This window comes from Streptomyces sp. AA4 (assembly GCF_000158875.1).
GTDB lineage: Bacteria > Actinomycetota > Actinomycetes > Mycobacteriales > Pseudonocardiaceae > Amycolatopsis.
In genome coordinates this window covers 6441230-6497500 of sequence record NZ_GG657746.1, presented here as the reverse complement: position 1 = coordinate 6497500, position 56271 = coordinate 6441230, and the positions used below count along the sequence as shown (strand labels likewise).

Here is a 56271-nt window from a genome sequence, read left to right as displayed (position 1 = left end):
GGTGTGCCTGTGCCGGGCGTGCGGTGATGGGCGGGTGTGCCTGTGCCGGGCGTGCGGTGATGGGCGGGTGCGCGTGCGCCGGGCGTGCGGTGATGGCGGGTGTGCCTGTGCCGGGCGTGCGGTGGCGGGCGGGTGCGCGTGCGCTGGGCGCGCGGTGGTGGGTGGGTGTGCCTGTGCTGGGCGTGTGGTGGCGGGCGGGTGCGCGTGCGCCGGGCGTGTGGTGACGGGCGGGCGCGCTTGCGCCGGGCGTGTGGTGGCGGGCGGGCGTGCCTGCGCCGGGCGTGTGGTGGTGGGTGGGTGTGCCTGTGCCGGGAGGCGGTCGCTCGGCGCGACGTTCGCGAGCGGACTGGCTGAGCCAGGTGCTGGGGAGGGTGTGACTGCGAGGCGAAGTGGTTGCTCGGCGCTGCGTGGGTGTCCGCGTGGCCGGGCCGATGGGGAGCGCCTTGGCCAGCTGAGTCCGTTGGTCAGTGCTGAGCAGGTGCCAGTCTGGCCAGTCTGATCGGGGATCCGGCCTCGAACGCGCCCCCGGTTAGCCGAGTCGAGCCCGTGGCGAGGAAGCGCGTGTGCCTGTGCGGCAAGGCAGTCACTTGGCGCTGAGCGGATGGCCGCCAGCCGGTCCGGCCGGGACTCTGGCGTCGGCTGCGTCTGAGCCGGTCCGTTGGCGACGCCGAGTGTGCCTGTGCCACAAGGACGAACGCCAGCGCCGAGGTGCCTCCGCAGCCGGTTGGCCGAGCGGAGATCCAGCGGCCGGGCGCGCAGCAGGCCGCGTGCAGCGAACAGAAAGTATTCCTGCGCCGCACAGCAATCGCTCGGTGCGAGATGGGGGTGCCCGCCCGGCCGGACCGGTCGGGAGCCGGTGGCCGGGCGGGGCACATGTCCCCGCTCGCGCGACCGTGGGGGAGGGGTGGCGCGGCGAGCGAGGTGGTCTGGGCGCCCCCCGCGTCCGGCCTGCGGGAGCCGGAGCGGGGGCGCGGGAGCCCCGTCCGCGCGGGGCACTGGGGAGAGATGCCGCAGCGGACGGGGTGGCTGGGGAATCGGCGGGTGCGGACAGTCTTCTCCGGACTGTCCGGCGCGCCGACGGGAACGGCGGTCGAATTCGGCAGGCATAGAAACCTGCCGCTGCTCAATACAACTCGTTGCGGGCCAAGAACATTCCCGCGGCCGTGAGGGTGTGCTCCCGCTCTCCGTCCGGACCGGCTGGGGGTTACCGGCCGGCGGGAGCAGGAGCACCGGATCCCGTTCCGCGGCTGGGGGGAGCAGTGGCGCGGAGACGGGTGGTTCTGCGCCGGTACGGGGGCCGCCTCGCGGCGAGTGGCACGACCAGGCTCCGGCCGGACCGGTATTCCTGGAAGGCAGAAGGTGAGGCCCGGGGGCACCTCCGTACCGACACCCTGTACAACGCGCGAACGGCCCGAATGTTCCGGCCCCATCAGGTGATCTGGATCGCCACCGATCGAGTGACCGTTTGGTCGGCCCGAGCGGGCAGTGCCGGCCGAAGCCGAGCAGGGCCGAGCCCGCCAGCACGAGTCGGGGTTGACCGGCATCACTCAAGAACGAACTTGTTCGTAACGAACATGTTCGTTACCCTGAATCTAGGAACCCCACAAGAACAGGAGCGAACCCATGACCATCACCATCGTCGGCGCCGGCCTCGGCGGTCTCAGCCTCGCCCGCGTCCTGCACGTCCACGGCATCGAAGCCACCGTCCTCGACCTCGACGCCTCCCCGTCCGCCCGTGCGCAGGGCGGCATGCTCGACATCCACGAGGACTCCGGCCAGGTCGCCCTCCACGCGGCCGGCCTGCACGCCGAATTCCGAACCTTGATCCACTTAGGCGGCCAGGAATCCCGTGTCTACGACCGCACCGCCGCGCTTCTGTTCGCGGAAGCGGACGACGGCAGCGGCGAGCGGCCGGAAATCGACCGCGGGGTCCTGCGCGACCTCCTGCTCAACTCGCTGCCGGAGGGCACCGTCCGCTGGGGCGCCAAGGTCACCGCCGCGGAACCCCTGTCCGGGGGACGACACCGGCTCACCCTCGCCGACGGCACGTCGCTCACCACGGACGTGCTCATCGGAGCCGACGGCGCCTGGTCGCGCATCCGCCCTCTGGTCTCACCCGAAAAACCGGCGTACACCGGCATCTCCTTCGTCGAGATCGACCTCCTCGACGCGGACTCCCGCCACCCGGACGCGGCGGCTCTCCTCGGCGGCGGCATGAGTTTCGCGCTCGGCGAGGACAAAGGCTTCCTCGCGCACCGCGAACCGGACGGCAGCCTGCACGTTTACGCCGCCGTGCGTGTCCCGGAAAGCTGGACCGCGTCCATCGACTTCACCGACCACGCTGCCGCCAAGGCTGCCGTGCTGAGTCACTTCGAGGGCTGGTCCGAGCGGCTCCGCGCCCTGGTCACCGAGGCGGACGGCGAGCTGGTCCCGCGGCTGATCCACGCGCTCCCGGTCGAGCATTCGTGGTCGCGGGTGCCCGGCGTCACGCTGATCGGCGACGCCGCGCACCTGATGTCGCCGTTCGCCGGAGAGGGCGCGAATCTCGCCATGCTCGACGGCGCTGAGCTGGGACTCGCGCTCGCCCGGCACCCCGACGACGTCGAACGTGCGCTCGCCGAGTACGAGGCCGCGTTGTTCCCGCGCAGCGCGAAATCGGCGGCGGAGTCGGCGCAAAGTCTCGAGAGCTGCTTCCGCGCGGACGCGCCGGCGGCCTTGCTGGAGCTGTTCGGGCGTCCATAGTGGACCGGCGTACGACTTAAGCGGTACCCGGATCGAGCCGGCAAGCCGATCCGGGCCAGGCGGTTCCGCTCGCACAATGGGCCTCGACCCGCTGTGAGAGAGGAATCTTCAGATGACCGCCGTCCTGGCCGACACCGTCCATGAAGGCCTGCAGTTCGCCGCCGTAGCCGGAATCGCGGTGCTGGTGGCGTTTCCGGTCTTGCTGTTCATCGGCGCGCTGGTGAGCGTGCTCGGCAGCCCGCTCGGCCTCGGGATGAAGTTCGTGTGGGTGGTCTTCGCGTTCTGCGCGCCGTTCCTCGGGCCGATGCTGTGGTTCCTGGTCGGCAAGCGGAGCGCGGAAGCCTCGCTTCGCTGACACAAGATGTCAGTGGAGCGCGGTTAGCGTCCGGGCATGCACAAGGAAATGGACGCTGGCGAGTTCGTCGAGCGGTATGTCGCAGTGTGGAACGAATCCGACCCGGCCGCCCGGCGCGCGGCGGTCGCCTCGTTGTGGGCCGAGGACGGGGTGCAGTTCACCGAGTCCGCGGAGTATCGGGGCCACCAGGCGCTGGAGCGCCGGGTCAGCGAGGCTTTCGAGGAATTCGTCGCCGGAGGGGGATTCGTCTTCCGGTCCGCCGGAGACGCGGCAGGCCTCCACGGCATGATCCGGTTCACCACCGAGATGGTCCCCGCGGCGGGCGGGGAGGTCGCCTTGACCGGGCTTATCGTGCTCGAACTCGGCGAGGACGGACTGATCCGGCGCGATTGCCAGTTCGCCGAGCCGCCGCGTCCCGAGGGCTCGGACGCCCGGGCGGTGGTGGCCGAATTCCTGCGCCGGCTCGAACAGGGCGAACCGGACCGGATCGCGGAGCTTTTCGCGGAACCGGTCGACTGGCGGGTGAGCTGGCCGGAACCGGAGCATCCCGTCGTGCCGTGGATCCGCCCGCGTTCTTCCCTGGCGGACGTCGCGGACCACTTCCGGACGCTCGGAAGTGCTTGTGTGCCAGAGGAAAGCGACGTCCGGGTCGACCGGATCCTCGTCGACGGCGCGGACGCGGTGCTCGTCGGCACGAGCGCCCAAACGGTCAAGCTGACCGGCAAACGGTTCGCGACGACCTTCGCGGTGTGCCTGACCGTCGACGGAGGATTGATCACGCGATACCACGTTTACGAAGACAGCCTCGCCGTCGCCGAGGCGTTCGCCGGATGAAACGCCGGGCGGCCGGTACGGGAATTCCGCCCGGCTGCCCGGCATTTCCGCGCGGTCAGGAAACGTTCAGGTCGATGCAGGCGTAGAACGCGTTGCCGGTGTCCGCGATGTTCCACACCGCGAGCACCTTCTGCTGTCCGGGGTAACCGCTCAGGTCGACCTGGTGCGACACGGTTTCCGGCGGGGCCTGGTCGTCGCCGCTGAAGCTCGCGACCTGGTTGCCGCCGATGAAGTACTCGTAGTCGCTGGTGCGGTGGCGCGCGGTGAACACCCAGGTGAAGGTGACCTGGCTGCCGACCTGGGTGACCTTCCAGCCCTTGCTGTCGTCGTCGAGGTCGGCGAACCGGTCGTTGCCGCCGCTGCAGCTCTGCAGGCCCTTGGGCCCTTCGACGCTCTGCGGTTCCCATTTGATGTCGCCGCAGGACACCGTTCCGTCCGCGCACTGGGCCTGCCGGCTCGGCGGGGAGTTGACGTAGCCGTGCGCGCTGGCGATGCCGGGGCCGATCAGCATCAGCACCGGAGCGAGGACCGCGCCGCCGAGTGCGGCGAGCATCGTGCGTTTGCGGGGCATGGTGGCTCCTTCGAAGCCGGGCCCGCTCCCGCGCCGGAGGGCGGCCGGACGAGCCACGGCACGACCGACGAGCCCGCGGTGGGGTGGTGCGCGGGCGGTGGGGGTGGGGAGATTTGTGGTCTAGACCATACTCGGACGCCCGCGCTCGGTCAAGAATCAGCTACCCTGCGTCATCTATGCCCGGGCTACCCGGTGTACCCGGTGACCGACCCGGCCGCGGGCCAGCTGATCGAGGGAATCGAGAACGCGACCGACGCGGAGGTTCGCGCGGCAATCGAGGGTGTTGGGCACGGATATCGAAGCTGGCGGGCTTGTGCGGTAGCGGAACGGGCAGCGATCGTCGCCCGTGCCCCGGACCTTTTCGAGGAACGGGCCGACGAACTGGCCGCCGTCATGACCTTGGCGATGGGCAAGCGGAGCCAGGTGGCGCGGTTCGTCGCGCCGAATCTGGTGCTGGACAATACGATTCTGCTGAAGCACGCGTCGATCTGCCCGCGCTCGGCGCTGGCGATCGAGAAGATTCTGCACGAAGCAGGCGTACCGGACGATGCGTGCGTGAACCTTTTCGCGTCCAGCCGCAAGGTCCCGATGAGTCTCGCTGATCCGCGCATTCAAGGCGTTTCCCTGACGGGCAGCCAACAGGCTGGTATCTCAGTGGCGGCGGAAGCGGGTCGCCCGCGCGGTGGAGCAGGGCGGGACGCTGTGTACCGGCGGACGTCGCGGGGAGGGTGCGTACCCGGAGGCGACGGTTTTGGCTGACGTCACGCCGGAGATGGACGCTTACCGGGAGGAGATTCGGGCCGGTGGCGATCTTGTTCCGGACGGAATCGGATGAGCACGCGATCGAGATCGCGAACGACTCGCCGTTCGGTTTGGGCGCGTCGGTTTTGGGCGCCGATCTGGTCCGGTTGCGCAGGGCGGCGGATCGGCTGGTGGCGGGGATGGTGTATTTCAGCAAATCCGGCGGGTCGCAGGCGGATTTGCCGTTCGAGGGGAGCAAACGCTCGGGGATGGGGCGGGGGTTGGGGCCGTCGGTGATCGAGGAGCTCATGAACCAGAAGTCGATCCGGTTTTGAGTCGTGGCAGCCCTCGGCGGCCGGGAGGTCGAAGTCTGGTGTGGACTAATCCGGTTCGCTCTGGTTCTCGTCGGACGGTGGGCAAAACCTTGCGGCCTGGCGCTCTTCGTAGCCGGCCCAGTAGAGAGCCTCGTGATGGTGCCAGCGGTCATGATCCGCGACAGTCCGGTATATCCGCGCGTTCGCGAGGTGAAAAGCCGCCCAGGCTGAACGGGTCGCGCCGGACGTTGGACGTCGGGTTATCGCGGAGGCGTGCGCGGCGTGCAACGTTGCTGGTTCGACTTTGTTCTCCATGGTTCTTGTCCTTCCGCTGAGGAGTCCGGCTGCCGAAGCCTGCTAGGTCGTATCGAGATAGAAGTAGTTCTATTAGGCATTCAACTCCAGAAGTTATCAATAGAGCTACTCCTGTCTAGTCTTCTGGGTCGGACAGAGTTGATACCGCTAGCGTTATCGCCGGACGGAGGAGGACGACGTGGGCATCGGGTACCGCGACCTGGCCGCGAGCCTGCGCGAGGCGATCCAGCGGGGCGAATACGCGCCGGATTCGACACTGCCGAAGCAGGAGGAGCTGGCTCAGGACTACGGCGTCAACATCAACACGGTCCGTAAAGCCGTTGGCGTCCTGGAGGCCGAAGGACTGGTCACGCCGATCCGCCGGCGCGGCACTGTCGTTCGTGCGCGTCCGCCTATGAAGCGCCTCGGCGTGGAGCGCTATGCCAAGAGCAAATGGAAATACGGAGACACGGTCGCGTTCGTCGCCGACCGCGAAGCGTCCGGCCGCGAGTGGAAGTCTGCTGATCAGACGCAGACCGTTTCGCGAGTCGAGGCCGATGCTGAGATCGCCGAAGCGCTGGGTGTCGAGGTCGGGTCATCCGTCTACGAGCGGGCGCGCCTGGTCAAGGATGCGGGCCGCCCCACGCATACCCTCTCCAGCTACTACCGGCCCGAGGACGTTGAGGGAACTCGTCTTGTCGACGAGACCCCGGGACCAGCCGGTCGCGGCGGCGGCTTCCTGGTTCTCACCCTGCAAGGGCTCGAACCCGACACGATCAGCGAGACCGTCTGCTCGCGCATGCCCACGCCGGACGAGATCGAGACGTTGGAACTCCCCGCAGGCGAACCCGTGATGGTCTTGCATCGCCGCACCTCCACCGCGGAGGGTCGCGTCGTGGAGTTCGCGCGAGGCGTCCACGCGGCAAGCCGGTTCTCCTGGTCCTATACGTTCAAGATCCCCGACTGACTCCGGAGTCCCCGCATGCCCGAGAGCCCGATCGCCCTGCCGGAGCATCTCCGCGCCGACGTTCAGACACTCTGGGATTACCACGACCTGCACCACGAGCTCCGGCCCACTGACGTCGGAATCGGTCTGGGGAGTCACGATCTCGGCGTCGCTGCCTATACGGCGGAGCTGTACCAGCAGGGCTGCTTCCGGCAGATCGTCTTCACCGGAGCCAACGCGCCCACCACCGTAGACCGATTTCCGCGCGGGGAAGCCGTGCACTACCGCGAGCACGCGTTGGAGCTGGGTGTTCCCGACGACGCGATCCTGGTCGAGCCAACGGCCCGCAACACCGGAGACAACATCGCGCGGAGCCGGGAGTTGCTGGAAGCACGCGGGACAAAAGTCGATTCGGTCACGTTGATTTCGCGTCCCTACCAACAACGGCGGGCCTACGCGACGTGCCGGAAGCTCTGGCCCGAGGTAAAAGTGCTGTGCGCCTCCCAGCCATTGCCGTTGGACGAGTACATCCGGAGCATCGGCGACGTAGATCGCGTCGTCAATATGCTGGTCGGCGACACGCAGCGGATAAGCCTCTATGCCCAGCGAGGATTCGCGATACCCCAAGACCTTCCGGGCCAGGTCGACCGAGCCTTCCAAAGTTTGGTGACGCACGGGTACACCGCCAGACTCCTCACCTAGGCCGCAACAACCCGCTCAACCACCCCGAAAACACCTGCTGCACATCCCCCCGCACGCGGTCCGGGTCGTCCGCGTTGGCGATCATCCGCGCCGCTTCCATCACCGCCGCCAGGACCAGCTGCGCCAGGGCATCCACCGGCGTATCCACGATCAACCCGGCTTCCCGCGCGGCCGCCAGGTTTTCCGCGACCAGCCCCAGGCCGTACTCGGCTTCCAGGTCTCGCCAGGCATCCCAGCCCAGTACGGCCGGGGCGTCGGTCAGCGAAATACGCCGGACGTCCGGGCGCAGGCAGGCGTCCAGGAAAACGCCCAGTGCGGAAGAAAGCCCGGAAAGCGGGTCCGCGGCACCGTCGAGGACTGCGGAGACCTCGGCGGTCAATTCCCGTTCCAGCACTTCGACCACGGCTCGGAACAGGCCCTGTTTGTCGCCGAAGTGGTGGTACAGCGCGCCCCGCGTGACGCCTGCCGTGCGAGTGATTTCCTCGGCGGGCACGTCGTGATAGCCGCGGGCGCCGAAGAGGTCGCGGGCGGCCTTGATCAGTGCGGCTCGCGTCGCGTCGGAGCGTTCTTGCTGGGTACGTCGCACGCACCTAATCTGCCATGGCGGCGGCGAAGCGCGTGATGTGCCCGGCCAGTGCGGCCGGCTGGTCCTCCGAGACGAAGGTGTACGAGTCCGGGACCTCGACGAGTTCCGCGTCCGGCAAAACCTCCGCCAAGCGGTGCGCGAGGCTGATCGGGAACAGTTTCTCCTCCGGCGGCCACACGAGCAGCACCGGACGCTTGAACTGGCGCAGTTTCTCCGCCGCGGCGAGGGTGTGGCTCGAGTCGACAGTGCGCAGGAACTTGCGCAAATCCCTTCGCAGGCCAGGCGATTTCCGCAGTTTGCCCAGGTACTCGTCGGCGACGTCCGGCGGCAGCGGGCGCTTCGTGACCCAACCGAACAGCAGCGGCGAGCGGTACAGCGCCTTGATCCGCAGCAGCTGGCCGAGCACCGCCATCGAACCGGGAATCCGCGCGACCTTCGGCAACGGCCGGAAGATCGGCGGGAAGAAGTACTCGAAGCTGTCCGACGGCGTCAGCACGACCCGTCCGACCCGCTCCGGATAGCGCGCGAGCAGCAGTTGCGTGATGGCGCCGCCGGTGTCGTTGGCGACCAGGATGACGTCCTCCAGGTCCAGCGCGGTGAGGAAATCGCCCAGGAGGGTGGCCAGGCCGGGCGCGCTGAGGTCGGCGTCCGAACGCATCGGGACCGGGTGCGCGCCCAGCGGGAGATCCGGGGCCAGGCAACGGAATCCGGCGTCCGCGACGGACGGGACGACCTTGCGCCACAGCAGGGCGCTGGTGAGCACGCCGTGCACGAAAACGACCGGGCGGCCGCGTCCGTGCTCGAAGTACCGGAGTTCGCCTTGGGGGAGGTTGACGTGCCGGGCAGTGCCGAGTTCTTCGTATCCGCTCATGCTGACCGAAGATACATACATGCAGTCTGTATGTAAATTACCTCTGCGGTAATGCCCCCGCTGGCCAGGGGTTGCCTCGACCCTGGTCGGCGGGGGCGGTTCTTGACTAGGAGGCGGATGCGGAGAGCTGCTCAGCCGAATCGCAGCGCGAGCACAGGCCGGACACCGTTTCCTCGGCGGATTCCGCCGGCGTGCCGGGGATTGCCTCCAGCCGTCCGCAGCGGCGGCACAGCAGGTGGCGGTGGTCGAAACCGGAAAGCTCGTAGCGTTGCGCGACGCCGACGTGGTCGAAGCGGTGGACGAGACCGGCCGCGACGCCGGTGGTCAGCACGTCGTGGACGCCCCTCGTGGACGCCATCGACAGCCGCGCGCGGACCAGCGGCAGCAGTTCCGCGACGGTCACGTGCGGGTTTTCGGCCAGCACTTCCAGCACGACCTGCCGGGCGGTCGTCACGCGCAGGCCGGCGCGCCGGAGCCGGGTTCCGGCGTCGGCGCTGGACGGGAGGGGTGCGGAGGTCGTGAGCACGGTTCCTTTGTAGTCCGCACAGTTGATCCAGTCAAATGTAAGAACGGGTCAACTCTGGGACTGTGAGCCACTGCACGCCAGAATTGATCCGGTCAACTCTGCGGGTACCATCCGGGCCATGGACGAGTTCGGGGCGCGCCTGCGCGACAAGGGTCTGCGCAACACGCCGCAGCGGCGTGCGGTGCTGGCCGCGGTCGCGCGAACCCCGCACGTCACGGCCGCGGAAATCGCGACGGTGCTCGACGCCGACGGGGCCGTCGGCGCGCTGTCCCGGCAGGGTCTTTACAACGTGCTCGAGGACCTCGTCGGCGCCCGCCTGCTGCGCCCGCTCGAACCGGCGGGGTCGCCCGCGCGGTTCGAACTCGAAACCCACGACAACCACCACCACCTGGTGTGCCGCGGCTGCGGCCGGATCCAGGACGTGCCGTGCGCGGTCGGCGCCGCGCCGTGCCTCGAACCCGGTCCGGTGCCCGGTTTCCGGGTGGACCAGGCCGAGATCACGTGGTGGGGGATGTGCGCGGACTGCGAGGCCAAGGCTTAACGCAGCGCGTCCTGCAGCGCCGCGAGCCCGACCGGGCCGACGGCCAGCGCGTCCTCGTGCCACTGGCGCAACGTGAATCCCGGTTTGGCGGCCGCTTCGGCGCGTGCCCGCAGCCACGCGCGTTCGCCGATCTTGTACGAGATCGCCTGGCCCGGCCAGCCGAGGTAGCGCACGATTTCGGCGTGCACCCGGTGTTCGGCGGCCAATCCGCGCTCGTGCAGGAAGCGGCACGCGGTGTCGAAGTCCCAGCGGGAACCGTCCGGCAGCGGCAGATCGAGGTGCGAGCCGAGGTCGATCACGACGCGCGCGGCCCGCAGCGCGGAACCGGCGAGCATGCCGAGCCGGGTGCCGCGTTCGGAGAACCAGCCCAGTTCGTCGGCGAGGCGTTCGGCGTACAGTGCCCAGCCTTCCGCGTGGCCGCTCACTGAATGGACGCGCGCGTAGCGGCTGACCGAGTCCCCGGCCAGGCCCGCGACGCCGATCTGCAGATGGTGTCCCGGAACGCCTTCGTGGAACACCGTCGTCAGCTCGGACCAGGTCGCGAAACGCTCCCGCCCGCCCAGCGGCCACCACGTGCGGCCGGGGCGGGTGCCGTCTTCGGCGGGCCCGGTGTAGTACGGCGAGCCCGACGCGGAGCCGTACGCGAGCACGACATCCAAGGCGCGCAACGGTTCCGGGATGTCGAAGTGCTCGCTCGCCGCTTCCAGCGCCCGGTCGTGCGCGGCGCGCAGCCAGTCCAAATAGGACGCTTCACCGGTCACAAAACACTCGTCGTCCAGCCGGGCAAGCACTTCCGCCACGCTCGCGCCAGGCTGGATCTTCGCGACCTCGGCGGCGATTTCCGTTTCGATGCGCTGAAGTTCCGCCCAGCCCCATTCGTACGCCTCGGCGAGATCGAGGTCCGCGCCGAGGGAAAGCCGGGCCGCGACGGCGTAACGCTCGGCGCCGACTCCGTCGGTTTCGGTGGCGTGCGGGGCGTAATCCTCGCGCAGGAACCGCGCGAGGGCCGCGTAACCGCGGTGGGCGGCGTCGGCCCCCGCACGCAGTTCGCCGGCCTGCGGCCCGTCGCCGTACTCCTCGACGAGTGCATTGTGGACACCCGCGTACCGCTCGGCCTGCGCCGCCGTTTCCAGCGCTTGCCGACGGGCCGCGCGCAGACCCCGGTCGAGACCGGCCTGCAGCGTCTTCTGCCAGCCGGCCAGCATCGTTTCGACCCCGGCCATCCGGACCGCGAGGACGTGCCAGTCGTCCGTGTCGCGGCGCGGCAGCAGCCGGACCGAATCGGCGATCGAACTCAGCGTGCCGAAATGGGCCTGTACCTGGCGGAACGGCTCGTCGAGCCCGTGCCAGGCCAGCTCGGTCTCGAGGCTGTTCCGCAGATGCGCGGCCGCGATCCGGTCCGCGCGGGACTCGGGGGCCAGCGTCGCGAGAGTGGCGAGCGTGCGCCGGGCCAGGTCGGCTCGGGCCGCGAAACCGTCCGGGGTGAGGTCGGTGAGCGCGGTCGCGTCGGTGGTCACGCCGTCCAGGGTCGCGGCGATCGGATCGAGCGCTGCCTCCGCCGTGACGTGGTCGGCGGACAGCTGAAAAATCGGGGTCACGCCGCCACGTTAGCCGGGAGCCGCCGCCCGAATATAGAGACGTTAGCGGGGTGCGGTCGCTGGTATAGAGGGAATGCCCGCGCCGGTGCGCCGACGCGGGCATCCGCGGGAGGAAAGCCTCAGTCCGTGCCGGATTCCATCGCGGCGCGGTCGAGCAGCTCGACGTCGTCGGCCCGGCCCCGGGACGCGATCGTCTCGGCCCCGCCCTCGGGCATCGCGCCGATCAGGCCGGTCGCGGCCGCCTGCGCGGCGCCGATCAGCTTGGGGTGCGAGGTGCCGCCGACCATGCCGAGGCTCGCGTACTGCTCCAGCTTGGCGCGCGAGTCGGCGATGTCGAGGTTCCGCATGGTCAGCTGGCCGATCCGGTCGACCGGGCCGAACGCGGAGTCCTCGGTGCGCTCCATCGACAGCTTGTCCGGGTGGTAGCTGAACGCCGGGCCGGACGTGTCGAGGATCGAGTAGTCCTCGCCGCGCCGCAGCCGCAGCGTGACCTCGCCGGTGATGGCGGTGCCGACCCAGCGCTGCAGCGATTCGCGCAGCATCATCGCCTGGGGGTCCAGCCAGCGGCCCTCGTACATCAGCCTGCCCAGGCGCCGGCCCTCGTTGTGGTAGCTGGCGATGGTGTCCTCGTTGTGGACCGCGTTGACCAGCCGCTCGTACGCCGCGTGCAGGAGCGCCATGCCCGGGGCCTCGTAGATGCCGCGGCTCTTGGCCTCGATGATCCGGTTCTCGATCTGGTCGGACATGCCGAGCCCGTGCCGCCCGCCGATCGCGTTGGCCTCCAGGACCAGCTCGACCGCGCTGCCGAACTCCTTGCCGTTGATCGTCACCGGACGGCCCTGCTCGAAGCCGATCGTGACGTCCTCGGGCGCGATCTCGACTTCCGGGTCCCAGAACCGCACGCCCATGATCGGCTCGACGATCTCGATGCCGGTGTCCAGGTGCTCGAGCGACTTCGCCTCGTGCGTGGCGCCCCAGATGTTGGCGTCGGTGGAGTAGGCCTTCTCGGTGCTGTCGCGGTAGGGCAGCTTGTGCGCCTCCAGCCACTCCGACATCTCCTTGCGGCCGCCGAGCTCGCCGACGAACGCGGCGTCGAGCCACGGCTTGTAGATCCGCAGGCCCGGGTTGGCCAGCAGGCCGTAGCGGTAGAACCGCTCGATGTCGTTGCCCTTGTAGGTGGAGCCGTCGCCCCAGATCTGGACGTCGTCCTCCAGCATCGCGCGCACCAGCAGGGTGCCGGTGACCGCGCGGCCGAGCGGGGTGGTGTTGAAGTAGGCCCGCCCGCCGGTGCGGATGTGGAAGGCGCCGCAGGTCAGCGCGGCGAGCCCCTCCTCGACGAGGGCTTCCTTGCAGTCGACCAGCCGCGCGAGCTCCGCCCCGTAGGCGTGCGCACGGCCGGGGACGGACGCGATGTCGGGTTCGTCGTACTGGCCGATGTCGGCGGTGTAGGTGCACGGAACCGCACCCTTGTCGCGCATCCACGCCACCGCCACGGACGTGTCGAGGCCGCCGGAGAACGCGATGCCGACCCGCTCGCCGACGGGAAGGGAAGTGAGCACCTTGGACATAGGAATGATTATGCACGACGATGTATGAACGTGCATCCCCGGGTGGTGTGAACTCGCTCTCCGTGCGGTTCTCCAGGTCTTTCACCGCTCGTGCAGCCGCTGCCGCCACCACGCCTCGGCATGCCAGCGGCTGAGGGAACTCGCCGCCGGGTCGGGCAGGGTTCTCCGCCGGAACTCGGCATCGAGCGGGGCGAGGACCCGGCGCAGGTCCGCGCGGGCGCGGGGAGGGAGCGCGCGCAGGGCGGCTTCCAGTTCGTCGCGGGCTTCGACGGGATCGCCGCACGGGCAATCGGGCCACGGCACGTACAGCCAGCGGCCGGGCTGGCGCAGGAAGCGCCGATACCGGTCGAGTGCTGGGGAAACGCGTTCGGTCCACTGGTCGCGGGCTTCGGGTTGGGCGGCGCTGGGCTTCCTACGAGGCATTGCCCCTTCGGGTCGACGTCATGCCGAAAGGTTGGCACATCTGCGGATGAGCGTCGCGCCCAATTCGGTCAGTAAGTGCGGCCCTTCCAGCCGGTCCGGCGACGGGCGGAGTCGATCGTCATCAGGGTGTAGAGGGCTGCGGTGAACGGCAGCCACCCGCCCGCGACCAGGGGTTGGCGGTAATACCTGGCGACCGGGACGAACGTCGCCGCCATCAGCAACCACGCCACAGCGGCTTGCCACGAGCCGGTCAGGGCGAGTGCGGGCGGGGCGAGGAACACGGCGATCATGCCGACGACCGTCCCGGCCAGCAGCAGTGGCGAATGTCGGAGCTGGGTGTAGGCGCTGCGGGTCACCATCCGCCAGAGGTCCGAGAGCCGCGGATACGGCCGGACACTCCAGACTTTCGTGGCGTAACCCAGCCAAATCCGGCCGCCCGCGGACGCGACCGCGCGGGCGAGCGCGACGTCGTCGATGACCGCACCGCGGATCGCGGCGATTCCTCCGGCGCGTTCGAGCGCCGCGCGGCGGACGAGGACGCAACCGCCAGCCGCCGCGGCGGTGCGCCAGCGTGCGGAGTTCACGCGGCGGAACGGGTAGAGCATCGCGAAGAAGTAGACGAAAGCGGGCACGAGCAGCCGCTCCCAGAACGTTGCGGTGCGCAGAACGGCCATCTGAGATACCAGGTCCCGGCCGCTGGTGGCAGCGGCGACGAGGGTTTCCAGCGAGTCGGGGCTGTGTGAGATATCAGCGTCGGTCAGCAGGAGGAAGTCGACGTCTCCGGCCTCGCGGACGCCGTGCGCGACGGCCCAGAGCTTGCCGGTCCAGCCGTCCGGTGGTTCGCCCGGGCTCGTGACGGTGAGCGGGAGTCCATTGGGGACAGTCAGCGAGCGGGCGACTTCCGTCGTGCCGTCGGTGCTGCCGTCGTCCACGAGGATGACTCGCGCGTCGCCGCGATAGGTCTGGCGCAGCAGCGTGGGCAGGGTTTCCGGCAGCAGCGCGGCCTCGTCGCGGGCGGGCACCACGACGGCGACAGACGGCCAGGCGTCCGGCCGGACCAGCACGGGCAGGCGCTGGTCGGTGCGCCAGAACCAGCTGTGGCACAACGCGAGTCCGGTCCACACCGCCAGCGTCGCCCACGCGAGGACCGTGCCCATGCGCGGAGTGTAGTGACTGGAAGCAAACTGACAGGTCGCTCCCAGCGGACTCATAGATTCGCGGCTGAGACTGGGTGTTCCCCCACCGGAGAGGACACCCGGCATGGACCCGGACATCAGGAGAAGGCAAGAGGAACGGGCTCGCGTCCGGCACCGGACGGCGTTGGTCACCGCGGTCGCGGCGGTGCTCGGAGTCGCGGCGGCCGGCGGCATCGGATACGGGCTGACGGCGGCCGCGTCCCCGTCCACCAGCGGCACCGGCGCGTCCACCGGCGGGACTGGTTCGTCCGCCGGATCCAGCTCCTCGGACCAGTTGCAGGCGCCCGCGCAGGATCCCGGCTCCGGGTCGAGGCACGCGCACACCGGATCGGGCGCGTCGTGACCGGGCCGTACTCGGCGGCGTTTCCCGCGCTCGGCACGACCGCACGGGTGCTCGTCACCGAGGAAGCCGCGCTCGACCGGGCGACCGAGCTGCTGCGGACGCGGCTCGCCGAACTCGATCGGGCCTGCAGCCGATTCCGGACAGACTCGGAGATTTCGGCACTCCACCGTGCCGCTGGCCGGGAGGTGGAGGTGAGCCCGCTGCTGGCCGACGCGCTGTCGGCGGCGTTGCGCGCGTCGTGGCTGAGCGGCGGGCTGGTCGACCCGACGGTCGGCGGTTCACTGGCCGCGCTCGGCTACGACCGGGACTTCGCCGAGATCGCCGACGGACCCGCCGCGGCGCCGGTCCCCGCGCCCGGCTCGCATTGGGTGTTGTTCGAACCGGCCCGCCGGATCGTCGTGCTGCCGCGCGGTGTGCTGCTGGACCTTGGCGCGACCGCGAAAGCCTTTGCCGCGGACCGGACCGCCGCCGAGATCGCCGGCCGTACCGGTTGCGGCGTGCTGGTGAACCTCGGCGGCGACCTCGCGGCGGCAGGCCCGGCGCCAGCAGGTGGCTGGCAAATAGCGATCGGCGACGACCACACGGACGCGGTCGCCCATCCGGACACGACCATCACGCTCACCAGCGGCGGCCTGGCCACTTCCGGCCTCGCGCGGCGGACGTGGCGACGCGGTGGCCGCGTGGTGCACCACATCGTCGACCCGCGCACGGGCGAATCGGCGGATCCGTGCTGGCGAACGGTTTCGGTCGCGGCGAAGTCCTGTGTGGACGCCAACACGGCCAGCACCGCCTCGGTCATCCTGGGCGTGGCGGCGCTGGACTGGCTGAGTTCACGCGGATTGCCCGCCCGGTTGGTGAGTTCGCGCGGTGCTGTCCGGACGACGGCGGGGTGGCCGGCGGATCGCCGGGAGCGTGCGTCGTGAGTTCCGCCCTCTGGTATTTCAGCCGTGCCACCGGAATCGTCTCGCTCGTGTTTTCGACAGCCGTCGTGGTGCTCGGTTTTCTCAACTCCGGCCGGTTCGCGACCCGGCGCTGGCCCCGCTTCGCCCTCGCGGACCTGCACCGGAACCTCGCCCTGGCCAGTCTCGTGTTTTTGGCCGCACACATCGTCTTCGCGGTCGTCGACGGTTATGTGGACCTGAGCTGGCCGGCGGTTGTCCTTCCGTTCGTGTCGGGCTACGAACCGTTCTGGATCGGCATCGGTGCGGTAGCGGTGGATTTGCTGCTCGCCATCGTCGTGACCAGTCTCCTGCGCACCCGCATCCCGCCGCGGTTGTGGCGCGCGGTGCATTGGCTGGCCTACGTTTGCTGGCCGGTCGCGCTCGCGCACAGCATCGGCCTCGTCGCGTCGGACAGCGCGCGCCCGCTGCTGATCGCGCTGGACATCGCGTGCCTGCTCGCCGTTCTGGCCGCCGCGAGCGTGCGGTTCGGCAGTACCAATCCCGACACCGAGGCGCGCCGCCTCACTCCGCTTCGGAGGTGACTCTTGCTTCCTTCGCACCGCAACAACCTGGCCGCCCACCTGTCTGTCCATGGTGGACTCCCAGCCTTGGATCGCGACGCACTGATTCACGAAATCGACGTCGCCGGTATCCGCGGCCGCGGTGGCGCGGGCTTCCCCGCGGCGGCGAAGCTGCGCTCTGTCGCACCGGGACGGTCCATTGTGGTCGCCAATGGCTGCGAGAGCGATCCCTTCAGCAGCAAGGATCGCGCCCTCCTGGAACTTGCGCCGCACCTGGTGCTGGACGGCATCCAGGTCGCCGCGCATGCCGTCGGCGCTACCGAGGCTTATCTCTGCCTGCGCGAGGGCAACCGAAGCGTGCTGGCTGCGTTGGCGGAACGCCGGGACGCAGTGCCAGTAAAGGTAGTCGCAGTCCCGCATCGATACGTCGCGAGCGAAGAAACCGCGTTAGTGCACTTCTTGGGATCCGGCGACGCCCGTCCGACCGGCAAATTCCCGCGCCCAACCGAACGCGGTCTGCGCGGACGCCCCACGCTGGTCCAGAATGTCGAAACCTTGGCCCGCTTCGCGCTCGTCGCCCGCACCGGCGCGGACCGTTTCGTGCCGACTGACTTGGTCACCGTCACCGGAGCCGTCGCGCGCCCCGGCGTAATGGAAGTCCCCGCGGACACTCCCGTTTCCGCGATTCTCGCCCGCGCGGGCGGATCGGTGACCGCACAAGCTGTTCTGATCGGCGGTTACGGCGGTACCTGGATGCCGCGTTCCCTGGCCGATCCTTTGCCGCTGGGCCGGGAACCGGGCTTGTCCTCGTTGCACTTGCTCCCGGACTCTCACTGCGGCGTCGAACTGACCCGGAATATTCTCCATACCCTGGCCGGAGAATCGGCCCGCCAATGTGGACCGTGCATGTTCGGACTCCCGGCCGTCGCCGCGGATTTCACCGACCTGCTGTCCGGCCGGGACGCGACCGGCCGTCTCGCCCGCCGCCTCCCGCTCCTCAGCGGACGAGGCGCGTGCGCCCACCCGGACGGAGCGGTCCGCCTCGCGGCAAGCGCTTTGCGAGTCTTCGCGGCCGACGTCCACGCCCACCTGACCGCCGGTTCGTGCCGAATCACGGCAGGTGCGGCATGAACCGCCTGACGGTCGACCCGATCGCCTGCCGAGCACACGGTTTGTGCGCGGACGTGCTGCCGGAACTGATCACTGTGGACGAATGGGGTTACCCGGTGGTACGCGGGGGAACGGTGCCCGAATCGCTGCTGGCGGAGGCCCGAAAAGCGGCGGCGGCTTGTCCGGCGCTGGCGTTGCGGCTCCGGAAAATGGAGTGATCGCAACGCCAGCGTCGCATTTAGCGGCTGTTCAACAACGCCACCAATCCTTGATGGCATGCAGTGCCATTATTGACACCGGCAAGAGGCTGAGCAGCGTGGGCGCCAGGCTGGTCAAGTAGAACTCCTCGGGCAATTTTGTGAATATAGTTCACAACATGGATCTCGTTGCGCCTGAGCCGCCTGGTCTCTGCGAACAATCCTCTGAGTGAATCTACTCAGAGTTGTCTGCAACTGCAGATGGACTCAGGCGGAGGATATTGCCCTACGGATGGGTGACACGGCGAAGCGGCCCCCGCTTTTCAGTCGCGGCGGGCTACGGATCGGCGAGGAGAAGGCATGGCCACGGTGCTTTCCCCGTCGCTCTCGCCGTCCCTGGCCTGCGGAATCGGGTGCGGGTCGCGGGCCGCCGCTAGGCGTTCCTCGACGCGGGCGGCCTTGGCGTCCTTGCCGCGGCCGCGGTAGAAGGCGGCGGCGCGGGTCCAGGCGTCGACGGCGTCCTCGCGATTCCCGCGTGCGTACAGGATCTCGGCGAACGCCTCCAGCGCCCGCGCCTGTCCGGTCGCGTTGTGCGCCCGCTCGGCCAGTTCGACCGCTTCCTGGGACAGCCGCAGCGCGGCCCGGTCGTCCCGCTCCGCCGCGGCGAGGCGGGCTTGCACGGTGCGCAGCCGCATCCCGGCGGTGAGGTCGCCGGTGATCTGGGCCTGCGCCAGCTGGCAATGCCGGTGGGCGACGGCGAATTCCTCCTGGCCGAGATGGAGTTCGGCCAGCGTGATGCAGGTGGCCGCTTGGCCGGACACGTCGCCGGTGAGCGCTCGCAGGTGCAGGGCGCGGTGGTAGTGCGGCAGCGCCCGTTCGTACTGGTCGAGTTCGGCGAGGGTCTCGCCGAGGTACTGCTCCGCCTTCGCCTCGCGGACCAGGTCGCGGTTGCGCTGCGCGTGCGTGATGCAGCGGCGGAACAGCGCGATCGCTTCCGCGGGCCGGCCGGTCAGCCGGTGGAGCCGGGCCAGGTTGATGGTGATGGTCAGCTTCGCGATGGGCGAGGCGTCGTCGGTGGCCAGTTCGAGCGCCCGGGCGAGTGCTTTCTCGGCCGCTTCGTGGTTGCTCAGCGTGAGATGTAGTTCCCCCAGATCGTTGAGGGTCGACCCTTCCGCGTGAGAGTCGTGGTTCGCTCGCGCGGCCCGGGCCGCGATGGCCAGCCCGGTGGTCATCTCGTCGTAGAAGCCGTAGACGACGAAGGTGTCGTGCATGAGATGCGGAAGGGTGCAGGCGTAGTCGAAGAGCTGGTGCTGCTCGGCGAGCGCGGCGAGTGCGGTGAGATTGGTGCGTTCGCGGAGGAACCAGCGGTGGGCCGCGGCAGGCGTCTCGAACCGCGTCGGGCGGATGTCCGGCTCGGGGGCGAGCCGCGGCGGCCGGTCCCGGTGCGGATGCGCCATCCGGTGCGCGTTGTCCGCAGTGGTGCAGTAGTGCGAGAGCAAGCGGCGCAACGGCCGCGGGTCGTAGTCCTGGGTGCTGAGCGTCTGCGCGTAACGGTGGAAGATCGAGACGATCCGGTACCGGTCCGTGTCGCCGGGCTGGTCGATCAAGTGCAACGCCACCAGGGTTTCGAGCGCTCGCCGGGTTTCCGCGGCGGGCCGTCCGGCCGCGGACAGCAGGGTGTCCACGTGGATTTCCGCGCCGGGATGGTGGCCGAAGAGCCGGAAAACGGCCTGGCTCGGCGGTTCCAGCAGGTGGTACGACGACGAAAACGCGGCACGCAGGCTTTGGTCGTCTCCGTCGTCGCCGATGCTCAGGAGCATTTCCGGGTCGCGCAGCTGCTCGAGCATGGTGCTGAGGCTCAGCCCCGGGCGGCGGGCCGCGCTCTCGGCGATCAGCGTGAGCGCGAGCGGCAGCCCGTCGCAGAGGTGTGCGATCCGGCGGGCCGCGCCGGGTTCCCGTTCGCCGCGGCCGTTCAGGCGCCGGACGAACAGTTCCAGGGAGTCGTGGTCGTCGAGGCGGTTGAGACTGAGGGCGGCGAGTTCGTGCCGCCGGGTCAGCGCGCCGAGCCTGCGGCGCGAGGTGACGATCACGGTGCATTCGGACAGCACGTTCAGCAACTGGTCGACGTGGTCGGAGTTCTCCGCGTCGTCGAGGAGCACCAGCACGGAGCGGTCGGCGAGTTGCCGGCGCAGGACGGCGGCGCGGGCGGTCGCGTCCACCACGTGGTCGACCGGGTAGCCGAGTTCCTGGAGGAGGCGGTCGACGATGTCGGAAGGTTCGAGCCGCGGGGCCGGGCCGAAGCCGTGCAGGTCCAGGTAGATCGTTCCGTCGGGGAACCAGTCCGCGGCGCGGTGCGCCCAGTGGACCGCGAGGCTGGTTTTCCCGATGCCGGGCGGGCCGCTGAGCACGACGGCGGGCCAGCGGGTCGGCGAGCCGGGGCGGAGCCATTCGTCCAGGGTTTCCAGTGCGTCGGCGCGGCTGATGAAGCCGCGGAGATCCCGGGGGAGCGGATGGGACGGGGGCGTGGCCCGGCGGACCGGGGCGGCGGCGGGCGGGGAGACCGGGTTTTCGTAGCGGTCCCGGATTTCGTCGTGGAAGGCGCGCAGCAAGGCGTTGGCGGTGTCGTCGGCGGCGTCGCGGAATCGCCGGTGCGCGTCGAGGTAGTGGGCCAGGGCCTGCCGGGACTGTCCGAGGGCGTAGTAGACCTGGATCTGGAGCTTGACGAACGCCAGGCGGCCGGCGTGGCCGGGATCCAGTTCCTGCAGCGCTCCCGCGGCCTCGTCGGGACGGCCGAGCGCCAGCAATTGGCTCGTCAGGAATTCTCGCGCGGGAAGCAACATGGACTTTATTTTGTCCTCGCGCCACTGGGCCGCGCGCTCGGTGCGGAGTTCTGCCAGCGGTTCATCGCGCCATAAGGAAAGTGCGGCGGCGGCTGATTCATACGCTGTTTCATGATCGCCGGAACGCTCCGCCGAGTGCGCATTTCGCATTATTTCCCGGAAGGCGGCGACATCCACGAGACTCTCGTCGAGTTCGGCCAGATAGCCGTCGCCGGACCGCGGGACCGCGACGGGCACCTGCGCTTCGGAGAGGGCCTCACGCAGCCGGTGCACCGCCTTGTACAGGGCCTCTTGCGGGTTTCCGGGCAGGTCGTCGTCCCACAGCCAGGAGATGAGGGAGTCCTGGGAAAAGCGCTGTCCCGGCCGGGTGAGCAGGATTCCGAGAATATTCCGGGTTTGCCGCTGACCCCACTGCTCGTTCATCTTCCCGTGCATCCGCACCGCAGTCTGCCCGAGAATTCCGTAGGCGAAGTCCATTCGACGTCCCTCCCTCGTCGATTTCCCAGTTTCGCATCGATCCGGTGAATCGGCGACCGCTTCGGGACAACGATCATCCGGGGAATTGTCTTGTCCGGTTTCGGTCCGCTTTGTGTCCAGCGGCGGGAAGTCCTCGGTCAGGACCGGATCGCAGGCTCGGCTCGTCGGTTTCCGGACGGAGGGGATGAAGATGGCGCACGACGTGTGGGTACGCGGTCCGATCGGTCTCGACGCCGCCTCGCGGGTTACGCGGCCGGGGTGCCGCGCCGTGCTGGCGGTCGTTCCGACCGTCACGGCGGGTACGCGGCTGTTCGAGCTGATCTCGCTGCTCGAACGGGACTTGCGGGTGCAGGTGATGTTCACCGTCCCGCACAGCACCGACAGGTGGGCCGGGGTCGAGGAGTACGTGCGGGCGCAGCACGGGCTCCTGCTGCCGTGGGAACAGGCGGTGGCGCACCGGTTCGATCTGGTTCTGGCGGCCACTCACCGGAACCTGGACCAGGTGCGCGGGCCGCTGATGCTGATCGGACACGGGGTGGGGCAGGTCCCCGGACGCCGGTTCAGCCGGAAAGCGGGCGGCGCGACGATCGAAACGACCGAGCTGGACCGGGAGCTGCTCACGTTTCGCGGGCGGGTGCTCCCGGCGGTGCTGGGCCTCGGTACCGAAGCGGAGGTGGAAGTACTGCGCGAGCGTTGTCCGGAGGCGGTGCCCGCGGCCGTCGTGGCCGGGGACCTCTGTCTTGACGGGATGCGGGCGGCGACCGGGCGGCGGGAGCGGTACCGGCGGGCGCTGGGCGTCGGCTCGCGGCGGCTGGTGGTGCTGAGTTCGACCTGGTTCACTGACTCGGCGTTCGGCCGCGTCCCGAGGATGTACGAAGCGATCGCGAACGCGCTGCCGGACGACCGTTACGCGGTGGCGGCGGTGTTGCATCCGAACGTCTGGGCGGTGCACGGGCGGCGTCAGGTCGCGGCCTGGCTCGCCGGGTGCCGGCGGCTGCGGGTGATCCCGCCCGAGCAGGGATGGCAGGCGACGATGATCGCGGCTGACTGGGTGATCGGCGACCACGGCTCGACCACGGGCTACGCGGCGGCCATCGGGAGGCCGGTGACGCTCGCGTCGCTGCCGGACGGGCGGCCGCAGGCCGGGAGCGTCGCGGACGTCGTGCGGGCGCACGCGAAGCCGCTGGATCTGGACGCGCCGCTCGAAGCCCAGGAAGAAGCCTCGATCGCCGTGGCTCCGAGGCTTGCCGCGGAGGTGCTGCCGGTCGCGAGCACGAGGCTCGACTGTTCGGCGGGGATCCTGCGGTCGGCGATGTACCGGCTGCTGGAGTTGTCCGAACCGGACACGGTGGCGTATCCGCCGCTGCCGGCGATGCCCAGGCCGCTGCCCGGGTGGGACGCGTGACCACCGGGGTCGCGCGCGTGCGGCTCGCGTTGCCGGGGCGGCGGGCGCTGCCGGTGCTGGTCGCCGATGTCGATCGCGCCGGGCCGCGGTGCTCGGCCGAAGCGGACGTCGTGGTCCGGTGCGGTACGCGGGCCGCGACCCGAGGCGAGGCTGACGAGCTGCGGGCGGAGTGGCCGGGAGCGATCGCCGCGGCGGTGTGCTGGCCGGGCGGCGCGGTGTGGTCAGTGCGGCGGCTCGGCGGAATCCCCGCTGAGGCGGCGGGCCTCGTCGAGATGGCGCTGGGCGGCTGTCTCGTCGCCGTGGCCGCGTTCGAGATCGGCGAGCGCGGTGAGGATCTCGGCCTGGAAATGCGGTGACTGGAGGCGTTTGACGCCTTCGAGTGCTTCCAGGAGTTCGGTGCGCGCCCGGCGGTAGTCGCCCCGCCGGGCGTGGATCGCGGCGAGCGGGATGACCGCGCGCGCGTGCTGGACGGCGTCGCCCGCTTCGTCCAGGATGGCGGTGGCTTCGGCCAGTTCGCGCAGTGCTTCGTCGTCGCGGCCCAGCTTGATCAGGACTTCGCCGCGCCGATAGCGGGCTTGGCCGACGCCGCGGGGAATGCCGGCCTCGGCGTGTTTCCGGGCGCTGCGCTCGTACAGCTCGAGCGCGGCTTCCCAGTCTTGCTGTCTTCGCGCGTTCCTGGCGAGCCGGGCCAGCGCGGAGGCTTGCGTCGGGCCGTGCTGCTCTCGTTCGCCGATTTCGAGAGTCACGGCATTGTGCGCGGCGGCTTCGTCGTAGCGGCCGAGCTGGTCGCAGACAAAGCCGGCCTGGCTGTGCATCCGGGCTTCCACCAGCGGCAGCCGGCATCGGCGGGCGGCGGCGATCCCCGCCGTGCAGAGTTCGAGGAACGGTTCGTAATCCCGGTGGTGCAGGAAAAATCCCCACGACGCTTCGGCGAGCTGCCACAGTTCCTCGTCCCAGCCGTGGGCCGAGGCGGCCTTCGCGACGGCGTTGATCACCGTCCGGTCCCGTCGCCACCAGCGCACCGCGTGGTCGCGGTCGGCGAAAGATCCGGTCGGCGCAACGGTTTCGGCCGCGAAATTCGGCCGGAACGGGTGGATGAGGGCGCTCGCGGTGACGGTTTGGTCGCGGTACCAGCGGATGTACCGGTGAACGAGATAACGCCGGTCGGCCTCGGCGTCCTGGCGTTCCGCGCGCACGCGGGCGTCGTGGCGGACGACGTCGTGCTGCGCCACGGTATCGTCCTCCAGCTCGTGGAGGAGGTTGGCTTCGATCAGCTCGTCGACGGCGTCGTCCAGGTGCGCGGGCGAACTCTGGAGCGTGTCGGCGAGCGCGTCGACCGCGTGATGCGGGCCGGGCAGGATGCCGCACGTGCGGTAGAGCCGGGCGGCCGAATCGTCGAGCGCGGCGTACGAGGCGTCGAAAACCGTTGCCAAGTCGGCGAAACCGCCGAAACGCCGGACCCGTCCGCGGCGGGCTTCCTGGTGCGGGTTGCGTCTTGGCCGCACGCGCAGCCGCGCTCCGGTGAGAGTAAGTGCCAGCGGCAGCCCAGCGCACGCGGTCAGCAGATTTTCCGCGTCCTCCTGGCTGAACTGGCGCTGCCCGGAGCGGCGGACGAGCACCTCGCGGGCCGGCCGGTCCGGAAGCGGGCTGAGCGGAAGGATTTCCGCGCCGTCCAGCGCGAGGCTGGTCAGCTGCGACCGGCTGGTGACGAGCACGAACGCGTGCGCGCTGGACGGCAGCACGGCACGCGCGTCGGCGCTGTGCACGACGTCGTCGAGCAGCACGGCGAATCGCCGATCCGCTGTCACCGCACGGAATTCGGCGGCCCGCTGGGCGAGCGAGGCCGGGATGTCGTCGGCAGGAAGGCCCAGCGCGGCGAGGAAACCGTGCAGCACCCCGCTCGCGGATTCCGCGGTTTCGGTGCCCTCGGCGGAAAACCGCGCGCAGAGGATGCCGTCCGGGAACTCGGCGCGGCGCTGGTGCAGCCAATGCAGGGCGAGCGCGGTTTTGCCGATCCCGCCGACGCCGGTGAGCACCACGACGGACGGCGCGGGGTCGGAGCGGAGCCGGATTTCGTCCAGCAGGCCGAGTTCCGGGGCGCGGCCGAGCAGCACGGCCGGCGCGGGCGGGAGCTGGACCGGCGCCCGCACTGGTCTGCCGGATGCTACGGTTGCCCCTGGCCGCGCCTCGCTCATTCCACTCCCCCCATTATTCCTCCTTACCTGCTGCGGGCGGCAAAAGAAACGAAAAGCGGCGGGAATCACCCGCCCTCGAGACGTTGCTCAGTGTCGAGGGGGCTCGCCGGGCTTGCGCCGATCGAGAGCGTTTTGGCCGCCGTGCGGGCGGATGGCCACTTTTTCCCGCAACAGCAAGCGACGGATAGTGCCATAGGACGCTTGATGCGCGTCCGCGATGCTCTGAATAGTCGAGCCCGACTCGTACTCGCGGACTATTCGCGGCACGTCGAGTTCGCGGCGCACGCCTTGGCGGATTTCCGGCAGCACCGCGCCTTCCTGGCGCAGCAGGCGTCCGGTCCAGCTCAGGGACAGCCCGTTTTCCCGGGCGATCTGGGTGATCGACGCGCCCGCTCGCCAGGATTCGAGCATGCGGCGATTCCGCTCGATCCGGTTCGTGCGCGCCTCGTCCGGCGTGTCCATGCAAGCGCTCCCGCTGCTGGGCCTGCTTGTGCCTGACCCTCCATTATCTGACTCGCGGAGCGGGAATGTGAACCTACGAACGTGGCGCATGCGCGGAGGTTCTGTGTTCGCAATTTGTGACACAAGCGCACACAGAGTGAATTGAATAATCAGCGAAATGAGCGGATGACTCCGGAAAGCGTATCGATATCACTCGATTCGGCGAAAATCCGCTGCCTCCGCGTGGTCAGTGCGGAACCCACAGCGTCACCCGTGTTCCGTGCCCGGGCGTAGATTCCACCTGTCCGGTGCCCCCGACCTCCGCCAGCCGGGCCTCGATCGACTGCCGGATGCCGAACCCCGGGCCCCGTTCGCGGACGTCGAAGCCCCGCCCCTGGTCGCGTGCGACTACGGCCGTTCCGCCGTCGCGTTCCTCCACTCGGAGCACTACCCGGCTCGTCCCGGCATGTTTCACCGTGTTGCGCAGGGCTTCCCGGACCGCTTCGCACAGCGCGGTGCGCCGGTCGGCGGACAGGCGGTCGTCGTCGGCGAAGTCGGCGGCCACGAGCTGGGTGCGCAGGCCTTCGCGGGCCATTTCGGCGGCGACGTCGGCCAGTTCCACCACGAAGCTGCGTCCGGTGCGCGGTTCGACCGGCTCGGTGATGCTCCGGCGGAGTTCGGCCGCCTCGGCGTGGGCGACCGAACGGAGCTGGGCGAGTCGTTCGGCGGCGTGGTCGGCGTCGTCGGACGGGGCGATCGCGAGCGCTTCCAGCGTCTGCAGCACGCTGTCGTGCAGGAGCCGCTGGGTGCGCCTGCGTTCGGCCTCCTGACCGCGGCGCAGGCCGATGTCGAGGGCGAACCGGGTGCCGACGCCCAGCAGCACCAGGATCCCGCACGCCACCACGATCGACACCGCGAGCGCGACCAGGCAGCCGATCGACCGGCTGAGCGCGAGCGGGTTGTCCAGCCGCAGGCCGCCGGCCGCGGTCAGCAGGACCCGGAGCGGGACCGCCGCGGCGAGCAGCAGCAACGCCGCGGGCAGCCCGGACGTCCCGGCCCACATCGCGACCGAGCCGACGAGCCACGTCCAGGTGACGTCGATCGCGAACGGCTGCACCGCGTCCGGGGCGAGCACCGCGATTAGCAGGTTCAGCACGAGGCCCGCGCCGAGGTCCGCGGTGAGCACCCGCCGCGTGCGCCGCGCGGGGAGGCCGCCGGAGCGCAGCAGCCACCACAGGAACCCGGCGTTCGCGGCGACGCCCAGCGCGGCCGCGGGCAGCACCGGGAACAACCCGGTGCTGCCGTTGGCCGCGGCGAACCCGATGAACACCTTCACGAACGCGGCGATCCGGTAGGCGACCGGGACGACGACCCAGTACCGCGCGGCGCGCGCCAGCGTCGCGTCGCCGACCTCGGCCAGATCCTCGCCGGCGTCCGGCCGCTCCGGCGGGCTGCCGCGATGCAGCAGCGTCCGCACGAATTCCCGGCGCGGTACGGCAAAACCCGGTACGGGCATCGTCCCTCCCCGTGTCTCCGGCGAGGATATTCGATTGGTGCAGTCCAGTGTGGAAACGCCGGGTCACGCTCTGGACAGGGCCAGCCGCCACAGGATCGTGCGTTCGCGGGAACGCTGGGCGTGCAGGGGATCGGCACGGTCCGTGGCGCGCCGGTGCCTCGGCGTGGTTTCCCGGCGTCCCGCGACCGTGAGACCGGCGGCGGCGATCCGGTCGAGCAGTTCGGCGCGGGTCCGCAGCCCGAGGTGTTCGGCGAGGTCCGACAGGATCAGCCAGCCTTCGCCGTGCGGCGTCAGATGGCCGGGCAGGCCGTCGAGAAAGCGGTTCAGCATGGCGGACGAGGGGTCGTAGATCCCGAGTTCCAGCGCCGAAGACGGGTTTCCGGGCAGCCACGGCGGATTGCAGACGACCAGGTCGGCGCGTCGGTCCGACGGCCACAGGTCGGTTTCGCGAACCTGGACCCGGTCGGACAGGCCGAGCCGGCGCAGGTTGTCCCGCGCGCACCGCACCGCCAGCGGGTTGAGGTCGGTCGCGACCACTTCGGCGGCGCCGCGCCGAGCCAGAATGGCGGCGAGTACGCCGGTTCCGGTGCCGAGATCGAAGACCACCGGAGATCCGTTGCCCGGCAACGGTTCCTGCGCGACAAGATCGAGGTATTCGCTCCGGGTCGGCGCGAACACGCTGTACGCCGGATACAGTCGCGCGCCCAAAGCCTTGATGGGAATGCCGTTTTGGTGCCATTGATAAGCGCTCAGGGCGCCGAGCAGCTCACGCAACGAGATCAGCGTGCCGGGTAAACCGCCGAACGCGTGCTCGCAGGCGGCGCGGATGTCAGGGGCTCGGCGAAGCTGAAGCGAATGGTCCGCTTCCACGGAGACCAGGATTTTTCCGAGCAGCGCCGCACGTTCCGAGCGCGCGGCACGCACCTCGGCGAAAGTTCCCGAGCGTTGCGGGAGGCGGCGGTCCATGGCGCGCACGAGCTGTCGTGCGTTGGGAAAATCGCCGCGCCACAGCATTCCGGTGCCAGCACGCGCGAATCGCAGTGCGGCGGCAGCGGTCAGCCGGTCATCGACGACGACAATGCGGCCCGGCGGCGGAGTTCCGTTTTCGGAATGCCACCGGGCGGTGCGGACAGTTCCGTTTTCGGTCCACTGGACGGTGGACATGAATGCTCCCGGGAAGGGTCGAAGGGCCAGTCAGCCGTCGACGCTTCGCGGAGAGCAGGCGAGGATTCCCGCCGGTCAAGACAGCGGCGAACCCGCGTGCTCCCGCGAAACGCGGGAGCGACGGTCGCCGAGAACCATGCCCATCAGCACGGCACTTCACATCCTTCGAAGAAAACTCAGTGGTGCGTAACGGAATGGTGGGTCGTGCCCGTGCTGTGGCCCTTCATCGCGACGAAATAGACGATCGCCGCGATCACGATCAGCGCGAGCACCACGGCGATAGCGATCTTGACCTTGCTCCACGGACGCTGGCCGTGGATCTCGCCGGTGCGGCCGTTGACGAGGATCTGCCAGTTCTTCCCGGCGTACACGTAGGTCGCGACCCAGACCGGCAGCAGCATCAGCTTGAAGGTCACGTTGTTGTGCTGCGTGTCCACCGAGTTGAGCTGCTGCGTGTCGCCGCCGATGTCGTACTTGCAGTCGTCGGCGATGATCGGGGCCATCCGGTTCTTGGCCTCTTCGAAGCCGTTCTCCGGTTCGATGTCGTACCGCAGCGCGAAATGCCCGGAAAGGAACTGCGGCTGGTACGGCGCCGCGTCGAGCAGCGGCCACGGCGCGAGCTTGTCCAGTTCCGGCAGCGGCAGCTGGGTGCTCGCCGGGACCAGGACGTCGTCGAAGTTCCGCGCGACCTGCCCGCGCGCCGGGTACCAGCGGGTATGCCGTACCTGGCGGGTCTTGCGCTCGCCGTTGTCGTAGTAGGTCTCGGTGACGTAGTAGTACTCGCCGCGCGCGCCGGTGTACACCGACACGGTCTGCGAGTCGTACGTCCAGTGCGGGATGTACGTGCTCTTCGTGGACTCCGCGGTGGTGACCTTCTTCAGCGCGGTCGGCGCGAACCAACGCGAAGACGTCCACTTCTTCAGATGCGTGCTCACCGCGGGTCGGTCGAACGCGAACGGCAGCACGCCCTCGGGCACCAGCTGCCCGGACGCCTCCGGGTCGATCACCAGCGGCGCGCCGCAGAACTGGCACATGCTGGCGGTCTCGTTGGTTTCCGTCCGCGCCGCGCAGCGCTGGCACACGAAGACGTACTTGCCGATCGAGCCCACCGGCTTGCGCGCGAGGTTCGCCAGCTCGGCGAACGGGATCTCGCGGATCTGCCGCTCCCCGGCGGCGATTTCCTGCCGGAACCCGCAGTACGGGCACTGCAGGGCCGTCGTGCCCGGCGCGAACTCCAGCCGCGCGCCGCAGCCGCCGCACGGATAGGTCGTGTTGGCCACGCCTTCCTGCGGGAAGCGCGGGTCAGTCATGGGTCCCCCAGAAGGTCGGCGCGGCTCAGGACGGCGGCAGCGGCGGCGGGGTCGAGCCGAACAGCGCCGACACCTCCGGCACCTGCGCGGCCGGCGTCCACTGCGCCATGCCCGCCTTCCACACCAGGGTGTCCTTCGCGAGCGTGCCCGAGGAGATCTGCTGGCCGAGGCCCGCGCGGTCGAACGGGCCGAGCTGCTGGCCGTTCGCGCCGACGAACCACTGCTCGCCCTGCGGCAGCGGCGGCGGCATCTGCGGCGGGGCCTGCTGCTGGTACTGCTGCTGCGGGGCCTGCTGGTACTGCGGCTGCTGGTACTGCGGCTGGGCGGGCTGCTGCTGCGGTCCGGCCGCGCGCTGGCCGAGCGCCATGCCGAGGCCGATGCCCAGGCCCTCGCCCGCGCCGCCCTGGTTGTTCGCCGCCGCCTCGATCGCGTTCGCGGACTGGAACTTCGTGTACTGGTCGAGGTCGCCGACCACGCCCATCTGGGTCCGCTTGTCCATCGCGGCCTCGACCTCGGGCGGCACCGAGATGTTCTCGATCAGGAACTTCGAGATCTCGATGCCGACCTCGCGCAGTTCGAGGTTGAGCGCGTTCGCGATCTTGCCCGCGATCTGGTCCTGCTGGGTGACCAGGTCGAGCATCGGCACCTGGGCGGCCGCGATCGCGGGCCCGAGCTTGCTGATGACCATGCTGCGCAGGTAGTCCGACACCTCTTCGGTGCGGAACTGCGGGTCGGTGCCGGCCAGTTCCTTCAGCAGCGCGACCGGCTCGACCACGCGGACCGCGTAGCCGCCGAACGCGCGCAGCCGGACCATGCCGAACTCGGCGTCGCGCAGGATGACCGGGTTCTGCGTGCCCCATTTGAGGTCGGTGAACTGCCGGGTGTTGACGAAGTACACCTCGGCCTTGAACGGCGAGTTGAAGCCGTACTTCCAGCCCTTGAGGGTGGACATGATCGGCATGTTCTGCGTCTGCAGCGTGTACATGCCGGGCGGGTAGGCGTCGGCGACCTGGCCCTCGTTGACGAACACCGCGGCCTGCGATTCGCGGACGGTGAGCTTGGCGCCCATCTTGATCTCGTTGTCGTAGCGCGGGAAGCGCCACACGATGGTGTCCCGGCTGTCGTCGGTCCACTCGATGATGTCGATGAACTCGCCGCGGATCTTGTCGAAGATGCCCACGTCTGACCCCTCGTCGCGTTGCCTCGTGCCCGCGGGCCACAGTACAGTGCGCGGCCCCCGCCGGATCACTCCGGCGCGGCCGCCGCCCGCCAAAAGTCCTGCAGGTACGGGATGCCGCCGGGTCCGTCGACCCCGCGCTGGGTGAGAAGAATCGCCACCGAACCGGTCGAAGGGGTCAAGTAGGCGCTGGTCCCGGTGCCCCCGACCCAGCCGTAGCGGCCCGCGACCTGCCACGGCTGCTTCGGCGCGACGTCGACCGCCCCGCCGAACCCCCAGCCCTGTCCTTCGAGGAAGAGCGGGTTGGCCGCGATCTGCTCCGCGGTCAGGTGGTTGGTCGTCATCTGCCGGACGGACTCCTTCGACAGCAGCCCGTCCCCGTCGGAAAGGAGCATTCGGGCAAAGCGGAGCCAATCGTCGGCAGTTCCGGCCAGGCCGCCGGATCCCGCGGGGAAGGGCGGCACCTCGCGCCACTGGCCGTCGGGCGCGTCGGCCAGTTCGAGTCCGTTGTCGCCGGAGCGGTAGTAGCTGGCGAACCGGTGCCGTTTCGCGGCCGGGACCTCGAACGCGGTGTCGGCCATGCCGAGCGGCTCGAACACCCGCTCGGCGAGGAAGTCCGGCAGCGACCGGCCGGACGCGCGCGCGATCAGGATGCCCTGCAGGTCGGAGCAGGTGTCGTACAGCCAGGCCTCGCCGGGCTGGTGCAGCAGCGGGATGCGGGCCAGCCGGGCGAGCCACTCGTCGGGCTCCGGCCGCAGCCGGACCTCGCGGCCGTCGGTCTGCACCGTGAACAGCTCCTGGACCTGGGGAAGGGAGAAGTCGGACGGAAAGCCGTATCCGGCGCGGGAGGTCAGCAGGTCGCGGACGGTGATCGGCTTTTCGGCGGGCACGACGTCGTCGACCGGGCTGTGCGGGGTGCGCACGACCGTCGGATTCGCCAGTTCGGGCAGCCATTCGGCGATCGGGGTGTCCAGGCCGAACCGGCCGTCCTCGACCAGCAGCAGCACGGCGGCCGCGATGATCGGTTTGGTGATGGAGGCGATGCGGAAGATGGAGTCGCGGGTCATCGGCGCGGTGCCCTCGACGTCGAGGTGGCCCACCGCGGTGACCTGGACGTCGTCGCCGCGCGCGACGAGGGCTACCGCGCCCGGGACGAATCCGGAGTCGACGTGGCGGGACAGGACTTCGTGCATCATCGGTCGTTCCCTAAGTTTGTGGGTGTCTGGGGTTGGTGCCCTGGATGCCCGGGGCGGTGGGGTGTAGCTGATCGGTTGTTGCCTGTTGTCGAGGCTCGAAAGGACTGGCTGCCCCGCCGTGCTGGACGCTCCGTTCGCTGATTGAGAGCTGTTGCGGGTCGTCGCTGTTTAGGGATCTGTCGGCGGGGTTGTCCACGGGCGTGACCTGCAATGACAGGAGTGGATGGGTGGCGATTCGCCTTGAGGTCTGGGTCGGGATCGATGTCGGCAAATCGATGCATCACGCGTGTGCGATCGACACCGACGGGAAGGTGCTGTTCAGTCAGAAACTCGGGAATGATCAGCGCGCGATCGAGCAGTTGATCGCTCGTGCCAGTGCGGCCGCTCAGCGGGCGCAGTGGGCGATCGATGTGACGAGTCCGATGGCGTTGCTGCTGATCACGGCGCTGCTGGCTGCCGACCAGTCGGTGACCTATGTGCCGGGCCGGGTCGTGAACACGATGACCCACGGATTCCGAGGCGAAGGAAAAACCGACGCCAAAGACGCTCGGGTGATCGCCGAAACCGCCCGGCTGCGAAGGGATCTGACCGAGGTCACGATGCCCGATGAGCTGGCGGTCTCGCTGACCCAGCTGACCAGCTACCGCGCCGACCTGATGTCGGACTGGGTGGCCGGGATCAACCGGCTGCGGGCGCTGCTGGGCTCGATCTTCCCCGCTCTGGAGGCCGCGTTCGACTACTCCAACCGAACCCCGCTGATCCTGGTCGCCGGGATGTGCACCCCCGCCGAGATCCGCACCGCCGGAATCGGCGGTGTCACAACCCATCTCACCGACAACAAGGCATGGGGTCCGGCGATCGGCAAGACCGCCGCGACCGCGGTCGCCGCCGCCGACGCCCAGGACCTGGTGCTGCCCGGCGAAGCCGATGCCGCGATGCTCGTCAAACGCATCGCCCGCAAGCTGCTCGACCTCGACCGCGAGATCAAAGACACCGACAAGCTGATCACCGCCCGATTCCGGCGACATCCGTGGGCGAGGATCATCGAGTCCCTGCCCGGCATGGGCCCTGGACTGGGCGCCGAATTTCTCGCCAGCACCGGCGGTGACCTGGCGACCTTCGCGACCGCCGGCCGCTTGGCGTCCTATGCCGGATTGGTGCCGGTGCCACGCGACTCCGGTCGTGTCAGCGGAAACCTGCGCCGTCCCAAACGCTACAACCGACGCCTGCGCAGGGTCTTCTACATGGCCGCCCTGTCCAGCCTGCGCACGCAAGGCCCGTCCAGGCGGTTCTACGACAAGAAGCGCGCCGAACGACTCATCCATACCCAAGCCCTCCTAGCGCTGGCCCGGCGACTCGTCGACGTGCTCTGGGCACTGCTGCGCGACGGCCGCGAATTCACCCTCGACACACCGAATCCGGTCACTGTTGCGGCTTGACACGGTCATTGAGAGTCCCTTCGCGGGCGGATGTTCCGCGGGGTGGTCGTCGCCCGGGCCTTCCGCCGGACATCCGCCCGGCGCGGATCACTCTAACGGAGCAGCCCGGTGGTCGGGTCCGATGCGGAGTACCTGGCCGGTCCAGTTTTCGCGCAGCCGCCGGTCGTGCGTGGCGGCGACGATCGCGCCCGGGCTGGTGCCGAGTGCGTCCTCCAGTTCGTCGCACAGGGTGGGGGAGAGGTGGTTGGTCGGTTCGTCCAGCAGCAGCAGATGCGGCGGGTCGGCGATGAGAAGCGCGAGGGCGAGGCGGCGGCGTTGTCCGACGGACAGTTCGCCGACCGGCCGGGAAGCTTCGCGATTGGTCAACAGCCCCAACGAGTTCAGCGGTACGGCTGCGACGCGTTCCGGGCCTAGCGACGCGAGATATGTGGCGCGGGCGGTGCGTTGGGGGCGGGCGAAAGTGGTGTCCTGGCTGAGGATTCCGGTGGTGATGTCGGGTTGCCGGGTCGCGCCTTCTGCGGGGAGTTCTCCGGCCAGGAGGAGAAGCAGCGTTGACTTTCCCGCGCCGTTCGGGCCGGTGACCAGCAGCCGGGTGGCGGGCCGGATCTCCAGGCGGGCTACGGAAAGCCGGTTCGGCAGACTCACCTTGTCCAGTGTGACAAGGGTTTCCTGCGGGTTCTCGACGGCCAGCGTGCGCGGGCGGAACCGCAGCGGCGGCGGTGGCGCGGGGAGCTGGGCGCGTTCCCGTTCGTCCAGCCGTCGTGTCGTGGCCCGGACCCGGCGGGAGATCTGGTTCTGCACCCGGCCGGACCGGCGGCCGAGGCCCATTTTCTCGTTGTCCGGCGCGAGGCGGCCCGGCGCGACCCGATGCGCGGCGCCGCTCAGCGCGTCGCGCAGTTCCTCCAGTTCTTCCTGCTCTTCGGCGTACTGCCGTTCCCAGCGCTCGCGTTCGGCGCGTTTCCAGCCGAGGTACTCGGTGTAGGTGCCACCGTGGCGTACTGGTCCGTCCGGGGCCGGGTCGAGGTCGAGAATGTCGGTGCACACCGCGTCGAGGAAGGCTCGGTCGTGACTGGCGAACACGACGGCGCCGGGCAGTTCGCGCAGCTGGGCTTCGAGGAACGCGGCGGCTTCGGCGTCGAGGTGGTTGGTCGGTTCGTCGAGCAGCACCGCGGACGGACGGCGGACCAGCAGATCCGCCAGCGCGAGCCGTCCGCGCTGGCCGCCGGAAAGCGAGCCGAGCGTGCGCTCGCGGGCGATCTCGGCGAGCCCGAGGCCGGCGAGCACGATCTCCGCCCGGCGGTCCGCGTCCCATGCCTCGTGTTGCTGGGCCAAGTCGAGCAACTCGGCGTACTCGGTCAGGAGGGCAGCATCTTCCGGCGCTTCGGTGAGCAGCGCCGCGACGCGGTCGAGTTCGGCCAGCGTCTCGCGGGCCGCGGTGAGGGCTTGAGCGATTACGTCGGCGACCGTTTCCGCCGGGTCGAAGGGCATTTCCTGGTGCAGGAAGCCAAGATCCGGCGGCCGCTCGACCTCGCCGCGGTCCGGCGCGTCCACGCCCGCGAGCACTCGCAACAGCGTCGATTTCCCGGTGCCATTCTCGCCGATCACCCCGATCCGGCGGCCGGGGGCGGCGGTGACCGACACTCCGTCGAGCACGCGCCGTCCCCCGAGCACCCGCACGATCTCGTGCGCGCGCAGGGCGGTCATTCCGCGATCCCGGCCGTTTCCCGGAGCTGCCCGTTTTCCAGCCGCAGCCAGCGGTCGACGCCGATCTCGGCCAGGAACCGCTCGTCGTGGCTGACCACCACGAACGCGCCCTGGTACGCGTTCAGCGCGCTTTCCAGCTGTCCGGCGCTGACGAGGTCGAGGTTGTTCGTCGGCTCGTCGAGCAGCAGCAGTTGCGGGGCGGGCTCGGCGAACAGAACGCACGCGAGCGTCGCGCGCAGCCGTTCGCCGCCGGACAGCACGCCGACCGGCAGATGCGCCCGTGCACCGCGGAACAGGAAGCGCGCCAACAGGTTCATCCGGTCTGCCGGAAGCATTTCCGGTGCGGCGTCCGCGAAATTCTCCGCGACCGTGCGTTCGGAATCCAGCAAATCGAGCCGCTGCGACAGATACGCGACGCGCCCGTCCGCGCGGCTGATCTCTCCCGCGTCCGGGGCGAGGGTGCCGTGCATCAGCCGCAGCAACGTCGACTTGCCCACTCCGTTCGGCCCGGTCAGCGCAATCCTTTCCGGGCCCCGGATCGACAAATCCGCGCCGTCGCCCGCGAACAGCTCGCGCACGCGAAGATGCTTGCCGTCGAACAACGTCCGCCCCGCCGGTACCGCGGTTTTCGGCAGCTCCAGGCTGATCTTCTGATCCTCCCGCAACGACCGTTCCGCCTGGTCAAGCTTGGCCTTCGCCGCGCTGACCCGCGCCGCGTGCGTGCCGTCCGCCTTCGCCGCGGACTCCTGCGCGTTGCGCTTCATGGTGCCTGCGAAGATCTTCGGCAGCCCGGCGTTGGACAGGTTGCGCTTCGCGTTGCTCGCTCGCTTGTCCGCGCGTTCCCGGGCCTGCTGCATTTCGCGCTTCTCGCGTTTGACCTCTTGTTCGGCGTTGCGGATATTCTTTTCCGCGACCTCGCGTTCGGCCTGCACCGCCTGTTCGTATTCGGTGAAATTGCCGCCGTAGAACCGGATTTCGTCCGCGCCGAGTTCGGCGATCCGGTCCATCCGGTCGAGCAGCGCCCGGTCGTGGCTCACCACCAGCAGGCAGCCGGACCAGTCCGAGAGCACGTCGTAAAGCTGCTGCCGGGCGGTGTGGTCGAGGTTGTTGGTGGGTTCGTCGAGCAGCAGGATGTCCGGGCTGCGCAACAACTGCGCGGCGAGGCCGAGGGAGACGACCTGGCCGCCGCTGAGCGTGCCGAGCAGCCGGTCGAGCGCGAGATCGCCCAGCCCGAGCCGGTCCAGCTGGGCCCGGGTGCGGTCCTCGATGTCCCAGTCCGCGCCGATGACGGTGAAGTGCTCCTCGGCCGCGTCGCCTCCCTCGACGGCCGTGATGGCCTTGAGGATCGCGTCGATGCCCAGCACCTCGGCGACCGTGCGATCCGCGGTGAGCGGCAGGTCCTGCGGGAGATACCCGAGCACCCCGTCGACGGCGACGCTGCCCGCGGCCGGTTTCAGCTGCCCGGCGATGAGCTTGAGCAGAGTGGACTTGCCGGCCCCGTTGGGTGCGACGAGCCCGGTGCGGCCCGCTGGGAAAGTCGCGGAGAGCTGGTCGAAGACGAGGGTGTCGTCGGGCCAGGAGAAGGAGATTCCGGACAGGACGATACGAAGATCGGACATGGTGCGGCCTCGCGGGTGGATCGGCAGGGCTCGGCCCTGCTGGGGTTGGCGTGGACGACGTGGGTGGGGGCCATCCGCGACCTGCCCGGCTTGGTGCCTGGGCTTCCCCCGACCGGCGCGCTCGTGCGCAGCCGTTTCGGGTTGCCTCGCCGCCCGTGGGTCTCGCGACCGGCACGGGGGAACCTCCGCCGCGCGGTCTTGGCCGCGCAGGGGTCAGCGAGGGGCCGGTGCCGTCATGGCCCGTGCCCCGGGCTCACCCGGAGATGTCGTCTTCACCCACCACGATAGGAATCCTCTTGGATCGAGTCTGCTGTCCGTTGATCAGGATACCAGGAAGCGGACGGCGCGCATCCGAGTTCCACAGTGGACGGACAACGGTTCAGAACGTCTGGCCCAGCCGCTCCAGCAACGGCGCCGCCTCCGCCAGCACCGCCAGCTCCTCCGGCGAGAACCCCGAGCTGAGCGAAGCCGCGAACTGGCGCATCCGGGCGTCGCGGCGAGCCCGCAGCACCTCGCTGCCCTCGGGAGTCAGCGAGACGATCATCTGCCGTCCGTCGGCGGGGTCGGCGTCGCGGGCGACGAAGCCGCGCGCGGACAGGCCGCTGATGGTCGTGCTCATGGCCTGCGGGGTGATCTGCTCGGCGCGGGCCAGCGCGGCGGTCGTGGCCGGGCCGTCGCGGTCGAGGCGGGACAGGGCGGAGCGTTCCGGCAGCGACAGTTCTGCCGCGACCTGGCTTTGGCGCAGCCTGCGGGCGATCAGGCTGACCGCGCCGTACAGCGTCGCGGCCAGTTCGTCGGGGGCGGACATGGGAAGAGGCTAGAGCAGGTACTCCCGCACGGCGGAGAAGTCGCCCGCGTCGGAGATCAGGCCGACGTAGCCGTCGGGGCGGAGCAGGACGAGGGTCCGGTCGGCCGGGGAGTACGCGCGGGCGAGGTGGCCGGAGGAATCGGCGATCTCGTCGTCGGCGGCGGGCTGGGCGACGACGTGGAAGGTGCGGACAGGGCCGACGTTCAGCAGGGTGAAGCGTCCGGCTCGGGTTCGCTGACCCGCGGTGTCAGTCACGCCGAGACGCTTCCGGCCCGCGGATGCCAGGCCGCGGCACTGCACCCCAAGGTGCGTCCCCGCTCACCTCCGCAACCGTCGCAAGCTTCGTTTCCCCATCACCGCCAGAACCGGCTTCGCCGCCATCCACTCGCCGAACCGGTACTCCCGCGCGGGCACCAGCCGTTCCGCCAGGTCTGGCCGGAGCCGTCGCAGGTAGTGGCGTGCCTTTTCCGCGTGCAGGGAATCCGAGACGATCTTGATCCGGTCCGCGTCCTCGATCAGCGGCACCGCGTGGAGGACGTTCTCCCACGTCGACCGGCTCTCCGTTTCGAGCACCAGCGGGCCGCGGTAGCCGTGCGCCCGTGCGTACCGCGCCATCAGCGACGCCTCCGGCTCCGGGCCGCCCACCGCTCCGCCGCACAGGACCAGGCGCGATCGGTCCGGCGCCTGCGAACGTACTGCCGCTCGCACTCGCCAACGATTCACGAAATTGGCCCGCGACCCGCCATTGCGGTAGCCGAGCACGACCACCGCCTCGCCGGTGCCCGACGTTCCGGGGCGGCCGCCCATCTCACGGCGCGAGGATCGCCAGTGTTCCCATTCGGCCCAGCCGAACAACGCGACGAAAAGCAGCAGAAAACGGCGCGGCACCCACCCGATCCTACCATTGTCCACAATGGACGAATCAGGCGAAGAAAGACGCACGTCTGGAACTTGTCGATCCGCGAAGGTACTGTCACACGAACCGCTACGTCGCCGTCCGGTAGTCGGGAGGAGCAGTGTCGCTCGGAGGGATACCGTCGCAGGGCTCCGCCGTCCTGCGGCCGCCGATCGCCGATTCGTGGCGCCGGTCCCGGCTGTTCGGCGTCGCGCCGGAGCTGGACCGGGCCGCTATTTCGATCGGCGACGTCGATCCGCGCAGCAGGCTGATGACCGCCGCCCGCCCGGTGCTGGACCAGCTCGTCGAGCAGCTGACCGGCACCCGGTTCTCCATCCTGCTCGCCGACCGCGACTGCCGCCTCGTCTTCCGCTGGTTCGGCGACCGCCGCCTGCAGCACCAGCTGGAGGAACTCGGCGTGCTGCACGGTTCGCAGCTCAGCGAAGGCCGCGTCGGCACGAACGCGCTCGGCACGCCGCACGAATCGCGCCAGGCGGTGGAAATCCACGGACAGGAGCACTACGCCGACGCGTTGAAGCGGTTCAGCTGCTACGGCCATCCGATCCGGCATCCGCTCACCGGGCGCATCGAGGGCGTCCTCGACATCACCGGCGAAAGCGACAGCAGCAACCCGCTGTTCGGGCCGCTGGTGAAACGCGTCGTCGGCGACATCGAACAACTCGTGCTGGAGAGCGCCCGCGCCTGCGAACGGCGGCTGTTCCTGGCGTTCCAGCAGGCCACGCACCACCGCAGCGTGCCGGTCGCGGTGCTCGGCGGCGATCTGGTGTTCGCCAACGAAACCTGCATCGAACACCTTCGCCCGGCCGATCCGACCCTGTTGCGCACGTTGCTGCCGCAGGTGCCGGAACGCGGAGTATTCGACACCCGCCTCGAAGTGGGTGACGGAATCAGTCTTTCGGTCGTAGCCGAACGCGTGGAGGGATCGACGGACGGCGCCGTCTTCCGCATCGCGCGGAGCACCAGCAGCCGAAAACCGACGCCCGCGGCCGTAAAACCCGCCCGCTCAGTCCTCGTCACCGGCGAACCGGGCACCGGCCGGACCACCGAAGCCCGTACGCGAGCCGGCGTCGACGATCCGGTCGTCCTGCACGCCGCCGCCGCGCTGCGCGAGGAACCGCGAGCCTGGGCAACAAGATTCACTGAACTCGTCACCCAGCCGCGCACCGCCGTCGTCCTGGACGACGTGCACCTGCTCCCGGAAAGCCTGCTCCCGTTGGTCGGCGAGGCGCTCGACAACCGAGAATCGGCGCGGTTGCTGCTCACTTCCGTCCCGTCGGACGCGATGTCGCCGGCCGTCGCGGCGATCGTGGCGAGATGCGCCGAAACCGTCGCCCTCGCCCCGTTGCGCGAGCGTCTCGACGACCTGCCCGCCATCGCTGCGGCCATGCTCCGCGACGAATACCCGGACCGGAAACCGCACTTCACCGGCACCGCGCTGGCGGCGCTGCGGACGCATCCGTGGCCGGGCAACCTGCACGAACTGCGCGCGGTGCTGCGCGAGGTGTCCCGCCTTCCCTACACCGGGGTGATCGACCTCGCCCAGCTGCCGCCCGCCTACCGCGGCAGTTCCCGCACGAGGCAGCTCGGCGGGCGCGAACTCGCCGAACGGAACGCGATCGTCACGGCGTTGCGCGCCAGCGAAGGCAACAAGCTGCGCGCGGCCCGCGAACTCGGCATCAGCCGCACCACGCTCTACCGCCGCATGCAGGCGCTCGGCGTGACCGACGACTGTCCACTTCTGTAACACTTCGCCCCCGGTCCGCCGGGTGACGATGACCTCCGTCACAACGAAGTGAGGAGGCGCCAGGTGACCGCAACGGTGGAATTCCCCCTGCACACCCAGGTCCGGGAGTTCGTGTCCGGCCCGCTGGAGCTCTTGATCGGCGGGCGCTGGGTCCCGGCCGCGTCGGGCCGGACGTTCCCGACCTACGACCCGGCCACCGGGGAGAAGATCGCCGAGGTCGCGCACGGCGAGGCCGAGGACGTCAACCGCGCCGTCGCCGCCGCGCGCAAGGCTTTCGACGAGGGCCCGTGGGCGGCGATGAAGCCGAACGAGCGCGAACGGCTGATCTGGCGCATCGGCGATCTGCTGTCCGAACGGGCGGAGATCTTCGGCCAGCTCGAAGCGCTCGACAACGGCAAGTCCGCGGCGATCGCGACGGCGGTGGACACCGGCTGGGCCGCCGACGTCTTCCGCTACTACGCGGGCTGGGCGACCAAGATCGAAGGCAGCACGGTGAACGTGTCGATGCCGTTCGCGCCGGACGCCCAGTTCCACGCCTACACGCTGCGCGAGCCGGTCGGCGTGTGCGGGCAGATCATCCCGTGGAACTTCCCCGCTGCTGATGGCCGCGTGGAAGATCGCGCCGGCGCTCGCCGCGGGCAACACCGTGGTGCTCAAGCCCGCCGAGCAGACGCCGCTGACCGCGCTGCTGCTGGGCAAGCTGTTCGAGGAAGCCGGATTCCCGCCCGGCGTGGTCAACATCGTCACCGGGTTCGGCGACGCCGGCGCCGCGCTGGCCGCGCACGACGGCGTCGACAAGGTCGCTTTCACCGGTTCGACCGAGGTGGGCAAGAAGATCGTCCAGGCGGCGAGCGGGAACCTCAAGAAGGTTTCCCTCGAACTGGGCGGGAAGAGCCCGAACGTCGTGTTCGCCGACGCCGATCTCGACCTCGCGGTGCCGGGTTCGGTCAACGCGTGGATGTTCAACCACGGCCAGTGCTGCGTCGCCGGAACGCGGCTGTACGTGGAGGACACCATCTTCGAGGAGTTCACCCAGGCGGTCGCGCAGGCGGCGAGCCAGGTGAAGATCGGGCCGGGCCTCGACCCGGAAACCCAGCTGGGCCCGATGGTTTCGCAGGAGCAGTTCGACCGCGTCTCGCGCTACCTCGGCGAAGGCCTCGCCGACGGGGCCCGCGCGCTCACCGGCGGAAAACGCTGGGGCGACACCGGATACTTCATCGAGCCGACCGTTTTCGTCGACGTGAAACCGGAATTCAGCATTGTCCGCGAAGAAATCTTCGGCCCGGTCGTGGCGGCCATGCCGTTCAACGCCGAACAGGGCGTGGCCGCCGCGGCCAACAACAGTGAATACGGCCTGGCCGCCGGGGTCTGGACACGCGACGTCGCGAAGGCGCACCGTACTGCCAAGGAACTGAAGGCCGGCTCGGTGTGGGTCAACCAGTACAACGGCTTCGACACGGCGATGCCGTTCGGCGGCTACAAGCAGTCCGGCTGGGGCCGGGAACTGGGCGCGGCCGCGCTCGACCTCTACACGCAGACCAAGTCCGTGAACATCGCGCTGTGATCCGCCCGCTCGAACAAAGGAGTTCCCGATGAAGACGAAAGCAGCGGTCGTCTACGAGGTGGGCAAGCCGATCGAGGTGGTCGAGCTCGACCTCGAAGGCCCCGGCGAGGGCGAGGTGCTGATCCGGTACACGCACGCCGGCCTGTGCCATTCGGACGTGCACATCGCGCACGGCGACCTGGAGGCCCGGCTGCCGATGGTGCTCGGCCACGAGGGCGCGGGCATCATCGAGGACGTCGGCCCCGGCGTCACCCGCGTCAAGCCGGGCGACCACGTGGTGTGCTCGTTCATCCCGAACTGCGGCGTGTGCCGCTGGTGTTCCACCGGGCAGCAGGCGATCTGCGACATGGGCGCCACGATCCTCGAGGGCTACCTGCCGGGCGAGCGGTTCCCGTTCAGCGGCCCCGGTCCGGTCAAGGAATACGGCGCGATGTGCATGCTCGGCACGTTCAGCCAGTACTCGACCATTCACCAGAACTCGGTCGTGAAGGTCGACGACGACCTGCCGCTCGACAAGGCGGTGCTGGTCGGCTGCGGCGTCCCGACCGGATGGGGTTCGGCGGTCAACGCGGCCAATGTGCGCCCGGGCGAGACGGTGATCGTGTCCGGCGTCGGCGGCATCGGCATCAACGCGGTGCAGGGCGCGCGCTACGCCGGCGCGAAGAACGTGATCGCGCTGGACCCGCTGGAGAACAAGCGCGAAAAGGCGATGGAACTCGGCGCGACGCACGCGGTCGCGACGCCGGAGGAAGCGGCCGAGCTGGCGCAGTCTTTCACCAACGGCAACGGTGCGGACAAGACGATCGTCACCGCGGGCATCGTCACCGAGGAGATCGTGACCGGCGCGTTCAACGCCACCGGCAAGGGCGGCACGATCGTGCTGACCGGGCTGAACAAACTGTCGGTCAACAACGTCAACCTGCCCGGTTCGATCCTGACGCTGTTCAAGAAAACGGTGAAGGGCAGCCTGTTCGGCGACTGCAACCCGACCACGGACATCCCGAAGATCCTCGGGCTGTACCAGAGCGGGGACCTGAAGCTCGACGAGATCATCACCCGCACGTACACGCTGGAAGAGGTCAACCAGGGGTACGACGATCTGCTGGAGGGCCGGAACGTGCGCGGCGTGCTGGTCCACGACGCGCCGTGACGGCTTTGTCGGCGGACTGCGGGCCGGTTTCCGGTCCGCAGTCCGCGGTCCCCCTCCTGACCGCGGACGTGGTCGGCCGCCAGCGCGAGATCGAACTCCTGCTGGCCGGTCTCGACTGCGGCGCGCACGTCGTGCTCGAAGGTCCGCCCGGCACCGGAAAAACCACGCTGCTACGCGCCGTCGCGGAGGCGGGCGGTTCGCCGTTCGTGTTCGTGGAAGGCAACGCCGAGCTGACCCCCGCCCGCCTGGTCGGGCAGTTCGATCCTTCCCGCGTGCTGGCCGAAGGCTACGTGCCGGAGACCTTTGTGGACGGTCCGCTCATCGAGGCGCTGCGCACCGGCGGCCTGCTGTACGTCGAGGAAGTCAACCGAATCCCGGAAGAGACGCTCAACGTCCTCATCACGGTCATGTCGGAAGCCGAACTCCACGTGCCCCGCCTGGGCCGGGTACGCGCGGCGGACGGTTTCCGTTTGGTAGCCGCGATGAACCCGTTCGACGCGGTCGGCACCGCACGGATCTCGTCGGCCATCTACGACCGGGTCTGCCGGATCGTGATGGGCTACCAAAGCCAAGACGAGGAAAGCGACATCGTCGCCCGCCGCAGCCCGGCGGTCCCCGCGGAATGGCGGGCCAAAGTCGTGGACCTGGTACGCCGCACTCGCGAGCACGCCGACCTCCGGGTCGGTTCGTCCGTCCGCGGCGCGATCGATCTGGTGCGGCTGGCGGTTTCGCTGGCCCGCATCCGCGGTGCGTCGGCCACCGACTGGAGAATCGGCCACGACGCCGCGCTGGCCGCTCTGTCCGGCCGGATCGGCCTGCACGAATCCAGCGGCCGGACCCCGGAATCGGTGATCGACGAACTCTATGTCGCGGTCTTCGGCGCGGAATCGCCGCCGCCGGACTCAGAAGGCGGTGACCCGCCGGGGGAAGCCTGAGCCCGCCACCGGCGGGCCCTCCACCGCAACGCCCACCCCGCCCGGGTTCGGCGCGCAGCAGCACCACGCCGCGCGCCGAGCTTTCCCGCAACGCCCGCTTCGCGGAAATCTCGCCCGAGGTCGGGGTACTGGACGAGGAAGCGTTCAGCGCGGCCTTCCGCGAGGACGCCGACGAGGCAATGGCCTTGCTGGTCGAGATGAGCAAGGCGACCGACGAATCCCTGCGCGCAGCCGCCCGCGGACTGGCCCGGCGCCTGATGATCGACGTCGCCCGCCGCGGCGTCGCCCGCGGCCGGGGAGTGGGAAAGCTGCGCCGAGACCGAGCCGACCGAGGCGGCGAACTCGACCTCGACCGGTCGTTGCCCGCGTTGGTGGACGCGGCGGCAGTCGGCGGCGTTCCGGCACTGGACGACCTCGTGGCACGCCGATGGGCGCGCCCGGAATTGGCTCTGTGCCTGGTGATCGACACGAGCGGGTCGATGACGGGCGCACGGCTGGCCGCTGCCGCGCTCACCGCGGCGGCGTGTTCGTGGCGGGCGCCGGTGGAACACGCGGTGGTGTCTTTCGCCCGGACAGCGGAGATCATCCGGCCGCTGCGGTCGTCCCGGTCGAAAGCGGCGGTCGTGGAGTCGGTCTTGTCGTTGCGCGGCCACGGCGTAACGGCATTGGCGGCGGCGCTGCGCAAGGCGAACGAACAACTCGCGGCGTCGCGGGCGGCTCGCAAGACGGTGCTCCTGCTGTCGGACTGCCGGGCGACGGACGACCAAGATCCGCTGCCCGCCGCCCGGGCGTGCGAGGAACTGCTGATCCTCGCCCCGGCCGAGGATTGCGAGGAGGCCGAACGCCTCGCCCGCGACTCGGGCGCGCGATGGCAGCCCCTCAGCGGCGCCGCGGCCGCTCCTGCCGCACTGGCCACCCTGCTAGATCACCCATGAGCGCTCGCCAGACGCACGCCCACCTATCCGCACGCCGCGCCCCAATAGCAACAACCCACTCAAGCCGCGTAAAAACCGCCACCGCTGCACCCAAACAGCGTGGCACCCAGCCCTTCCCTCAACCCCGAACCGTCAGCACAATCAAACTTCGGGGTGCCCCACGCAACCGCTAACCGGCAATGCCGCCCGCCAGGGCGACGAGCCGAAAAAGGCCCTCAAACCCCAGGCTCCCCAACCAAAACCTCATCGGCAAACCCAGCCGCCAGCGCCCGCAATCCAGCATCCAAATACAAAGTCAAATCCGCATCAGCCCGAGCCGACCACCGCTCATAAGCCGCCCGGCACGTAGCGAGAACCGCTCGCCCCACCGCCAGCGGATACAACGAATCCTCTCCCTGCCCAGTCCGCCGAGCCACGAACTGGATAACCGCCCGCTCCCAAGCGTCGTAATGCCGAGTAGCACTAGCCGCCAGCTCAGCGACAGTACTGAGCAAATTCATCCGCATCCGCAGCTCAGGCACATCCTCGGCCCGGTAATGATTGGCGGCCAAAACCGCCCGCCGCACAGCCTCCAGCACCGGGACATCCTCCGGCGAATCCGCGAGCAGTTCCCGGATCGTGTCGACCTCGGAATCGAACTCGTTCCACAAGACATCAGACTTGGCGTCGTAATACCGGAAGAACGTCCGCCGGCTCACCCCGGCCGCGGCCGCGATCTGATCGACCGTCGTCTCATGAAAACCCTGCTCGGTGAACAGCCGCAACGCGATCTCCTCGAGCTGCCGAGCACTGGTTCCCCGAGGCCGCCCCCGCCGAGGCCGCGCCTCGCCGCCTGGATCAGCAGCCATGCCGCCCCCTCCCGCGAACGCTTCTGTCACCCGGTGACACTACTCGGCCCCGCGCCCCCGGCACCCGTCCGGCACAAGCCCGAAACACCCCGGCTCATTCCGGCCGCTCCTCCCCGCGCACCCAGGAGTCCAGCACGATCAACGTGCGCGTGCTCGTGATCCGGTGGCTGCGCCGCAGCTCGTCGATCGTGCTCTGCAGATGCGCCATGTCGCGGCTGCGCAGCCACACCACCGCGTCCGGGTCGCCGGCGATGGTGAACACCGCCTGCGCTTCCGGAATCCGGGTGGTGGTCTCGACGATCTCCGCGACGTTCGTGCTGCCGAAGAACCTCAGCTGCGCGAACGCCTCGATGCCCCAGCCGAGTTTCGCGTGGTCGACCTGCACGGTGAAGCCGGTGATCACGCCCTTCTCCCGGAGCCGGTCGACGCGCCGCTTCACCGCCGCGGTGGAGAGCGACACCCGCGCGGCGATGTCCGAGAACGTGCGCCGGGCGTCCTCGCGGAGCAACGCGATGATCTCGTGGTCGGTCGCGTCCAGCAGTTCTTCGGCCATGAGCGGCATCGTACGCAACAGATGTGCCCGATCGGCCCTCTCGCGCGTCGTCTTTTGCGTCCTTGCTACTACAGTGGCCGGGCACGTTGCGCCGGGGTCCGAGCGTGAGGTGAGGTGGCTCACGTCCCAACGGCGGGTGCCCGTGGGCTTGATGGCGTGCGGAAAGGAAGTGCGGATGAACGCCTTCACGTTGGAAGACCGGTACGTGCGCGAAGCGGGCACCGTCTACTTGACCGGGGTGCAGGCGCTGGTGCGCGTCCTGCTCGACCGGATCCGGCTCGACCGGCTGAACGGCGCCGATTCCGCGGCCTTCGTCTCCGGGTACCAGGGTTCGCCGCTCGGCGGGTTCGACCTGGAACTGGCGCGGCGGGCGGCCTTGCTGGCCGAGCACAACATCGTGCACAAGCCGGGCGTCAACGAGGAACTCGGCGCGACCGCGGTGATGGGCAGCCAGCTGGCCGCCCGGGCAGGCACGATGCGGCACGACGGCGTGGTCGGCATGTGGTACGGCAAGGCCCCTGGCCTCGACCGGGCCACCGACGCGCTGCGGCACGCCAACCTCGCCGGCGCCGACCCGCGCGGGGGCGCGGTCGCGCTGGTCGGCGACGACCCCAACGCGAAATCCTCGACCATCCCGTGTGCGTCCGAGCACGCGCTCGCCGACCTCGCGATGCCGGTGTTCTTCCCGGCCGACGCGCAGGACGTGCTGGAGCACGGCAGGCACGCGGTCGAACTTTCCCGCGCGAGCGGGCTGTGGTCCTCGATGAAGATCGTCGCGAACGTCGCCGATTCCGGCGGCACCGCGCTGGTCGACACGGACTGGACCGCGCCGGAAATGCCCGAAGGCGCGTACAAGCACCAGCCGAACAGCCGTCTTCTCGGACCGGAGCTGATCACGCTCGAGCACAGCCTGCACCGCGTGCGGCTGCCGCTCGCGATGGAATACGTGCGGGCCAGCGGAATCAACCGGATCGTCCGGTCCGGACCGGACGACCGCGTCGGCATCGTCACGGCCGGAAAGTCCTATTTGGACCTGCGGCAGGCGCTGCGGATGCTCGGCCTCGACGAGTCCGAACTGTCCCGTTACGGCATCCGGCTGCTGAAGCTCGGCGTCGTGTACCCGGTGGAACCCGGCATCATCAAGGAATTCGCCGAGGGCCTCGACGAAATCCTGGTGATCGAGGAGAAGCGCGCGCTGGTCGAACCGGCGATCAAGGAGATCCTCTACGGCCGCACCGGCGCGCCGCGCGTGTACGGCAAAACCGATCCGCGCGGCCAGGTGCTGTTCACCGAACTCGGCGAACTGGACCCCGACCGCATCGCGAGCGGCCTGGCCAAGCGCCTGCCCGACGCGGAACCCGTCGCCGCGTGGAAGCAGCGGCGCCGCCGCGAGCGGATTTCCGTGCCGCTGCTGGCCCGCACGCCGTACTTCTGCTCCGGCTGCCCGCACAACTCGTCCACCAAGGTCCCGGACGGCACGCTCGTCGGCGCCGGGATCGGCTGCCACACCATGGCTTTGTTCATGGAGCCCGAGCAGGTCGGCGAGGTCGTCGGGCTGACCCAGATGGGCGGCGAGGGCGCGCAGTGGATCGGCATGGCCCCGTTCGTCGAGACGCCGCACCTGATGCAGAACATCGGCGACGGCACGTTCATGCACTCCGGCAGCCTCGCCGTGCGCGCGGCGGTGGCGGCCGGCGTCGACATCACCTACAAGCTGCTTTACAACTCCGCGGTCGCGATGACCGGTGGTCAGGACGCGGTCGGCGGGCTGTCCGTCGAGAAGGTCGCGGCGCTGCTGCTGACCGAGGGCGCGGCGAAGGTCGTCATCACCTCGGACGCGCCGCGGCGGCTGCGGAAGCGCAAGCTGCCGCGCGGCGTCGAGGTGCGGGACCGGTCGGAACTTCTTCGTACGCAAGAGGAACTGGCCGCGCACCGCGGGGTCACGGTGTTGATTCACGAGCAGGAGTGCGCGGCGGAGAAGCGGCGCAAGCGTCGTCGCGGGAAGCAGGAAACGCCGGCGCGCAAGGTCTTCATCAACGAACGCGTCTGCGAAGGCTGCGGCGACTGCGGCGTGAAGTCGAATTGTCTTTCGGTGCAGCCGGTCGAGACGGAGTTCGGCCGCAAAACCCAGATCCACCAGGCGTCCTGCAACGTCGACTACTCGTGCCTCGACGGCGACTGCCCGTCGTTCCTGACTGTCGTCCCGACCGGCGAGGTCAAGCGGCGCCACCTCGCCCCGATCAGCGCGGACGTCCTGCCGGAACCGGCGAAAACCCTGTCCGACGTCGCGGTGCGGATCACCGGCATCGGCGGCACCGGCGTGGTCACCGTCGCGCAGATCCTCGGTGTCGCCGGGGTTCTCGACGGCAAGCAGGTGCGCACCCTCGACCAGACCGGCCTCGCGCAGAAGGGCGGCGCGGTCGTTTCGGACGTGAAGATCTCCACCGGCGCGGTCGAGCAGGCCCCGAAGCTCGCCAACGGGGAGTGCGACCTCTACCTCGCGTGCGACGCGCTGGTCGCCGCCGACCCGGCGTACCTCGGCGTGGCCGACGCCGAGCGGACCGTCGCCGTCGTGTCCACTTCGGAGGTTCCGACCGGGCGCATGGTGGTGGACAAGGAAGTTTCCTACCCCGACCAGTCCAGCATCCGCGGCGCGCTCGGCGACGCGACCGCCGCCGGGCACTACCTCGACGCGCGCGGCCTCGCCGAGCAGATCTTCGGCGACGACCAGTTCGCCAATATCCTCCAGCTCGGCGCGGCCTACCAGACCGGGTCCCTCGCGGTCACCGCGGAAAGCCTGGAACAGGCCATCAGGATCAACGGGACCGCGGTCGAGACGAACCTGCAGGCGTTCCGGCGCGGCAGGCAGCTGGTCGCCGACCCGGACGCGCTCAACGCGGAACTCTCGCCGTCCTCGTCGGCGGAGGCCCCGGCCGCGGCCGACGCGGAAGCGGTCCGCCGCGTGCGCTCGCTGGTGCACGCGGACGGCGAACTCGCCCGGGTGCTCGACCTGCGCGTTCCGGACCTCATCGCCTACCAGGACGAGCGGTACGCGCGGGAGTACGCCGAGTTCGTCGAGCGGGTCCGCACCCGGGCCGGCGCTTCGGTGGCCGAGGCGGTCGCGCGGAACCTCTACAAGCTCATGGCCTACAAGGACGAGTACGAGGTCGCCCGCCTGTCGCTGGACCCGCGGCTGACCGCGGAAATCGAAGCCCAGTTCGGCGTCGGCACGCGGTTCGCGCACCGGCTGCACCCGCCGGTGCTGCGCGCGCTGGGCATGAACCGCAAGATCAGCCTCGGCGGACGCAGCTTCCGGCCCGCGTTCGCGGCGCTGCGGGCCATGCGCAAGCTGCGCGGGACGAAGCTGGACCCGTTCGGGCGCGCCGAGGTCCGGCGGGTCGAGCGGGCGCTGATCGGGGAGTACCGGCAGGCCCTGGAGCGCGCGCTCGAGGTGGCCGGCCGCGGCGACGCCCGGCTGGTCGAACTGGCCGCGCTGCCGGACTCGGTGCGCGGGTACGAGGAGATCAAGCTGGCCAACGTCGCGTCCTATCGGAAGCGGCAGGAGGAGCTGCTGCGGGAACTGGAGACGCCGGACTCGGTGCGGGTCGCCACCGCCTGAGCCGCTGGCGCCAGGTCGGCGGCGGATTCCGTCCGGAATTGCCTTAATTGAAGCGTGATCAACCACTTCACCCGACATTGAACGCGGATTCCGTGCCGGACTTCCGCGAAGTCTCCGAAACGGCGAGAAGCCGGGCAAACCCCGGTCTTCTCGCCGTTTCGGCTTTTCCGCCGCGCCCGGCCCGCCCGGAAGAGTCGGGTAGGTGTCACACCATCGGGTGGTCCTGGCGAACCTCGTCGGGCGACCCGCGTCCGTCCCCCGATCAGTGGGGTGGGCGGCGCCCGGCGGGGTGGTCCGACGGCAACCCCGTGACCAGCGCGGACGCCCCGAATCCCCTAATGCCCCTATTCGGGGGAGCGGCGAAGTCCCTAGTGGGTGCCCCGGCTAACCCGGGTGACCCCCCGATGGCGGGCATTCGGCGGAGTCCTATGTTCGGAAAAGGAGCCGGCTCTGGGGCCGGCTCGTCCGGTTTTCGGACACCCCACCCCGATCCGTTGTCACCACAGGAGAATACGAACTATGGGCCCGGTGCAGACGCTGCACGAATTCGCGCTGAACCTGCTGAACGACCCGCAGTCGCTGGCGGAGTACAAGGCCGACCCGCAGGGGGTGCTGAACGGTGCCGGCCTGGGCGAGCTGAACCCGTCGGACGTGCAGGACATCATGCCGCTCGTCATGGACAGCGCCCCGCTGCCGGCCGCTCCCGCCGCCCCGGGCATCCCGGCCGTGCCGGGCGTGCCCGCCGCGCCGAGCGTTCCGTCCGCCGACCTGGGCGGCGCCTTCGACAAGGCGGACGCCGCCGCCGAGCCGGTCGCGCACCAGGCGGGCGACGCCCTCGGCGGTCTCGCCGGCGGCCTGCCGAACCTCGCCCCGGTCTTCGAGGGCGTCAGCAACGTCGCGGGCGAGACCGGCCTGAACACCGTCACCCACGGTGTGCTGGGCGCGGTCTCCGGCGTGCTGGACCACGTCGCCGCCGCGACCCACCCGGTCCCGGTCGTCGGCCCGATCCTCGACGCCGCCGCGATCGACACGCAGAACACCGTCAACGCGGTGGGCGAGCACGTCTTCGACGGCAAGCTCGTCGGCTCCGCGGTCGACGCGACCACCAACCACCTCGGCGACGCGCTGACCTGGAAGGCCGTCGTGTCCGAGTCCGGCAAGCTCCCGGCCGTCGGCGGCCCGGTCAGCAGCCTCGTCGAGGACGTCCGCCAGGGCGGTTCGAAGCTGCTCGGCACCGTCAACGAGGCGATCGGCTCGACCCCGGTCGGCGTCCACGGCGACGACGTCCGCGCCGACCTGACCCAGGCGACCGGCGACCTGACCCACGCGGGCGACCTGTCCGGCACGCTGGACCACGTCACCGGCGCGGTTCCGGGCCTCCCGGCGGTGCCGGGCGTCGGCGAACTGCCGCAGGTCCCGGGCGTCGGCTCGCTGCCGCAGGTGCCGGGTGTCGGTTCGCTTCCGGCCGTGCCGGGCGTCGGCTCGCTGCCGCAGGTCCCGGGTGTCGGCTCGCTGCCGCACGCCCCGGCCGTCCCGGGCGTCGGCGAACTGCCGCACGCCCCGGCGCTGCCGGCCGCCCCGAACGCGGGTTCGCTGACCCACGCGATCGAGGGCGCGACCGCGCACGCTCCGGCCGTCAACGCGGCTGCTCAGCACGTCACGAGCACCGTTCAGGACGCGGCCGAGACCGGCACGCAGCACGTGTCGGCCGGCGACCTGCCGGAAGCCGCGCACGCCGCGCCGCTCAACGAGGTCCAGAACCACCTGCACGACGTGGCGGGCGGCCTCGAGTCGCACGCGAGCAACGTGCACCTGGACAGCCTGCACCTGGGGCACTGATCCCGGCGCACCAAGGGTTTTCCCGCCGCGGGCTCGGACCGGTCACGGTCCGGGCCCGCGGTTTTTCGGGCCGGGCGAGAGTTGCGGTGCGGCAACGGCGTTTCGGCGATCGTGAACGGTGTCGGCACCGCGTACGCCTGCTGGTCCACCACGCGGAAGCCGGCTAGCGAGGTTCCGGGATCGCCGGATCGCAGCAGCCGGTCATCCGGGGCAGTTCGCGGTTGACCTCGGCCAGTTCGGCGGCGACCGCGTGGCACGGTTCGCACGCCGCGAGGTGTTCGGCGAGGATTCCGGCCCGGCGGGCGGGCAGGGTGCCGCGCAGCCACGCGCCCATCCGGCGGCGGACTTCTTGGCACTGCGGCAATTTCGCGTCCGGCACCTGGACTTGCAGGTACGCCTGCCGCAGTCCCTCGCGGGCGCGGCGGGCGAGCACGGCGACGCCGTTCGGGGAAACGCCGAGCACCGGCGCGAGTTCCGCCGGGGTGTCGCCTTCGGCCGACATCCGCCACAACACCGTTCGCCAGCGGCCGGGCAGGGTGCGGTAGGCCGACCAGACAAGGCGGTCTTCCGAGCGCATGACGGCGAGTTCGTCCGCTCCGCCGTCGAGAGTTACGGGTTCCGGAACCGTGGCGTAGAGATCGATGCGGTTTTCGTGGCGGCTCCACCGGGCGAAGAGATTTCGCATGGTGGCCACGAGATACGCCGGCGCGTTCGACTCCGGGCCGCCGCCGGCCGCGACGGTGCTGAGCACGCGCGCGAACGCTTCGGCGACCAGGTCGTCGCGTTCGGCCTGCTGGCGCACCAAACCGGCGGCGACGCGGCGCATCAGCGTGACGTGCCGCCGGAACAATTCCCCGCCGGCCTGGCAATCTCCGGCGCGTACGGCGGCGAGGAGCTCGGCGTCGGTGCGCTCGTCCTCGTCCGCCTCGGTGACCAGCGTGCTGCCCAGTGTCGCGTCCACCGTGCACCTCCCACCGGACCGGCCCACACCTCGTCACGCGGGACTGCTGAAAGTAACTGGTACAGCAGTGTACTCCATACGCCGCGGCGAGCCGGGCATCCGGACGCGCGTTTCCGCGCCCGTCGCCGCTGTCAGCCGAACGGGGAAGTCCGGGCCGCTCAAGGACATTTCGTTCGGCGGCCGACTGTCCGAAGTGGACTATTGACGGACGGTCAGGAAAGCTCTCCGGCCAATTCGGCGAAATAGGGCGTCATCGCCGGGGGGTAGTCGGCGAAGTCCGGTTTCGGCGTGCCCTCGAAGGCGGCGGCGAACAGGTCGAGGTAGTACTCCCAGCCGGGTCCGGCTTCCGGGATCTTGTCCGCCGAATCGAGGTGGTGCACCAGCTGGAGTTCCGTTGCCGCGCCGCGGGACTCGAGCCGCAGTTCCATCCGCCAGGCCCCCGATTCGTCGGTGGACGAAACAGCCAGCCGCCGCGGCGGCTCGCACGCGTCGACGCGGAGGTCCATCCAGGGCTGCTGTTCCTCGAACGCCATCTGGACGCGGATCATCCGACCGGGTGCCCCGTCGCCCTCCCAAGGGCCGAACCAGCGCGCGGTGCGTTCGGGTTCGGTGAGCGCGGCCCACACGTCGTCGATCGGGGCGCGGAAGGTGCGCGGCACAACCAGGTCGATGCTGTCGGCGAGGCGGTGCGCTCTCGCGGTGGGCACGGGTTTCATGCGGTGTGTTCCTCTCCGGGGGAGGTGTCCCGGCGGCGTTCGCGACGGGTGCGGTGGACCTCGGTCTCCAGCGCGTCGAGCCGCTGCTGCCAGGCCGGCGGGGCGAGAAGCCGGGTGAGCCAGGCGGCGAGTTCGGCGAAGCCTTCCGGGTCGAGCGAGTAAAACCGTTGCCTGCCCACGAGTTCGTCGCGCACCAGCCCGCTTTCCCGCAGCACGCGCAGATGCCGCGACACCGCGGGACGGCTGATGGCGAAACGCGCGGCGATCTCGCCGGCGGGCAGGCGCTGGTGCCGCAGGAGCGCCAGGATGTCCCGCCGCACCGGGTCGGCGATCGCGCTGGCGGCCAGGTCCACGGCGGAAGCGTAACGCAGCGGTTACGCGTTCGGCAAGGACGTCACGGCCAGGTCGAAGCGCCGCCGCGGCGTTTGCGGACCTCTTTCCCGGTGCCGTGCGGGAAGCCGTGTTTGACGAGCCGGACCTCGGCGAGTTCGTCGGCGCTGGTGACGGTGAGGAACAGGCTCAGCAGCAGGCTGATCAGCAGCGCGGCGACGATCATCCCGGCGGGCATCGGCGTGACCAGCGTGAGGACGACGTAACCGGCGATCAGCCACGGCAGCGCCTCGACGAAGATCCGGAACGCGAAGCGCAGCACCCAGGTTTTCGCGGTCGCGTCGTACAGCACCCACTCGCGGTACTCGTCGGGGAGTACTCCGCCGTACACGTAGTGCAGCCAGCGCACCGGACCGGGTCGCTTCATCCCCGCCGGGTACCCCGGGCTCAGGCGGCGTACGCCCCGAGCTTGGCCGGGTTCATCAGCCAGAACACGCGGTGGATGCCCTCGGCCGACGCCGACACGGTCAGCACCGCGGTGACGGTCCCGCCGTGGCTGACCACCGCCGCGGGCTGGCCGTTGACCTCGCTCCAGCGCACCTCGGTGCCGGGCCAGAACCGGTTGGCGAACGCGCGGACGTACTTCGCCACCGTGCCCGCGCCGACCACCGGAATCCGCGTCGCGCGGACCGCACCGCCGCCGTCGGAGTAGCTGACGACGTCTTCGGCGAGCAGTTTCTCCAGCGTCGCCAGGTCGCCGGAGCGCGCGGCGGCCACGAACGCTTCGAGCAGCCGCCGCTGTTCGGCCGGTTCGACCGGCGTCCGGCGTTCCGCGGCGAGGTGTTTGCGCGCCCGGCTGACCAGCTGGCGCGCGTTCCCCTCGGTGGTCTGCACGATGTCGGCGATCTGCTGGTACGGATAGTCGAACGCCTCGCGCAGCACGTACGCGGCTCGTTCCGTCGGCGGCAGTTTCTCCAGCAGGAACAGCACCGCCACCTCGAGTGCGGCGGCGCGCTCGGCGCCGAGCTGCGGATCGGCGGACGTGTCGATCGGTTCGGGCAGCCACGGGCCGACGTAGGTTTCGTGCCGGACGCGCGCGGTCTGGCTCGCGGTGATGGCCAGCCGGGTCGTGGCGGTGGCGAGGAACGCGCCCGGGTCGCGGACGACCGAACGGTCGCAGGTCTGCCAGCGCAGCCAGACGTCCTGCAGGAGGTCCTCGGCGTCGGCGACGCTGCCGAGCATCCGGTAGGCGATCCCGAACAGCCGCGGCCGGACCTGCGCGAACACCGAGGCGGCCTCGGCGATTTCCTCCATCAGCGGCGCGTTCCTTCCAGTCCCGGCGGGCGATCGCGAGCTTAGCGGGCAGGGGTGTCACAAATCGGCGCGCTGCCCGGTCCTGACTGACGACGCTCGCGGCGGCCGTCGCGGCGGAAACGGAGGGAACGGGCATGAAGATCGTCGTCATCGGCGGGACCGGGCGGATCGGTTCGCGGGTCGTGCGGCTGCTGGAGGGGCACGAGGTCGTGGCGGCCGCGCCGAGCACCGGCGTGAACACCTTGACCGGCGAAGGGCTGTCCGGCGCGCTGCAGGGGGCCGACGTGCTGGTGGACGTGTCGAATTCGCCGTCGTTCGCGGACGACGACGTCATGGAATTCTTCCAGCGCTCGACCGGGAATCTGGTGCGAGAGGCCCGCGAGGCCGGAGTGGGGCATTTCGTCGCGCTTTCCGTCGTGGGTGCCGACGAGCTGCCGGATTCCGGATACCTGCGGGCGAAGGCCGCGCAGGAAAAGCTGATCCGGGAAAGCGGGCTGGACTGCACGATCGTGCGCGCGACGCAGTTCCTGGAGTTCGCGCTCGCGATCGCGGACACCTCGACGGCCGACGGCGTGGTGCGGCTTTCCGGCGCCGGCGCGCAGCCGATCGCCGCGGAGGACGTCGCGGCGGCGGTCGCGCGGGCCGCGGGCGAACCGCCGGTCGGCGGGATCGTCGAGATCGGCGGGCCGGACGTGCTGCCGATGGACGAGTGGATCCGGCGGGTGCTGACCGCGCGGAAGGACCCGCGCGAGGTGGTGACCGACCCGGCCGCGAAGTACTTCGGCACGGTGCTGGGCAAGGACAGCCTGGTGCCCGCGGAAGGCGCGTGGCGGGGGAAGATCGGGCTGGCGGAGTGGCTGAACTCGTGAGCGGCGATGCCGGTTAGAACCGGCATCGCCGCGCACGAGCTACGAAAGCTGGCCGTCGTAATCCGGCAGCTTGAAGCCCTTTTCGTAGTCCCCGCCTTCGAGGTCGGTGGACCGGTTCCCGATGTTCGCCGTGATCGTGTAGCCCTGTTCGGTCAGGTCCGCGCGGCAGCGCTGTTTGCCGTCGGCGGTGCCCTCGCCGGACTTGCGGGTGCAGATCGCGTCGATCGGGTAGCCCGCGCTGCTCAGCTGCTTGCGCGCCGAGGAGGAGCTGGTCCGCGCCGTCACGAACAGGACGGACACGTGGTGCCGGCCCGCCCACTGGGCGACCGCGAGCACCGGCCGGTTCGGTGCGCCGGGGTGGTATTCGGTTTCCAGCGAGGTGTTGTCGATGTCCAGCACGATCGCCAGCCCGGACCCGCCCCGCGCGACCCGGTCGGTCAGCCACGGGATGGCCGGGTCGACGGCTTCGCGCACGTCGGCCTGCCATTGGTCGTAGCTGGGCAGCTCGGACACCGCGGCCGAGGCGGTGGCCGGAGCGGCGACCAGCCCGGCGACGGCGAGAATCGCGGCGCAGGCGGTTTTGACGTTCATCGGCGCGTTTTTCTCCTTAGCGTGGCGGAAACTGCCGTCGAACACGCTAATCGCGCCGAGACTTTCGCTGCACCGTCGTTCGTCGGTTAATCGCGCGAAGGGAATTCGCGGGTTGTTCACCGGAAACTGTCGCCCGGTTCAGCGGGAGGCTGGCTGTCCGAGGACCGGACAGCCAG

At 69.9% G+C, this 56271-nt stretch carries 52 protein-coding genes and 2 pseudogenes; 24 read left to right on the top strand and 30 right to left on the bottom strand.

Annotated features, from left to right (window positions below):
- Positions 1-1623 precede the first annotated feature (1623 nt).
- From SSMG_RS29620 to SSMG_RS47790, 3 genes are all read left to right on the top strand, one after another.
- Entirely contained in the window at positions 1624-2742 is a 1119-nt protein-coding gene (locus SSMG_RS29620; RefSeq protein ID WP_009082133.1) for an NAD(P)/FAD-dependent oxidoreductase, read from the top strand.
- Positions 2743-2854: 112 nt separating this feature from the next.
- A complete protein-coding gene (locus tag SSMG_RS29615; RefSeq protein WP_009082131.1) occupies positions 2855-3097 on the top strand; it encodes a PLDc N-terminal domain-containing protein in 243 nt (80 codons plus the stop codon).
- Positions 3098-3133: 36 nt separating this feature from the next.
- The gene (locus SSMG_RS47790) at positions 3134-3931 is read left to right on the top strand and encodes a nuclear transport factor 2 family protein (protein WP_100266926.1); all 798 of its coding nucleotides are present in this window, start codon (positions 3134-3136) and stop codon (positions 3929-3931) included.
- A 55-nt stretch (positions 3932-3986) separates the two neighbouring features.
- On the opposite strand, the gene SSMG_RS29605 is transcribed toward SSMG_RS47790, so the two are convergent.
- The gene (locus SSMG_RS29605) at positions 3987-4502 is read right to left on the bottom strand and encodes a lytic polysaccharide monooxygenase auxiliary activity family 9 protein (RefSeq protein WP_009082126.1); all 516 of its coding nucleotides are present in this window, start codon (positions 4500-4502) and stop codon (positions 3987-3989) included.
- A gap of 201 nt (positions 4503-4703) precedes the next feature.
- Here SSMG_RS29605 and SSMG_RS47280 point away from each other — a divergent pair, with 201 nt between their 5' ends.
- Positions 4704-5261, top strand: coding sequence for an aldehyde dehydrogenase family protein (locus SSMG_RS47280; RefSeq protein ID WP_050788314.1), 558 nt, complete (start codon positions 4704-4706; stop codon positions 5259-5261).
- Positions 5185-5578 (top strand): annotated as a pseudogene (locus SSMG_RS47275) (aldehyde dehydrogenase family protein). The gene SSMG_RS47280 and the pseudogene SSMG_RS47275 overlap by 77 nt, the downstream one beginning before the upstream one ends.
- Before the next feature lie 45 nt (positions 5579-5623).
- Here SSMG_RS47275 and SSMG_RS47785 read toward each other — a convergent pair.
- Complete coding sequence (locus SSMG_RS47785; protein ID WP_078560945.1) at positions 5624-5872, bottom strand: AMED_5909 family protein; 249 nt, start codon at positions 5870-5872, stop codon at positions 5624-5626.
- A gap of 178 nt (positions 5873-6050) precedes the next feature.
- Between SSMG_RS47785 and SSMG_RS29595 the strand changes: the two genes are divergently transcribed.
- Together SSMG_RS29595 and SSMG_RS29590 are read left to right on the top strand one after the other, a co-directional pair.
- Positions 6051-6818, top strand: coding sequence for a GntR family transcriptional regulator (locus SSMG_RS29595; RefSeq protein WP_009082123.1), 768 nt, complete (start codon positions 6051-6053; stop codon positions 6816-6818).
- A 15-nt stretch (positions 6819-6833) separates the two neighbouring features.
- A complete protein-coding gene (locus tag SSMG_RS29590) occupies positions 6834-7499 on the top strand; it encodes a YdcF family protein (RefSeq protein WP_009082121.1) in 666 nt (221 codons plus the stop codon).
- Here the strand turns inward: SSMG_RS29590 and SSMG_RS29585 are convergent.
- The 3 genes from SSMG_RS29585 to SSMG_RS29575 form a co-directional block, all read right to left on the bottom strand.
- Positions 7492-8085, bottom strand: coding sequence for a TetR/AcrR family transcriptional regulator (locus SSMG_RS29585; protein ID WP_009082119.1), 594 nt, complete (start codon positions 8083-8085; stop codon positions 7492-7494). The two genes, SSMG_RS29590 and SSMG_RS29585, sit on opposite strands and share 8 nt — an antisense overlap.
- A 4-nt stretch (positions 8086-8089) precedes the next feature.
- Positions 8090-8956: an alpha/beta fold hydrolase gene (locus tag SSMG_RS29580; protein ID WP_009082116.1), complete on the bottom strand. Its 867-nt coding sequence runs from the start codon at positions 8954-8956 to the stop codon at positions 8090-8092.
- 106 nt (positions 8957-9062) lie between these two features.
- Positions 9063-9482 carry a Fur family transcriptional regulator gene (locus SSMG_RS29575; RefSeq protein ID WP_009082114.1) on the bottom strand — a complete coding sequence of 140 codons (420 nt, stop codon included), beginning with the start codon at positions 9480-9482 and terminating at the stop codon, positions 9063-9065.
- Between the two features lie 118 nt (positions 9483-9600).
- Here SSMG_RS29575 and SSMG_RS29570 point away from each other — a divergent pair, with 118 nt between their 5' ends.
- Positions 9601-10023 (top strand): Fur family transcriptional regulator, encoded by a 423-nt coding sequence (locus tag SSMG_RS29570; RefSeq protein WP_037715240.1) that lies wholly within the window; start codon positions 9601-9603, stop codon positions 10021-10023.
- On the opposite strand, the gene SSMG_RS29565 is transcribed toward SSMG_RS29570, so the two are convergent.
- The 4 genes from SSMG_RS29565 to SSMG_RS29550 all read right to left on the bottom strand — a co-directional run bounded on the left by SSMG_RS29565 (position 10020) and on the right by SSMG_RS29550 (position 14769).
- Positions 10020-11621: a DUF885 domain-containing protein gene (locus tag SSMG_RS29565; protein WP_009082109.1), complete on the bottom strand. Its 1602-nt coding sequence runs from the start codon at positions 11619-11621 to the stop codon at positions 10020-10022. The two genes, SSMG_RS29570 and SSMG_RS29565, sit on opposite strands and share 4 nt — an antisense overlap.
- Positions 11622-11740: 119 nt before the next feature.
- The gene (gene argG, locus SSMG_RS29560) at positions 11741-13189 is read right to left on the bottom strand and encodes an argininosuccinate synthase (protein WP_009082108.1); all 1449 of its coding nucleotides are present in this window, start codon (positions 13187-13189) and stop codon (positions 11741-11743) included.
- A gap of 81 nt (positions 13190-13270) precedes the next feature.
- Positions 13271-13612, bottom strand: a complete 342-nt coding sequence (locus tag SSMG_RS29555) for a hypothetical protein (protein WP_009082106.1) — start codon at positions 13610-13612, stop codon at positions 13271-13273.
- Between the two features lie 68 nt (positions 13613-13680).
- Positions 13681-14769, bottom strand: a complete 1089-nt coding sequence (locus SSMG_RS29550; protein WP_009082104.1) for a glycosyltransferase — start codon at positions 14767-14769, stop codon at positions 13681-13683.
- 103 nt (positions 14770-14872) lie between these two features.
- On the opposite strand from SSMG_RS29550, the gene SSMG_RS29545 reads away from it, so the two are divergent.
- From SSMG_RS29545 to SSMG_RS29525, 5 genes are all read left to right on the top strand, one after another.
- A complete protein-coding gene (locus SSMG_RS29545; RefSeq protein ID WP_037715238.1) occupies positions 14873-15151 on the top strand; it encodes a hypothetical protein in 279 nt (92 codons plus the stop codon).
- Positions 15148-16074 (top strand): FAD:protein FMN transferase, encoded by a 927-nt coding sequence (locus SSMG_RS29540; RefSeq protein ID WP_009082103.1) that lies wholly within the window; start codon positions 15148-15150, stop codon positions 16072-16074. Before SSMG_RS29545 ends, SSMG_RS29540 begins: the two co-directional genes overlap by 4 nt.
- Complete coding sequence (locus SSMG_RS29535) at positions 16071-16634, top strand: ferric reductase-like transmembrane domain-containing protein (RefSeq protein ID WP_009082101.1); 564 nt, start codon at positions 16071-16073, stop codon at positions 16632-16634. The genes SSMG_RS29540 and SSMG_RS29535 overlap by 4 nt, the downstream gene beginning before the upstream one ends.
- A 66-nt stretch (positions 16635-16700) precedes the next feature.
- Positions 16701-17744 carry an NADH-ubiquinone oxidoreductase-F iron-sulfur binding region domain-containing protein gene (locus SSMG_RS29530; RefSeq protein ID WP_199786020.1) on the top strand — a complete coding sequence of 348 codons (1044 nt, stop codon included), beginning with the start codon at positions 16701-16703 and terminating at the stop codon, positions 17742-17744.
- The gene (locus SSMG_RS29525; protein ID WP_037715235.1) at positions 17741-17941 is read left to right on the top strand and encodes a ferredoxin; all 201 of its coding nucleotides are present in this window, start codon (positions 17741-17743) and stop codon (positions 17939-17941) included. Before SSMG_RS29530 ends, SSMG_RS29525 begins: the two co-directional genes overlap by 4 nt.
- A 302-nt stretch (positions 17942-18243) precedes the next feature.
- On the opposite strand, the gene SSMG_RS29520 is transcribed toward SSMG_RS29525, so the two are convergent.
- Positions 18244-21237: a BTAD domain-containing putative transcriptional regulator gene (locus SSMG_RS29520; protein WP_009082099.1), complete on the bottom strand. Its 2994-nt coding sequence runs from the start codon at positions 21235-21237 to the stop codon at positions 18244-18246.
- 190 nt (positions 21238-21427) lie between these two features.
- Between SSMG_RS29520 and SSMG_RS29515 the strand changes: the two genes are divergently transcribed.
- Positions 21428-22642, top strand: coding sequence for a hypothetical protein (locus SSMG_RS29515; RefSeq protein ID WP_009082090.1), 1215 nt, complete (start codon positions 21428-21430; stop codon positions 22640-22642).
- Positions 22643-22863: 221 nt separating this feature from the next.
- Here SSMG_RS29515 and SSMG_RS29510 read toward each other — a convergent pair whose 3' ends face one another.
- From SSMG_RS29510 to SSMG_RS29480, 7 genes are all read right to left on the bottom strand, one after another.
- On the bottom strand, positions 22864-24792 hold the full coding sequence (locus SSMG_RS29510) for a tetratricopeptide repeat protein (RefSeq protein ID WP_037715232.1): 1929 nt from the start codon (positions 24790-24792) through the stop codon (positions 22864-22866).
- A gap of 132 nt (positions 24793-24924) precedes the next feature.
- Positions 24925-25299 carry a hypothetical protein gene (locus SSMG_RS29505; protein ID WP_009082088.1) on the bottom strand — a complete coding sequence of 125 codons (375 nt, stop codon included), beginning with the start codon at positions 25297-25299 and terminating at the stop codon, positions 24925-24927.
- Between the two features lie 226 nt (positions 25300-25525).
- On the bottom strand, positions 25526-26794 hold the full coding sequence (locus tag SSMG_RS29500) for a sensor histidine kinase (protein WP_009082086.1): 1269 nt from the start codon (positions 26792-26794) through the stop codon (positions 25526-25528).
- A 63-nt stretch (positions 26795-26857) separates the two neighbouring features.
- Entirely contained in the window at positions 26858-27958 is a 1101-nt protein-coding gene (locus tag SSMG_RS29495; protein WP_037715229.1) for a class I SAM-dependent methyltransferase, read from the bottom strand.
- 176 nt (positions 27959-28134) lie between these two features.
- Positions 28135-29268: a hypothetical protein gene (locus SSMG_RS29490; protein WP_009082082.1), complete on the bottom strand. Its 1134-nt coding sequence runs from the start codon at positions 29266-29268 to the stop codon at positions 28135-28137.
- 25 nt (positions 29269-29293) lie between these two features.
- Positions 29294-30448, bottom strand: a complete 1155-nt coding sequence (locus tag SSMG_RS29485) for an SPFH domain-containing protein (protein WP_009082080.1) — start codon at positions 30446-30448, stop codon at positions 29294-29296.
- Between the two features lie 65 nt (positions 30449-30513).
- Complete coding sequence (locus tag SSMG_RS29480) at positions 30514-31641, bottom strand: serine hydrolase (RefSeq protein ID WP_009082079.1); 1128 nt, start codon at positions 31639-31641, stop codon at positions 30514-30516.
- A 227-nt stretch (positions 31642-31868) separates the two neighbouring features.
- Between SSMG_RS29480 and SSMG_RS29475 the strand changes: the two genes are divergently transcribed.
- Positions 31869-33080, top strand: coding sequence for an IS110 family transposase (locus SSMG_RS29475; protein ID WP_009082077.1), 1212 nt, complete (start codon positions 31869-31871; stop codon positions 33078-33080).
- 87 nt (positions 33081-33167) lie between these two features.
- On the opposite strand, the gene SSMG_RS29470 is transcribed toward SSMG_RS29475, so the two are convergent.
- From SSMG_RS29470 to SSMG_RS29450, 5 genes are all read right to left on the bottom strand, one after another.
- Positions 33168-34784, bottom strand: coding sequence for an ABC-F family ATP-binding cassette domain-containing protein (locus SSMG_RS29470; protein WP_009082075.1), 1617 nt, complete (start codon positions 34782-34784; stop codon positions 33168-33170).
- Complete coding sequence (gene abc-f / locus SSMG_RS29465) at positions 34781-36403, bottom strand: ribosomal protection-like ABC-F family protein (protein ID WP_009082074.1); 1623 nt, start codon at positions 36401-36403, stop codon at positions 34781-34783. Before abc-f ends, SSMG_RS29470 begins: the two co-directional genes overlap by 4 nt.
- 379 nt (positions 36404-36782) lie before the next feature.
- On the bottom strand, positions 36783-37211 hold the full coding sequence (locus tag SSMG_RS29460; protein WP_009082072.1) for a MarR family winged helix-turn-helix transcriptional regulator: 429 nt from the start codon (positions 37209-37211) through the stop codon (positions 36783-36785).
- A 9-nt stretch (positions 37212-37220) separates the two neighbouring features.
- Entirely contained in the window at positions 37221-37466 is a 246-nt protein-coding gene (locus SSMG_RS29455; RefSeq protein ID WP_037715227.1) for a hypothetical protein, read from the bottom strand.
- 63 nt (positions 37467-37529) lie between these two features.
- Positions 37530-38099, bottom strand: a complete 570-nt coding sequence (locus SSMG_RS29450; RefSeq protein WP_037715225.1) for a YdcF family protein — start codon at positions 38097-38099, stop codon at positions 37530-37532.
- Between the two features lie 128 nt (positions 38100-38227).
- On the opposite strand from SSMG_RS29450, the gene SSMG_RS29445 reads away from it, so the two are divergent.
- The 6 genes and pseudogenes from SSMG_RS29445 (at position 38228) to SSMG_RS29425 (ending at position 44455) form a co-directional block, all read left to right on the top strand.
- Positions 38228-39871: a sigma-54-dependent Fis family transcriptional regulator gene (locus SSMG_RS29445; RefSeq protein WP_009082066.1), complete on the top strand. Its 1644-nt coding sequence runs from the start codon at positions 38228-38230 to the stop codon at positions 39869-39871.
- A 48-nt stretch (positions 39872-39919) separates the two neighbouring features.
- Positions 39920-40411: pseudogene (locus SSMG_RS47270) on the top strand (aldehyde dehydrogenase family protein); the annotation flags it as partial.
- A gap of 61 nt (positions 40412-40472) precedes the next feature.
- Entirely contained in the window at positions 40473-41435 is a 963-nt protein-coding gene (locus SSMG_RS29440; RefSeq protein WP_009082065.1) for an aldehyde dehydrogenase family protein, read from the top strand.
- Between the two features lie 28 nt (positions 41436-41463).
- Positions 41464-42585: an NDMA-dependent alcohol dehydrogenase gene (locus SSMG_RS29435; protein ID WP_009082064.1), complete on the top strand. Its 1122-nt coding sequence runs from the start codon at positions 41464-41466 to the stop codon at positions 42583-42585.
- Positions 42582-43520: a MoxR family ATPase gene (locus tag SSMG_RS29430; protein ID WP_009082063.1), complete on the top strand. Its 939-nt coding sequence runs from the start codon at positions 42582-42584 to the stop codon at positions 43518-43520. Before SSMG_RS29435 ends, SSMG_RS29430 begins: the two co-directional genes overlap by 4 nt.
- A 179-nt stretch (positions 43521-43699) precedes the next feature.
- Complete coding sequence (locus tag SSMG_RS29425; protein ID WP_050788312.1) at positions 43700-44455, top strand: VWA domain-containing protein; 756 nt, start codon at positions 43700-43702, stop codon at positions 44453-44455.
- Between the two features lie 215 nt (positions 44456-44670).
- On the opposite strand, the gene mftR is transcribed toward SSMG_RS29425, so the two are convergent.
- Positions 44671-45303, bottom strand: a complete 633-nt coding sequence (gene mftR / locus SSMG_RS29420) for a mycofactocin system transcriptional regulator (protein WP_009082061.1) — start codon at positions 45301-45303, stop codon at positions 44671-44673.
- A 94-nt stretch (positions 45304-45397) separates the two neighbouring features.
- Positions 45398-45856 carry an Lrp/AsnC family transcriptional regulator gene (locus SSMG_RS29415; protein WP_009082060.1) on the bottom strand — a complete coding sequence of 153 codons (459 nt, stop codon included), beginning with the start codon at positions 45854-45856 and terminating at the stop codon, positions 45398-45400.
- Between the two features lie 175 nt (positions 45857-46031).
- On the opposite strand from SSMG_RS29415, the gene SSMG_RS29410 reads away from it, so the two are divergent.
- Positions 46032-49475: an indolepyruvate ferredoxin oxidoreductase family protein gene (locus SSMG_RS29410; protein ID WP_037715223.1), complete on the top strand. Its 3444-nt coding sequence runs from the start codon at positions 46032-46034 to the stop codon at positions 49473-49475.
- 519 nt (positions 49476-49994) lie between these two features.
- Entirely contained in the window at positions 49995-51314 is a 1320-nt protein-coding gene (locus SSMG_RS29405) for an IniB N-terminal domain-containing protein (RefSeq protein ID WP_100266924.1), read from the top strand.
- 163 nt (positions 51315-51477) lie between these two features.
- Here the strand turns inward: SSMG_RS29405 and SSMG_RS29400 are convergent, their stop codons facing one another.
- From SSMG_RS29400 to SSMG_RS29380, 5 genes are all read right to left on the bottom strand, one after another.
- Positions 51478-52275: a sigma-70 family RNA polymerase sigma factor gene (locus SSMG_RS29400; protein WP_100266923.1), complete on the bottom strand. Its 798-nt coding sequence runs from the start codon at positions 52273-52275 to the stop codon at positions 51478-51480.
- A 212-nt stretch (positions 52276-52487) separates the two neighbouring features.
- Positions 52488-52991, bottom strand: coding sequence for an SRPBCC family protein (locus tag SSMG_RS29395; protein WP_009082055.1), 504 nt, complete (start codon positions 52989-52991; stop codon positions 52488-52490).
- Positions 52988-53344: a metalloregulator ArsR/SmtB family transcription factor gene (locus SSMG_RS29390; RefSeq protein ID WP_037715221.1), complete on the bottom strand. Its 357-nt coding sequence runs from the start codon at positions 53342-53344 to the stop codon at positions 52988-52990. The genes SSMG_RS29395 and SSMG_RS29390 overlap by 4 nt, the downstream gene beginning before the upstream one ends.
- Positions 53345-53385: 41 nt before the next feature.
- Positions 53386-53748 (bottom strand): DUF5313 family protein, encoded by a 363-nt coding sequence (locus SSMG_RS29385; protein ID WP_063631974.1) that lies wholly within the window; start codon positions 53746-53748, stop codon positions 53386-53388.
- Between the two features lie 20 nt (positions 53749-53768).
- Complete coding sequence (locus SSMG_RS29380; protein WP_009082049.1) at positions 53769-54635, bottom strand: RNA polymerase sigma-70 factor; 867 nt, start codon at positions 54633-54635, stop codon at positions 53769-53771.
- A 134-nt stretch (positions 54636-54769) separates the two neighbouring features.
- Between SSMG_RS29380 and SSMG_RS29375 the strand changes: the two genes are divergently transcribed.
- Positions 54770-55504 carry an SDR family oxidoreductase gene (locus SSMG_RS29375; protein WP_009082047.1) on the top strand — a complete coding sequence of 245 codons (735 nt, stop codon included), beginning with the start codon at positions 54770-54772 and terminating at the stop codon, positions 55502-55504.
- Between the two features lie 39 nt (positions 55505-55543).
- Here SSMG_RS29375 and SSMG_RS29370 read toward each other — a convergent pair whose 3' ends face one another.
- Positions 55544-56095 (bottom strand): HAD family acid phosphatase, encoded by a 552-nt coding sequence (locus SSMG_RS29370; RefSeq protein WP_107487944.1) that lies wholly within the window; start codon positions 56093-56095, stop codon positions 55544-55546.
- Positions 56096-56271 lie beyond the last annotated feature (176 nt).

Excerpts from the sequence above, each read along its gene's own strand:
- argG (WP_009082108.1), bottom strand. The coding sequence starts at position 13,189 with ATGTCCAAGGTGCTCACTTCCCTTCCCGTCGGCGAGCGGGTCGGCATC.
- SSMG_RS29435 (WP_009082064.1), top strand. The coding sequence starts at position 41,464 with ATGAAGACGAAAGCAGCGGTCGTCTACGAGGTGGGCAAGCCGATCGAG.
- SSMG_RS29605 (WP_009082126.1), bottom strand. The coding sequence starts at position 4,502 with ATGCCCCGCAAACGCACGATGCTCGCCGCACTCGGCGGCGCGGTCCTC.
- SSMG_RS29395 (WP_009082055.1), bottom strand. The coding sequence starts at position 52,991 with ATGAAACCCGTGCCCACCGCGAGAGCGCACCGCCTCGCCGACAGCATC.
- SSMG_RS29495 (WP_037715229.1), bottom strand. The coding sequence starts at position 27,958 with ATGTCCACCGTCCAGTGGACCGAAAACGGAACTGTCCGCACCGCCCGG.
- SSMG_RS29410 (WP_037715223.1), top strand. The coding sequence starts at position 46,032 with ATGAACGCCTTCACGTTGGAAGACCGGTACGTGCGCGAAGCGGGCACC.
- SSMG_RS29550 (WP_009082104.1), bottom strand. The coding sequence starts at position 14,769 with ATGGGCACGGTCCTCGCGTGGGCGACGCTGGCGGTGTGGACCGGACTC.
- SSMG_RS29525 (WP_037715235.1), top strand. The coding sequence starts at position 17,741 with ATGAACCGCCTGACGGTCGACCCGATCGCCTGCCGAGCACACGGTTTG.
- SSMG_RS29570 (WP_037715240.1), top strand. The coding sequence starts at position 9,601 with ATGGACGAGTTCGGGGCGCGCCTGCGCGACAAGGGTCTGCGCAACACG.
- SSMG_RS29480 (WP_009082079.1), bottom strand. The coding sequence starts at position 31,641 with ATGATGCACGAAGTCCTGTCCCGCCACGTCGACTCCGGATTCGTCCCG.
- SSMG_RS29520 (WP_009082099.1), bottom strand. The coding sequence starts at position 21,237 with ATGGACTTCGCCTACGGAATTCTCGGGCAGACTGCGGTGCGGATGCAC.
- SSMG_RS29500 (WP_009082086.1), bottom strand. The coding sequence starts at position 26,794 with ATGCCCGTACCGGGTTTTGCCGTACCGCGCCGGGAATTCGTGCGGACG.
- SSMG_RS29615 (WP_009082131.1), top strand. The coding sequence starts at position 2,855 with ATGACCGCCGTCCTGGCCGACACCGTCCATGAAGGCCTGCAGTTCGCC.
- SSMG_RS29370 (WP_107487944.1), bottom strand. The coding sequence starts at position 56,095 with ATGAACGTCAAAACCGCCTGCGCCGCGATTCTCGCCGTCGCCGGGCTG.
- SSMG_RS29555 (WP_009082106.1), bottom strand. The coding sequence starts at position 13,612 with ATGCCTCGTAGGAAGCCCAGCGCCGCCCAACCCGAAGCCCGCGACCAG.
- SSMG_RS29460 (WP_009082072.1), bottom strand. The coding sequence starts at position 37,211 with ATGTCCGCCCCCGACGAACTGGCCGCGACGCTGTACGGCGCGGTCAGC.
- SSMG_RS29380 (WP_009082049.1), bottom strand. The coding sequence starts at position 54,635 with ATGGAGGAAATCGCCGAGGCCGCCTCGGTGTTCGCGCAGGTCCGGCCG.
- SSMG_RS47790 (WP_100266926.1), top strand. The coding sequence starts at position 3,134 with ATGCACAAGGAAATGGACGCTGGCGAGTTCGTCGAGCGGTATGTCGCA.
- SSMG_RS29545 (WP_037715238.1), top strand. The coding sequence starts at position 14,873 with ATGGACCCGGACATCAGGAGAAGGCAAGAGGAACGGGCTCGCGTCCGG.
- SSMG_RS29515 (WP_009082090.1), top strand. The coding sequence starts at position 21,428 with ATGGCGCACGACGTGTGGGTACGCGGTCCGATCGGTCTCGACGCCGCC.
- SSMG_RS47785 (WP_078560945.1), bottom strand. The coding sequence starts at position 5,872 with ATGGAGAACAAAGTCGAACCAGCAACGTTGCACGCCGCGCACGCCTCC.
- SSMG_RS29620 (WP_009082133.1), top strand. The coding sequence starts at position 1,624 with ATGACCATCACCATCGTCGGCGCCGGCCTCGGCGGTCTCAGCCTCGCC.
- SSMG_RS29490 (WP_009082082.1), bottom strand. The coding sequence starts at position 29,268 with ATGACTGACCCGCGCTTCCCGCAGGAAGGCGTGGCCAACACGACCTAT.
- SSMG_RS29440 (WP_009082065.1), top strand. The coding sequence starts at position 40,473 with ATGGCCGCGTGGAAGATCGCGCCGGCGCTCGCCGCGGGCAACACCGTG.
- SSMG_RS29470 (WP_009082075.1), bottom strand. The coding sequence starts at position 34,784 with ATGACCGCCCTGCGCGCGCACGAGATCGTGCGGGTGCTCGGGGGACGG.
- SSMG_RS29385 (WP_063631974.1), bottom strand. The coding sequence starts at position 53,748 with ATGAAGCGACCCGGTCCGGTGCGCTGGCTGCACTACGTGTACGGCGGA.
- SSMG_RS29590 (WP_009082121.1), top strand. The coding sequence starts at position 6,834 with ATGCCCGAGAGCCCGATCGCCCTGCCGGAGCATCTCCGCGCCGACGTT.
- SSMG_RS29375 (WP_009082047.1), top strand. The coding sequence starts at position 54,770 with ATGAAGATCGTCGTCATCGGCGGGACCGGGCGGATCGGTTCGCGGGTC.
- SSMG_RS29425 (WP_050788312.1), top strand. The coding sequence starts at position 43,700 with ATGGCCTTGCTGGTCGAGATGAGCAAGGCGACCGACGAATCCCTGCGC.
- SSMG_RS29405 (WP_100266924.1), top strand. The coding sequence starts at position 49,995 with ATGGGCCCGGTGCAGACGCTGCACGAATTCGCGCTGAACCTGCTGAAC.
- SSMG_RS29415 (WP_009082060.1), bottom strand. The coding sequence starts at position 45,856 with ATGGCCGAAGAACTGCTGGACGCGACCGACCACGAGATCATCGCGTTG.
- SSMG_RS29505 (WP_009082088.1), bottom strand. The coding sequence starts at position 25,299 with ATGGACACGCCGGACGAGGCGCGCACGAACCGGATCGAGCGGAATCGC.
- SSMG_RS29580 (WP_009082116.1), bottom strand. The coding sequence starts at position 8,956 with ATGAGCGGATACGAAGAACTCGGCACTGCCCGGCACGTCAACCTCCCC.
- abc-f (WP_009082074.1), bottom strand. The coding sequence starts at position 36,403 with ATGTCCGATCTTCGTATCGTCCTGTCCGGAATCTCCTTCTCCTGGCCC.
- mftR (WP_009082061.1), bottom strand. The coding sequence starts at position 45,303 with ATGGCTGCTGATCCAGGCGGCGAGGCGCGGCCTCGGCGGGGGCGGCCT.